Genomic DNA, 57,399 nt, shown 5'->3' on the forward strand with positions numbered 1-57,399 from the left:
GAGCCGCCTGCCCCGTAGGTCACGGAGACGAACGCGGGGTCCAGCCCCTCCAGCTCGCGCACGGCGCGCCACAGCCTGCGCTCATCGGCCTCGTCCCGCGGGGGCATGAACTCCACGGAGAAGACCGGGCGATCGGCGCGCAACCGCTCCGTCACAGTCGTCATGCACTCAGGGTAGCGATCCGTCCGCCCATCGGAACACCCCTCTCATTGACCGGACTGGCGCGGGGTGTGCGAGACGCGCGGGTCACATCACCCACCCCCGGAGCGGCGCCGTCGCCCCGGACAGCGGACGATGGGGGCGTGCAGGCAGTGAGCAGGACCACCGTGACCGACGCGCCCATAGACGCGCCCATCGACGGGGCCTTGCCCGACCACGTCGAGCGGGCCCTGGCCGAGTACCTGGCGGTGCGGCACGCCGGGATGGCCGACCAGGCGCCCTCGTTCGGCTCGGCGGTGTCCTCGCTGGCCCGGTTCGTGCTCGGCGGCGGCAAGCGGCTGCGGCCGACGTTCGCCTGGTGGGGCTGGCGCGGCGCGGGCGGCGCGGGCAGCGGGGCCGAGGCCGAGGCGGTGCTGCGGGCGGTGAGCGCGCTGGAGCTGATCCAGGCGTGCGCGCTGGTGCACGACGACCTGATGGACGCCTCCTCGCTGCGCCGGGGCAAGCCGACGGTGCACGTCGAGTTCGCCGCCAAGCACCGGGAGCGGGGCTGGCTGGGCGAGTCCGAGCGGTTCGGCGCCGCGGCGGCGATCCTGCTCGGGGACCTGGCCCTGGCCTGGGCCGACGACATGTTCACCGGGGCCGGGCTGGCCACGCGCAGGCAGGCCGCCGCGCAGCAGCCGTGGCAGGCGATGCGCGCGGAGATGCTGGCCGGGCAGTACCTGGACGTGCTGGTGCAGGCCACCGGCGACGAGTCGGGTGAGGCGGCGCTGAGCGTGGCGCGGATGAAGACCGCCGCCTACACCGTGGAACGGCCGCTGCACCTGGGCGCGGCGCTGGCCGGGGCGCCGGAGCCGGTGGTCGGGGGGCTGCGCGCGTTCGGCACCGACATCGGCGTGGCCTTCCAGCTCCGCGACGACCTGCTCGGCATGTTCGGCGACACCGAGGTCACCGGCAAGCCCGCCGGGGACGACCTGCGCGAGGGCAAGCGCACGCTGCTGATGTCGGTCGGGCTGCGCCGGGCCGCCGAGGCGGGCCGCGGGGGCGACGCGCGGGTGCTGCGGTCCGCGCTCGGCGACGACGCGCTGACCGTCGAGGACGTCGAGCGGGTTCGCGGGCTGCTGGTGGACCTGGGCGCCGTCGCCGAGGTCGAGTCCAGGGTCGACGAGCTGACCGACCGGGCGCTGGGCGCGCTGGAGCGGGTGGAGCTGGCCGACGCGGCGGCGCGCGAGGTGCTGTGCTCGCTGGCGGTCACGGCCACGAGGCGGACCAGCTAGTGGCCCGCGGACGCCGGACGATCCCCGGCCGCACCGACCACGTCGTGGTCATCGGCGCCGGGCTCTCGGGCCTGTCCGCCGCGCTGCACCTGGCCTCGGCAGGCCGGTCGGTCACCGTGCTGGAGGCGGCCGACGGTCCCGGCGGGCGGGCGCGGCAGGAGCGGATGGGCGACTACACGGTCGACACCGGCGCCACCGTCCTGACCATGCCGGAGCTGGTCGACGAGGCGCTGGGCGCGGTCGGGACGTCGCTGGCCGACGAGGTCGAGCTGCTGCCGCTGGACCCGGCCTACCTGGCGCGCTTCGCCGACGGCTCGGAGATCTCCGTGCACACCGACGCCTCGGCCATGGCCGAGGAGGTGCGCCGGGTCGCCGGGCCCGCCGACGCCAAGGGCTACCTGGAGCTGCGCGCCTGGCTGACCGACATGTACCGGGTGCAGCGCGACCGGTTCATCGGCGCGAACTTCGACTCCCCGTTCGACCTGCTCGGCCGCGACCTGGCCAAGCTGGCCGCGCTCGGCGGGTTCGGCAGGCTCGGGCCCGCCGTCGGCGCGTACCTGGCCGACGAGCGGCTGCGGCGGCTGTTCACGTTCCAGTCGCTGTACGCGGGTGTCGCGCCGAGCCGGGCGCTGGCCGCGTACGCGGTGATCGCCTACATGGACACCGTGGCCGGGGTGTACTTCCCGCGCGGCGGGGTCGGCGCGGTGGCCGAGGCGATGGCCGCGGCGGCGGGCCGGGCCGGGGTGGCGTTCCGCTACGGGACGTCGGCGGCGTGGCTGGAGCGGGTCGGCTCGCGGGTCGGCGGCGTGCGGACCACGACGGGCGAGCGGGTGGCCTGCGACGCGGTGGTGGTGACCGCCGACCTGCCCGGCGCGTACCGGCTGCTGGGCATCGCCCCGCGCAGGCCGCTGGCGCTGCGCCACTCCCCCTCGGCGGTCGTGCTGCACACCGGGGTGACCCGTTCGTGGGACTCGCTGGCGCACCACACCATCTTCTTCGGCGGAGCCTGGGAGCGGACCTTCACCGAGATCACCAAGCGCGGGCGGCTGATGAGCGACCCGTCGCTGCTGGTGACCCGCCCGACCGCGACCGACCCCGGCATGGCCCCGGCGGGCAGGCAGCAGGTGTCGGTGCTGGCGCCGTGCCCGAACCTGCGGGTGGGCCCGGTCGACTGGGAGCGGGTCGGCCCCCGATACCGCGACGAGCTCGTGGCGACCCTGCAGGCGCGCGGGCTGACCGGCCTCGACGACGCCATCGAGGTGCAGCGGCTGGTGACCCCCGCGGACTGGGCGGCGCAGGGCCTGGCCGAGGGCACCCCGTTCTCGCTGGCGCACACGTTCACCCAGACCGGCCCGTTCCGGCCGCGCAACCTGGTGCCCGGTGTGGAGAACGTGGTGCTCGCGGGCAGCGGCACCACCCCGGGGGTCGGGATACCGCCGGTGCTGATCTCCGGGAGGCTCGCCGCGCAGCGCGTGGTGGGTAGGCTGCCCGTGGTCGGCCGCGCGGGCGGCCGGGACGAGACGGTGAGCGGGCTCTAGGGCGTGTCCCCGGGCCTGGAGCAGCAGGGGGTGGCCGGTTGTCGAGGCGCGGACTGGCGGCGGTGGCGGTCTCGGCGGCGCTGGTCGCCTCGGCGTGCAGCAGCGGGGTGAGCGGCACCCCGGTGGCCGCCGAGATCTCCCCGCCGACCGCGACCGAGGTGGTGCGGCAGTCGGTGACCGGCCTGGGTGAGGCCGCGGTGCTGCGCTACCAGGGCACGATGACGGCCGCGGGCGGGCGCGCGGCGGAGTTCGACGTCACCGCCGCGGGCAGCGGCGAGCTGCTGGGCAGCTTCGTGCTGGCGGGCAAGCAGGCCACGGTGCTGGTGGTCGACCGGTCGATCTTCCTCAAGGCCGCGGCGGACTTCTGGGCCACGCTGCCCGGGGTCGCCGACGGGCCGAGCAAGGGCACGGCGGTCGCCGACCGGTGGGTGAAGACCCCGGCGGGGCTGCTCGGTGTGGAGTTCTCCGACGTGTTCCTGCCGCAGACGATGGCGCAGAACGTGGTGGAGGGCGTCGAGGAGGCGGGCGGGGGCGAGCTCACCGACGGCGAGGGCGTGACGATCGGGCAGACCGAGGCCGTGCGGGTCAAGACCGGCCGCGGCTCGGTGGCGGTGGCCGAGCAGGCCCCGCACGGGGTCGTGGAGGTCCGGCTGGGCAAGGCGGGCGACTCGGACTCGACCAGCGTGCGCGACGTGGTGGCCACGGTGACCGAGGCCTCCGGCGACGTCGCGAAGTTCTACCAGGACTTCGCCGCCGCGGCGGGCCAGGTGAGCGCGCCGGTGGACGTGCTGACCACCGTGCGGGAGAAGTCGCACAACTTCGACGCCTGCGGGGAGCCGAGCTGCTCGATCGTCGTCCACTTCACCAACGCGTCCAAGATCGCGGTGCAGGTGTCGGTGCGCGGCACGTGGAAGGGCGACGAGCAGCCGCTGGGCGTGTGCGAGGCGACGGCGGGCCCGGTGGCCCCCGGCCAGGACGGGTCGGCGACCTGCACGCTGGGCACCCCGGAGTGGAAGCAGTTCTACCAGCGGGCCAACTCGGTGCCGGGCAACCACCCGTACTCGGTGCAGTGGTCGACGCTGGTGCTGGCCGACCCGCCGGACCTGAGCCAGGTCAACGCCAGGGCCCAGGCGCAGGCCGCCGACCACGAGGCGGGCAGGACCGAGGGGACCAACTACGTCTACTCGATCGGCTACCGCGACAGCGGCTCCGACGTCGTGTGGAAGTACGGGTCGATCACGACGAAGTTCTGGCGGGAGCACGCCGAGCCGCAGCTCCGGGTGTGCCTGGGCAGCACCGGCAAGGTGTGCCAGGCCGAACTGGTGACCGCCACCGACGACCCGGCGGCGGCCCAGCTCCTGGTCAAGCAGTTGGTCGACAGCGCCCGTTCGGACGGCAAGCCGTGCCCCGCCGGGCAGCTCGTGGCCTGCGAGGACTGACCCGCACCGGGGCGCGGTGACCTACCGGCGGTGGCGCCCGGCTGACAAGCGGCCGCGAAACCCCGCGCGGCTCAGGCCAGGGCTTGGGCCCGGCGCTTGACCTCGCGGCCGCGGTCGCCGCGCAGGGCGTCGATGGGGCGGCCGGGGAGGCTGTCGTCGGCGGTGAACAGCCAGTCGAGCATCTCGTCCGGGGTGAAGCCGGAATCGCTGAGGACGGTGATGGTGCCGCTCAGGTGCTTGACGATGGTGGTCTCGCCGCCGATCTCCTGCAGGAACTCGGCGGGGACGTAGAGCACGCCCGTGCGGCGCAGCGAGACCAGCTTGCGCTCGCGCAGGGCCTGGTGGACGTGGTTGACGCCGATGCCGAGTTGGGCGGCGACGTCGGGCAGGGCCAGCAGTGCGACGTCGGGGCCGAGGGCGTCGGCGGAGGCGGCGGGAATGGGGCTCACGGCCGGTAACTGTGCCACAGGGCGCCGCGCGGGCGACCGACGCGCCGTCCCCGGGCACCGGATTCCCGGCCTGGCCACCGCGCCCGCGCGCTCAGCCGTACCATCGGGCACCGTGGAGGGGATTGGCTCGAAGCTGATCGGTGCGCTGCTGGAGCAGCGGTACCGGGTTGACGCGTTGCTCGCGCACGGGGGGATGTCGTCGGTCTACCGGGGACTGGACACCCGGTTGGACCGTCCGGTGGCCATCAAGGTCATGGACCCGCGGTTCGCCGCCGACCCGGCCTTCGTCGAGCGCTTCGAGCGCGAGGCCCGGTCGGCGGCCAAGATCCACCACCCGAACGTGGTGGCGGTGCACGACCAGGGCCTCGACGGCGAGCACGTCTACCTGGTGATGGAGCTGGTGCGCGGCGGCACGCTGCGCGACCTGCTGCACGAGCGCGGGGCGCTGCCCGCGCCGCTGGTGGTCTCGATCATGGAGCCGGTGCTCTCGGCGCTGGCCGCGGCGCACCGGGCCGGGCTGATCCACCGCGACATCAAGCCGGAGAACGTGCTCATCGGCGCGGGCGGCGTGGTCAAGGTGGCCGACTTCGGCCTGGTCCGCGCCATCCACTCGCCGGGCACGACCAAGTCGAGCGTCATCCTCGGCACGGTGTCCTACCTGTCGCCGGAGCAGGTGACCACGGGCGCGGCGACCGCGCGCGGCGACGTGTACTCGGCGGGCATCGTGCTCTACGAGTCGCTGACGGGCAACGCCCCCTACCGGGGCGAGAACGCGCTGTCGGTGGCCTACCGGCACGTCAACGACGACGTCCCGGCGCCGAGCGCCAGCGTGGCCGGGGTGCCGCCGCTGCTCGACGAGCTGGTCGTGCGGTCCACCCGCCGCGACGCCGGGGCCCGCCCGGTCGACGGCGCCGGGTTCCTGGTGGAGCTGCAGCACGTGCGCACCGCCCTGAACCTGCCCAGGATGCGGGTCCCGGTGCCCGCGCCGGTGCCGGACGAGACGATGCCGGTCGACGACAGCACCGCGGCGGGCGGCTCGGGCAGGCGGCGCCACGACGAGGGCAACGCCTCGGGGGTGCTGCCGGTCGGGCCCGGCGCCGACGAGGCGCGGGACCAGCAGCAGGACGCCGCGGCGGCGGAGGCCCGGCCGGAGCCGGGTGAGACGCCCGTGCCGGACGACCCCGAGTCGACCGTGCGGGTGCGGCCGGTGGAGTCGCCGCTGAGCGCCGCGCAGACGATGAGCGCGGCCCAGTCGGCGACCGTGGTGCACCAGGTCCCGCCCGGGTTCAGCGCGGCGGGCCCGCAGGGCACCCGCGCGATGCTGCGCTCGGACGTGGAGCGGATCACCGAGCAGGCCAGGCAGCAGCAGTACGCCCAGCAGGCGGCGCAGCAGCACCCCTACAGCGGTCCGCAGCCGCTGCCCTACGCGGGCGGCGGGCACCCGCCCACCGGCCCGCAGCAGGCGCAGCGGCGCGGCGGCAGGCCGAGGTGGCTGTTCCCGGCGATCGCCGCCGTGGTGGTGGTCGCGCTGCTGGCGACGGGCGTCTGGTGGTTCTCCGCGGGCCGCTACACCGACGTGCCCACCCTGATCGGCCAGCCGTCCGCGACGGCCGAGCAGGCGGTGCGCGACGCCGACCTGTCCCCCAAGGTCACCCAGGTGCGCGACAACAGCGTCCCGGCGGGCGTGGTGATCGAGACCCGCCCCGGCAGCGGCGCGGAGGTCCTGCGCGGCGGCGAGGTCGAGCTGATCGTGTCCCAGGGCCGCCCGGTCGTGCCGGACGTGCCCGCGGGCGCGTCCCCGGACGAGGCGGAGCAGGCGCTGCGCGACGCGGAGCTGCAACCCCAGCGCGACGACGGCATGAACGCCCATGACGAGAAGATCCCCGAGGGCCAGGTCCTCAAGCTCAACCCGCCCTCGGGCACCCCGGTCGACATCGGCCAGCGGGTGGTCGTGGTGCTGAGCAAGGGCCCGGCGCCGAAGAAGGTCCCGGACGTGCGCGGCAAGACCAGGGACGAGGCGTTCGCCGCGCTGAGCCAGGCGGGCTTCGAGCCCTACGACGGCCAGCAGGAGTTCGCCGCCGACGTCGAGGGCGGGCGCGTGGTGCGCACCGACCCGGCCGCCAACACCCAGGTCCCGGCAAGCGGCAGCAAGCGGGTCGCGGTGGTCACCTCCAACGCGGTGGCGGTGCCCGACCTCAACGGCAAGACCGTCCCGGAGGCGCAGGCCCAGACGGCGGGCATGGGGCTCGGCGTCCAGCTCACCGGCGGTTTCGCGGTGACGGGCGGGGCCAGGATCTACAAGCAGGACCCGGCCGCGGGCACCCGCGTGCAGAAGGGCACCACGATCAACGTGGAGGCCTTCGGCTGACAGCCGCACGCGAAGAGGCCCCCGGGGAGATCTCCCCGGGGGCCTCTTGGCGTGATCGCGTCGCTACGAGCGCAGCATCTCCGCGACGAGGAAGGCCAGCTCGAGGGACTGCTGGGTGTTCAGGCGCGGGTCGCAGGCGGTCTCGTAGCGGCCCGCGAGGTCCGCGTCGGAGATCTCCTGGGCGCCGCCGAGGCACTCGGTGACGTCCTCGCCGGTGAGCTCGACGTGGATGCCGCCGGGGTGGGTGCCCAGGCGGCGGTGGACCTCGAAGAAGCCCTGGACCTCGTCGACGATCCGGTCGAAGTGCCGGGTCTTGTAGCCGGTCGAGGACTCGTGGGTGTTGCCGTGCATCGGGTCGCACTGCCAGATGACCTTGTGGCCGGAGGCCTCGACCTTCTCCACGATGGCGGGCAGCACCTCGCGCACCTTGCCGTTGCCCATCCGCGAGATCAGCGTCAGGCGGCCCGGCTCGTTGCGCGGGTCGAGGCGCTCGACGTACTCCACGGCCATCTCCGGCGTGGTCGTCGGGCCGATCTTGAGGCCGATCGGGTTGGACAGCAGCTCGGCGAAGGCGATGTGCGCGCCGTCGAGCTGGCGCGTGCGCTCGCCGATCCACAGGAAGTGCGAGGACAGGTTGTACAGGCGCGGCTCCGGGCCGGTGGTGTCCATCCGCAGCAGGGCGCGCTCGTAGTCCAGCAGCAGCGCCTCGTGGCTGGCGAAGAACTCCACGGTGTGCAGCGAGCTGTCCTCGACCCCGCAGGCCTGCATGAAGCGCAGGCCGCGGTCGATCTCGGTGGCCAGCGCCTCGTAGCGCTCCCCGGCGGGGGAGGTGCGCACGAAGTCGCGGTTCCAGTCGTGGACCTTGGTCAGGTCGGCCATGCCCGCGCCGGTCAGCGCGCGCACGAGGTTCATCGCCGCGCCCGCGTTGGCGTAGGCGCGCAGCATCCGGCCCGGGTCCGGCACCCGGGCCTCGGGGGTGGCGATCAGCGAGTTGACGATGTCGCCCCGGTAGACGGGCAGGCCCAGGGCGTCGGTCTTGGCCGAGCGGGGCTTGGCGTACTGCCCGGCGATGCGGCCGACCTTGACCACCGGCATGCTCGCGCCGTAGGTGAGGACGACGGCCATCTGCAGCAGCGTGCGGATGTTGCCGCGGATGTGCGGCTCGGTGTTGTCGACGAAGGTCTCGGCGCAGTCGCCGCCCTGCAGCAGGAACGCCTCCCCGCGGGCGACCTCGGCGAGCCTGCGCTGCAGCTTGTCGATCTCGGCGGGGACGGTGATCGGGGGAACGCTCTCCAGCAGCGCCCGCACCTTCCCGACCTGCTCGGCGTCGGGCCAGTCGGGCTGCTGGGCCGCCGGGCGGGCCAGGGCGTCGTCGAGTCGGGCACGCAGCTCAGGAGGCAGCGGTGGGAGTTCGGGCAACACGTCCACCGGCACATCCACGTTCCAGTTCACCCCTCCAGCCTAAGAGGTCAGGGCAACCTGCTCGAAACCGGGACATGTGTTCCACAATCTGGACCGCCGCTCCTCCCCCGTGGACCCCGGAGTGCGTCTTGCAGTTTGCAGAAGGCACTATTCGCCGATGGTGGAACTGGACAACCCCCTCGACCTCGACCCCGCGACGGCCGAACGCCTGCTGGCGACCGCCGTGGCCAACCTGCGCCGGGAGTACCCCGTGCACTGGACGCACGTGGTCGCCTCGGCGGACGACCTGGTGCCCCACCGCGCGCTGCACCCGGTCTTCCCGGGCTCCTACGACTGGCACTCGTGCGTGCACCAGACCTGGCTCGCGGTCCGGCTGCTGCGCCTGTTCCCGGACTTACCCTCGGTCCCACCCGCGCGCGACACCCTCGACGAGCTGGTCACGGCGGAGGCGGCGGCGGTCGAGGCGGCGTTCTTCGAGCGGGCGCAGGGCGCGCACTGGGAGCGGCCCTACGGGTGGGCGTGGCTGCTGCTCCTCGACGCCGAGCTGCGCTCGTGGGCGCCGGGTGAGCGCTGGGCCCGGGCGCTGCGGCCGCTGGCCGCGGTGATCCGGCGCCGGTGGTTGCAGTGGCTGGCCGCGGCCCGCAGGCCGGTCCGCGCCGGGACGCACGCCAACACCGCCTTCGCCCTCGCGCTGGTCCTCGACGCCGCCCGCGCCGTGGGCGACCAGGAGCTCGCGACCGCCTGCACCGTCGCCGCGCACCGCTTCTTCCTGCTCGACACCGACTACGGCGGCCTGGAGCCCGACGCCGCCGACTTTCTGTCCCCCGCGCTCACCGAGGCCGACCTGCTGCGCCGCGTGCTCCCGCCGACGGCGTTCGCCCACTGGTTCGACGCCTTCCTCCCGGACCTGACGCGGCCGCGCTGGACGGCGCTGCGCACCCCGGTCGAGGTCGACGCCCCGGACGACCCGCACGGCTCGCACCTGGCGGGCCTGGCCCTGTCCCGGGCGTGGTGCTGGAGCGGCGTCGCCGCCGCGCTGCCCCCGGGCCACCGGCACGCCGTGCTGGCCGACGCCGCCCACCTGGCGCACTCGGCGGCGGGCGCGCGGCACGTGTTCGGCCACGGGTACGCCGCCGAGCACTGGCTGGGCACCTTCGCCGTCTACCTGGCCGTCGGCGCGCTCTGCTGACGCCCCACCCGCTGATCCCCCACCCGCTGCTCCCCCGCGTGGCGCAGCACCCGCCGCAACGGGTTGCGCGCCGCCTTGTGCACGCGCGCGCCGACGTCGACCACGAGCGCGAGGACGGCGGCCCCGGCGACCGGGACGACGACGGCCGAGACGGGGTCGTCGGGAACGAGCAGCAGGAAGACCGACACCAGGTGCGCCCCCAGCGCGGGCAGCGCCGCCCGGCGCCAGAACAGGACGGCGACGAGCTCGACGACCCCCGCGAGCGCGAACGGCAGGCCCGGGTCGAGGAACAGGACCTCGGCGATGACGGCGAGCCCGAAGGCGAGGGCCAACGCGCGGTGCGGGAGGGTGCCCGCGAAACCTGGGTCGCGCGACGGGGTGGCCAGGTCGGCCCAGAGCACCTCCCTCGACCGCCGGGGCGGCGGCCTGCGCAGGCCGGGCACGAGCGCGCTGTCGGCGTCGGCGAACAGCACCAGGGCCAAGCCCACGCGGGGGTCGACCCGGCCGAGGTCGGCGGGGGGCGCCGAGGACGCGCACAAGTCGATGACGCGGGCGGCGATCGTGGTCAGCCCCGGCCGGTCCGGGTCGTGGAAGGGCAGCCAGCGCCCGGGGTCGTCCTCGAGCCGGTCAGTGGTGAGGGTGGCGGCGACGAGCGGGTCGGCGAGCAGGGCCGCCAGCCGCCAGGCCACCCCGGTGGCGATCTGGCCGTCCCGCCACAGCAGCGGCACGAGGGCCTGGGCCGCGGCCGGGGTGCCGATCGCGGCCAGGACATCGACGACCACCCCGGCCCCGGTGTCGCGGTCGAGCCTGGGCGCCAGGGCGGGCACCGCTTGGTCGCCCATGACGGCGAGCGCGTCGGCGGTGTCGGGGAGCTGGTCGGCGAGCACGCGCACGGCACGGGGCAGACCGGTCGCGGCGAGCGCCTGCCGGGCGACGGGGTTGCCGTCCTGGGCCGCGGCGATGAGGAACGCGAGCACCACCTGGCCGCGCTGCCGGGGATCGGCGGCCAGCGCGCCCAGCGCGCGGGTGGCGGCCGGGTCCCGCCCGCCCGCCAGCAGCGCGCGGGCCCGCTCGGTGACCGCGTCGACGACGCCCGCCTCGACCTTGCCCGCCTCGGCCAGGCACTCGGCGGCCAGCACCGGGTCCAGCGCGGCGATGACCGGCCCGGGCCTGCGGGCCGAGGCGCACCAGGCGATCACCGTGTCGCGGGTGGCGGCCGGGTCGGCGGCGTGCCGGGCCAGCAGCGCGTCGGGTTCGGCGCGCAGGGCCTCGGCCTCGGTGGTGTCGACGAGGTCGGCGCGCGAGCGGGGGACCTCGTCGGGGGCCAGCCGGGCGTAGGCCCGCAGCAGCGCCGGTTCCCGCACCAGCCGCAGCGCGGCCGGGTCGGCGACGAGGGCGGCCATCCTGCGCTCGGCGGAGGTGGGGTCGACCGCGTGCAAGTACCGGCGGACGCGCTGGTCGTCGAGCGGGCGCACCGGCGCGACCGCGGCGAAGTCCGGGCCGAGGGCGGTGGCCGCCGCCGCGGTGCGGCAGGCGACGACCATCCGGCAGCCGGGGTGCCGGTCGGCGAACGACCGCACCGCCCGCGCCGCCCGCTGCCGGTCGGCGGGGTCGACGGCGTCGAGGCCGTCGACGAGCACCACCAGCCTGCCCGCGGCCAGGCCGCGCCGGGCGAACGGGCCCGCGGCGGCGACCTCGTCGGCCAGCGCCCGGCCTGCCGCGGCGACCAGGACCGGGACGGGCAGCCGCCGCCAGCCCGGGTCGCGCGCCCACGCCGCGGGCAGGGACCGCAGCAGCGCGGACGCCCCCGCGCCCACGACGACCACTCGGTCGTGGTGAGTCAGGTCACCCGCCGTCGGGACCGGCTCGATCTCGCGCCCGGCGGCGCGCAGCAGGTGCTCGCGGTGCGCCGCCAACGACGGGGCCCGGCGGGCCCGCACCAGGCGCACGGCCGTGACCAGGGCCGGGAGCCAGCCCCGCACGGCCTCCCAGAGCACGATGACGACGACCGCGGCGAGGGCGGCCGTCCAGGGGGACAAGGCGTCGAGGTCCATCACGACCCAGTGAATCGCCCACCGGGCCACGCCGCCACCGGTCGGTCAGCCCGTCGTGTCGCCGGCGACCTAGACCTCGGCGTGCTCGAGCAGGGCGCCCACGTCGTGTCCCGTCCTGGCCTTGGCCACGGCCACGACCGGGGCCAGCGCCCGGCACCACGCGCCCAGCCGCCCGGCGTCCAGCGACGGCAGCGCGGCCGCCAGGGCGTCGAGCCGGGCGGGGACGTCCGGCCCGGCGAGGACGAAGTCGACCGCGTCGAACTCCGGGTCGCCCACGCACGGTCTGGGATCGATGACCCGGCGGCGGCCCACGACGTTGGTCGCGTGCAGGTCGCCGTGCAGCAGCACCGGCGCGGGACCGGGGTCGGCCAGTAGTGCGCCGACCCGGGAGCGGGCCAGCGCCAGGTGCGCGGCGGTGACCGGGCCGGTCGGGGTGAAGCGCGGCAGGAACTCCTCGGTCCACGCCGCCAGGTCGGGCCAGTCGCGCACCGGTCCCGGGTCGGCAGAGTGCAGGTCGCGCAGCAGCGCGCCGAAGGCGTCGGGCTCGGGCCAGCCCGCGCCGCCCTCGACCAGCTCCAGCAGCAGCGCGCCCTCGTCGAGGTCGACCGCGTGCACGCCGGGCACCCGGCCGGTGGGGGCGAACACCCGCAGCGCGGTCAACTGCGCCGCGGCGAAGGCCGGGTCCGGCGACACCCTGAGCACCGCGGGCCCCTCGGCGCGCTCGACCCGCAGCGCCACCCCCGAGCCGCCGCCGGGGAAGGCCCGGCCCAGGGTCAGGCCCCAGGCCGCGGCCAGCCGGTCGAGCCGGGCGGGCAGCGCCTCCGCCCACGACAGCGCCCCGTCGCCGAACCTGCGCCGCATCCGCTCGGCGACGGTGCCGCCGAGAGCGCCATTGCCCTGCGGGTCGTCCACAGCGAACCCCCTTTCAGCGGCGACAGTCCACCACAAGGGCAGCTCACGCGCCCCCTGATCCGGCGAGGGGCGGACGATCCATCGCCCACGGGTGGGCCCGTTCGTACTGCGCGGCGAGCGAGAGCAGCAGCGCCTCGCTGTGCTGCGCGCCGATCAGCTGCACCGCCGTGGGCAGTCCCTCCGGCGCGCGGCCCACGGGGACGGTGGCGACCGGCATGCCCAGCACGTTCCACGTCGGGAAGTACGGCATGAGCGGGAGGATGCCCAGGAAGGTGGTGATCATGCCGCGGCCGTGCAGCGTGCCCACCGGCAGCGGGGTGCGGGTCCAGGTGGGCTGCAGGATGACGTCGTAGCGGTCCAGGAACGGCGCCAGCCGGGCGTGCAGGCCCGCCTCGGCCCGGCGGGCCCAGCCGAGCACGGCGGCGGGGACGCGGCGGCCGACGGCGGCGATGCGCCGGGTGCGCGGTTCGAGCCACTCGGGGTGCGGCAGCGTGTCGACGTCCTCGGCGACGCCCGCGAAGTAGCGGGTGATGAACTGCGGGGTCGGGCGCGGGCCCAGGCCGGGGTCGTCCTCGGTGACGGTGTGGCCGAGCGCGCGCAGGCGGTCGGCGGCGGTGGTGACCGCGGCCCGCCACGCCGGGTCCATCGGCGGCCTGCCCATCGGGCACTTCCACACCAGGGCGACGCGCAGCGGCCCCGGGTCGGTGTCGACGGCGGCCCGGTAGGTGTCGGCGCCGGTCATGGCGTCGAGCAGCAGGGCGGAGTCGGCGACGGCGCGGCTGAGCGGGCCGGGGACGCCGAGGCCCGCCCAGCCCGGCGCCTGTCCGGGTATCAGGTCCCGGGTGGTCTTGAGGCCGAAGATGCCGGTGGCCGCGGCGGGCATCCGGATCGACCCGCCGCCGTCGGAGCCGGTGGCGGCGCCGACGATCCCGGCTGCCACCGCGGCGGCCGAGCCGCCGGAGGACCCGGCCGGGGTGCGGGAGAGGTTCCACGGGTTGCGGGTCGCGCCGTAGGTGAGGCTCTCGGTGAACGGCCACAGGCACCGCTCGGGCGTCAGGGTGTGGCCCACGATCACCGCCCCGGCGGCCCGCAGCCCGGCGACGAGGGGGTTGTCCGCCTCGGCGGGCGGGAACTGCGGCCTGCCGCCCTTGGCCGTCAGGTCGCCCTCGACGTCGGTGTCGTCCTTGACCGCGATGGGCACGCCCAGCAGCGGCAGCCGCTCCCCCGCGTCCAGCCTGCGCTGGGCCTGCTCGGCCGCCGCCCGCGCGGAGTCGGTGTAGAGCACGCGGAAGGCGTTGAGGCCGCCCGAGAGCGCCGCCGCCCTGGCGAGCACGGCCTCGAGCAGCTCGGGTGCGGTGACGGCGCCGGACCGCAGCGCCTGGGCTTGGGCGTCGGCGCCCGCCCACAGCAGATCGTCCATGGCGTGAACATAGTTCACCTCGGGCTCGGTCCTCGACCGTCACACGGCCCTCACCCGAAGAAGACCTCCGCCTCGGCGTAGCGCTCGGCCGGGACCGTCTTGAGCCTGGCGGTGGCCTCGGCGAGCCGGACCCGGACGATGTCGGTGCCGCGCAGCGCCACCATCACCCCGAAGTCGCCGTCGGCCACCGCGTCCACCGCGTGCAGGCCGAAGCGGGTGGCCAGGACCCGGTCGTAGGCGGTGGGCACGCCGCCACGCTGGGTGTGGCCGAGGACGACCGCGCGCGACTCGTTGCCGGTCCTGGCGGCGATCTCGTCGGCCAGCCAGGTGCCGACGCCGCCGAGGCGGACGTGGCCGAAGGCGTCCTTCTCCCCGGTCTGCAGCACCGCCTCGCCGCCCTCGGGCAGCGCGCCCTCGGCGACGACGATGATCGGCGCGTACTCGCGCTCGAACCGGCTGGCGACCCACTCGATGACCTTGTCGACGCTGAACGCCCGCTCCGGGACGAGGATGACGCTGGCGCCGCCCGCGAGGCCCGAGTGCAGCGCGATCCAGCCCGCGTGCCTGCCCATCACCTCCACCACCAGCGCCCGGCGGTGCGACTCGGCCGTGGTGTGCAGCCGGTCGATGGCCTCGGTGGCGATGTGCACGGCGGTGTCGAAGCCGAACGTGTAGTCGGTGGCGTCGAGGTCGTTGTCGATCGTCTTGGGCACCCCGACGACGCCGATCCCGTCGTCGGTGAGCCGCTTGGCCACGCCCAGGGTGTCCTCGCCGCCGATCGCGATGAGCGCGTCCACGCCCTGCTCGGCCAGGACCGCGCGGATGCGGTCCACACCGCCCTCCACCGCGTAGGGGTTGGTGCGCGAGGACCCGAGGATCGTGCCGCCCCTGGTGAGGATGTCCTCCACGTCGTCGAGGCCCAGGGGCCTGCTGCGCCCCTCGACCGGGCCCTGCCAGCCGTTGCGGAAACCCACCACCTCCCAGCCGTTGACCTCGACGCCCTTGCGGACGACGGCCCGGATGACCGCGTTGAGACCGGGGCAGTCCCCGCCCCCGGTGAGTACTCCGACGCGCATGCAAGCCCACCTTCCACCTCCGGGGCAGTGATCGGCGTCACTGCCTCCGTGCCCCACCCTGCCAGGGACTGAATCGGTGTAGCAACCGCTGACCGGACCACCCGATTGGCGCACGCGCTGCTCACGGCGTCATAGAACCATCCATCAAATATATGGGGACTGGAGCGAAAAATCGAATGCACTAATCGTCCGGTACATCCCAGTACTCCCGGTACAAGCGTGTACCCCATAACAAGCTCGCACCCGGGGTTTGTAAGGTCAGCGCAGACGTTTCGCCAGTTCTGCGGCCGGTCTTGTGGGATGAGAGGGCACTCTGTAATTTCCCGGAAAGTAAGGGTTTTTCCGGGGAAAGGAGACTCTGGTGCGCCAGAGAAAATTCGGACGGCGAAAGGGCGTGCTCGCGGTCCTGGCCGCTGTCGCGGTCGGCGCGTCGCTCATCGTCGCCTCGGGTAGCGCGGGCGCGGGCCAGAGCGCCCAGCCCGCGGCGCCCAAGGCAGCCTCCTCGCTGGCGTCCAACGGACAGCCGGTCGCCAAGGAGATCAACACCACCGGGGTCCCCGCGGGCTCGGTGAAGAACGCGGACGGCTCGACCACCACCAAGGTCAAGCTCGGTCCGTTCAAGCTGGCCCCGATGCCCGACGACGGCGACGACCACGAGCACCCCTCGTCCGGCGGCGTCGGCGCGCAGCACGGCCCGGACATGCCGGGCGGGCACCACGGCGCGATGACCCGCACGGTCGCGCTCATGCTGCCCCCGTGCACCAACTGCTACATCACCGGCATCAGGCCCGACCTGACGTTCCCTGACGGCTCGAACGCGAACTACGACGGCGGCGTCATGCTGCACCACGCGGTGTTCTTCGACCGCTCGAAGTCGGACATCACCTGCCCCGGCGGCTGGCCGGGCATGGCGGGCCAGCGCTTCTACGCCTCGGGCAACGAGCGCACCGGCGGGACGCTGCCGGAGGGCTACGGCCTGAAGTTCGGCTACATCCCGCTGACCTGGATGATGATCGAGCTCATGTCGATGAGCCACGAGGAGAAGGAGGTCGCCGTCACCGTCGACCTCAAGTGGCTGCCGGGCAACACCCCCAACATGAAGCCGGTCACCCCGCTGTGGCTCGACGCGGACAACTGCGGGCTGTCCGAGCACTACGTGCCCGAGGGCGAGTCGATGACGCAGTGGAAGTGGAAGTCCACCGTCTCCGGCAACTTCGTGGGCGCGGGCGGTCACCAGCACGACGGTGGCGACAACATCAAGCTGGTCAACGACACCACCGGGCAGGAGATCTGCACCTCGACGGCGGGCTACGACACCAAACCCGACTTCCAGGGGCACATCGAGTCGATGAGCACGTGCCTGTCGCCCAGCCTCGGCCGGGTGGAGAAGGGCGAGACGCTGCGGCTCGACAGCCTGTACCACACGCACATGGCCGACGACCACGCCATGTCGATCATGGTCGCGTTCATCGACGAGAAGGGCTGAGCCAGCCCCCTCCCCGGTGACGGGCCGTCGGTGACGGCCTGACCCGAAGCACCACCACGGCCCGGCGGCCCGGTCCACCAGACCTCGCCGCCGGGCCGTCCCTTCGGCTTTGGGCCCCTCGTTGGCCTGCCGCTCCCCGACGAGAAAGGTCCGGGCGATGACCCGTGCCCGCTCCACGCGGACCGCCGTCCTGCTCCTGGCCAGGCGGGTCCACTACCTGGCCGGTCTGGCCATCGCCCCGTTCCTGCTCCTGCTGGCGCTCACCGGCCTGTGCTACGCCTGCGCCCCGCAGCTCGGCGACGTGCTCCACGCCGACCAGCTCTTCGCCGCCGACACCGCCGAGCCGCCGTACCCGGTCGGCGAGCAGGTCCGCGCCGCGCTGGCCGCCCACCCCACCGACTCCGTGCGCCAGGTGACGGCCTACGCCGACCCCGAGCGCACCACCCAGGTCCTCCTCGCCGACCGCGACCTGCCCGCCGGGCAGAGCCTCGCGGTGCACGTCGACCCGTACACCGCCGTCGTCACCGGCGACTACCCCACCGTGGACGGCCGCGCGCCCGTGCAGACCTGGCTCGGCCAGATGCACACCAACCTGCACCTGGGCCAGGCGGGCAGGCTCTACGCCGAGTTCGCCGTGAGCTGGCTGCCCGCGGTGATGCTCTTCGGCGTCCTGCTCTGGGCGCTGGGCCCCAAGAAGCGCAAGCAGCGCCTCAAGTCCACCAACCGCAAGATCCGCGTCCGGGCCTGGCACGGCCTGGTCGGGCTCATCGTGGTGGCGGGCCTGTTGGCCATCAACTTCTCCGGCCTCACCCGGTCGGTGGTCGCGGGCGAGCGCGTGCAGTCCGCGCTCGGCACCCGCCCCGGCGCCATCGAGCAGGTGGACGTCGTGCCCGGGCCCACCGGCCCCATCGGCTACGACCAGGTCCTGGCCACCGCCAGGGACAACGGCCTCACCGGCGACCTCACCGTGTCCCCGCCCAAGGCCTACGACCAGCCGTTCAAGGTCTCCGAGACCTCCGTCGGCCTGCCCATGCGCAAGGGCGTCGTCCTGATCGACCAGTACCGGGGCACCGTGGTCGGCGAGCAGAGCTTCGCGGACTACTCGCCGCTGGGCAAGCTGCGCCTGCTGGCGATGGCCGCCCACCACGGCACGCTGTTCGGCGTCGTCAACCAGGTCCTGCTGGTCGTGCTGGCGGTGGCGATCATCGCGGTGCTGGTCATGGGCTACCGGATGTGGCAGCAGCGCAAGCCCGCCCCCACCCCGCCGCGGGCGCTGTCGAAGCTGCCCGGGAAGGTGCTGGTGCCGCTGGTGTTGATCTGCGCCGCGCTGGGGTGGCTGATGCCGGTGTTCGGGGTGACGCTGGTGGTGTTCCTGCTGTGGGACACCGCCGCCCAGGCCGCCGCGCGGGCCAAGGCGGGCAGACCGCCGCGGCGGCGGCCCAGCCACGCGATGCCGCGCCGGGTCAGCGGCCTGGGCGCCCCGGTGATCGCGTCGGGCCAGGGTCGGCGGCGGCGGTCGTCGGGGACGCCGGTCACGCCGCACCCGCGACGGCCCGCGCGCGATCCCCGGATCCGGACCCCGGTCTGAGGAACGGGCAGGCGCTCAGCGCATCTTGCGACGCCAGTGCTCCTGGATGACCCGCCACCTGGTGAGGTTGTGCCGGGCGTCGGCCAGGGCGTCGTGGGCGTCCGCCGGGGGTGAGGGCAGCGCGGGTTTGCCGACGTCGTCCCAGCGCTGGCGCAGGTCCCGGGTGAAGCGGGGGATGGCGCGGGGCAGGGCGGGCATCGCACCCCAGAGCTGGCCGATGGCGACGTGGTCGTAGGCGCCGAACCAGGCCCAGAGCTCGATCTTGTCCCGGTTCGAGGTGCCCTCGGTGAGGAACTCCAGCAGGGTGCTGCGGATGGCCGCGCGGTCGCGCCAGGCCTGGTCGGCGGGGGATGGGAGCTTGTCCAGGACGTTGGCGCGCACCCAGGGGCCCGCCCGGTCGGGGTCGAACTCGGTGGAGACGGCGTAGTACTCGCGGCCGTCCTCGTCCACGACGCCGATGGAGACCAGGTCGATGGTCCGGCCGTCCTCGATGAACTCGGTGTCGTAGAAGAAACGCATCCGTTCAGCCTAGATCAGCGGGCCGGTCAGCCCGCCTCGGACCGGGGGAGGCGGTCGAGCTCGCGGGCGTCCTCGACGCCGAACTCCTTGGCCTTGGCGGCGTAGACGTCGACGTACTCCTGGCCGGAGAGCTCCATCAGCGCGTACATGACCTCGTCGGTGATGGAGCGCTCGACGAACCGGTCGCCCTGCAGGCCCTCGTAGCGGGAGAAGTCCATCGGCGGGCCGACCTTGATCCGGATGGGGTAGGGCCGCCACATCTTGGAGCCGATCGGGTTGGCCTTGTCGGTGCCGAACATGGCCACCGGGACGACCGGGACGCCCGCCTCCAGCGCGATGCGGGCCACGCCGGTCTTGCCCTTGAACAGCCTGCCGTCCGGCGAGCGGGTGCCCTCCGGGTAGATGCCCATGACCTTGCCCTCGCGCAGCAGCCGCACGCCGGTCTCCAGCGCGGCCTGGGAGGCCGAGCCGCCGGAGCGGTCGATGGGGATCTGGCCGACGCCGGTGAAGAACCACCTCTTGACCGCGCCCTTGACGCCGGGCGCGGTGAAGTACTCCATCTTCGCCGGGAAGGTGACCCTGCGGTCGATCATCAGCGGCAGGAAGAACGAGTCGGACACGGCGAGGTGGTTGCTGGCCAGCAGGACACCGCCGGTGGCCGGGATGTGCTCGGCCCCCTCGATCCTCGGGCGGAAGAACACGCGCAGCAGCGGCCCCAGGAAGACGTGTTTCATCCACCAGTAGAACAACACGCTCTCCCGTCTCCGTGATCTCCCCGAGCCCCGAGGGTACGAAGCAGGCCCGACCCGCACAACGCGCTGTGGGCCACAGCAGTTGTCCACAGCTCGGTGCAACGCGCCGCACGCTGCCCGCGATCCATGCGACGATGGCTGCGGGTGCGAGCATACCCGCGCCCTGATCATAGGAGCCTTGAACCGAGGAGGCCGGGTTGCCGTCGGTGGCTGGCGCGGAGGCGTTCGCGCACGAGGGGACGACCGGGGTCGGTGTCCTGCTCAGCCACGGGTTCACCGGTTCGCCGGTGAGCATGCGCCCGTGGGCGGACAGGATGGTCGAGGAGGGGCACAGCGTGCGGCTGCCGCTGCTGCCCGGCCACGGCACGCACTGGCGGGAGATGAACGGCACGACGTGGCCGCAGTGGTACAGCGCGCTGGAGACCGCCCTGGGCGAGCTGCGCGCCTCCTGCGACGCGGTGTTCGTCTTCGGCCTCTCGATGGGCGGCACACTCGCCCTCCGGTTGGCCCAGAGCCATCCCGACATCGCCGGGCTGGTGCTGGTCAACCCGTCGGTGATGTCCTCGCGCAAGGAGCTGCGGGTGGTCGGCCCGCTGTCGCGGGTGCTGGCCTCGGTGGCCGCGATCGGCGACGACATCGCCAAACCGGGGGTGAGCGAGCAGGCGTACCCGCGAACCCCGTTGCGCGCGCTGGCCAGCCTCGCCAAGCTGTGGGTGACGGTGCGCGGGGACCTGCCCAAGGTCACCCAGCCCTTGCTGCTGCTGCGCTCAGCGGTCGACCACGTCGTCGAGCCGGAGAACTCGGCGATCGTGCTGGCCGAGGTGTCCAGCGCGGACGTCGCCGAGGTCGTGTTGGCCAACAGCTACCACGTGGCCACGCTGGACCACGACGCACCGGTGATCTTCGACCGGAGCGCCGAGTTCGTCCGGCGGGTGCGTGCCGAGCGGGCGGGAGACGGGGTGTGACCAGGGGTCGTGCCGGCGGTGGACCAGAGGACTTCGACGCCGCCTTCGCCGAGATCGTCGCGGACCTGCGCCGCGAGGGCGTCGGGCTGAACCCGCCGTCCGAGGCCGAGGTGACCCGCGAGCGCGCCGAGTCGGCAGCCGACGCCGAGGACCCACCCCCACCCCAGCCCAAGCCCCCCGCCTCGACGTGGCGCGCCCACGAGACCGACATCGATTGGTCCGACGACAACGAGACAGAGCACTACGAGCCCCCCGAACCTCCCCCGCTCCCCAAGCTCCACCCGATCAGCGTCGCCGCCATCGCCGCGATCGTCGTCGGAGTGGCACTCCTGGTCCTGACCTCCTGGCTCATCCCAGTCGTCTGGACCCCCGTAGGCCTGGCCTGCCTGGCCACAGGCGTAGGCACCCTCCTACTCCGCTCCCGCCGCTCCCCCCGCAACGACGACGACAACGGCGCCCAGGTCTAGCCCCCAGCCCCACCCACTCAGCTTCACACCCAACCCCCGCAACCCAGCGCCCCACCACGACACCACACCCCACAGAACAAGCCGGTCATCCCTGGGCCTAGACCCAGTCCTGGCCGCTTGTAGCTCTACGAGACCGGTGTCAAGGGACAGGCCCCACCAGCCACAGCGGGCCCAGAGGCAGCCCCATCTCACACTTCAGCAGCCAACGCAGCAGCCCCCACCAGCCCCGCGTCATCCCCGAGATGCGCCGCCCGCAACCGCAACAACGGCCGATGCCCCCCACCGGTCACCAACCGGTGGTACCGGTCTCGCGCGTCATCGAGGAACAACGGCGCCGACTCCCCCACACCACCCCCCAGGACCACCAAATCCGGGTCATAGACATCCGCGACAAGCGCGAGCCCCACCGCCAGCCACTCCGCCATCTCCCCCACAGCCGCCAACGCCACCGCATCCCCCTCCCGCGCCGCGGCAGCGACCTGGCGCCCGGTGATCCGCCCCGGGTCCCCGGCAGCCTCCCTGGCCAGCACCGAACTCCGCGCCCCCGGCGCCGCGAGCAGGTCGACAGCGGTCGAAGCCAGCGCCGTGCCGCTGCAATAGCGCTCCCAGCACCCGGCCTTCCCGCACTCGCACGGCCGACCCCCCGGCACCAGCGGTAGGTGCCCCAATTCCGGCGCGACCCCGTGCGCCCCCCGGTACAGCACCCCGTCGACCATCAACGCCGCGCCGATCCCCGTCCCCAGCGCCAACAACAACCCCACACCCGCCCCGCGCAACGCCCCGAACCGGTGCTCAGCCACCCCGGCCGCGTTCGCGTCGTGCTCCAGCACCACCGGTAACCCCAACCGGGCCGAGATCCGGTCGGCCACCGGCGCCGACCGCCAGGCCAGGTGCGGGGCGAACAGCACGGTACGCCGGTCAGTCCCGATGAACCCCGCGACGGCCAGTCCCACGGCCGACACCGGGTGCCGCTCCAGCAACTCCCCCACCACCGAGCAGATGGCGTCTTCCAGAGCCGCCTCGTCAGCAGGCGTGCTGCCCCGGGCGGTGTCCAGGACCGTGCCGTGCTCGTCGACGACACCCGCGCGGATGCTGGTGCCACCCACGTCGACGCCGATGGTCCGGGTCACGGCGCCGGGGGGCGGCGACGCACGGGGATGCGCTGCACGCGCTCCGAGGTCTCGCGGTCGGCAGGCGGTTCGGGGCGGAAGCCGGGCATGTGCGGCGGGCCCGGCTCCCAGCGGTCGGCCAGGACCGCGCGCAGCAGGGCGACGATGTCGGCCAGGCGCTCCAGCGTCGTGGCGGCCAGGGCGTTGGGCTCGCCGCGCAGCAGGGCGATCACCGCGCACACCGGGCAGCTGTCGCAGATGGGCGAGCGCTCACCGTGCTCGTCGTGCGCGCTGGCGGCGACGCGGTCCAGCCACGGGCCCGCCTGTTCGGCGACGGCGGCCAGCAGCAGGGCCAGCTCGTCGGTGAGGCGGGACCCCGGGTCCTGCGCGGTGGTCACGGCCTTTCCTCCCCCGGTGTGAACCGGACGACCAGCCCGGTGTGGTCGGCCTCGGCGTCGAGCACCCGGTGGCGGTGCAGCAGCGGCGGCAGCGCCACCAGCCTGCGCGAGCCGTCGACGGTGATCGCGAGGTCGTCGCCGACCCGGGCCAGGTCGAGGCCGGAGCCGTCGGTCAGCGGCAGGGCGACGGTGAGCAGCAGGTCGGCGCCGTCCTCGCGCACGGCCAGCAGCGGGGCGCCCGGCGGGGTCGCCCGGCGCAGCGGGTCGTCGTCGCCGTAGAGGTCGTCGGCGAGGGCGACCAGCGCCGGGGCGCCGACCGGCTCGGCGGCGCGGTGCTCGACGCGGTGCACCGGCAGCGTCGTGGCGGCCTCGAGTTCGGCGAGCACGGCGTCCTGCTCGGCGCGGCGCACGCGCATCCAGTTCGCGGCCGGACCGCGCCACCGGCTGGACTTGGGCACCAGCCGGTTGGCCACCAGCGAGTCGACGTGCACGCCGCGCAGCGCCAGGGCGCCCAGCGTGCGGCGGGTCTCGGCGACGACGACGCGCTCCGGGGTCAGCACCAGCCGCACGGTGGTGGTGTCGGGGTCGGTGAGCAGGGCGCGCAGCTCGGTGAGGTGCGTGGCCAGCGAGCGCACCGACTCGGCCACCGAGCGGACCTCGCCGCCCGCGAGCAGGCCCCTGGGGCCGCCCAGCGCCCGGTCGAGGTAGCCGGAGACGGCCTCGGGCAGCGACAGCAGGCGCAGCGTCTCGGCGGTGGGGCCGCAGTCGACGACCACGGCCGACCAGGGGCCCGCGGCGGCCAGCCGGGCCACCTCCGACAGCGCCAGCAGCTCGTCGACGCCGGGCAGCACCGTCAGCTCCTCGGCGTCGAGGGCGTCCAGGCCGGTCCGGGCGAGCAAGGCGCGCAACGACTTGCGCAGCACCGGCCAGGAGCGGTCGGCCAGCACCCGCGCGTCGATGTGCGCGGCGAACAGCGCCCTGTCCACTTCGGACGGATCAGGGCCGAGCGCGGCGCCGTAGGCGTCGGCCAGCGAGTGCGCCGGGTCGGTGGACACGACGAGGGTCTTGGCGCCGCGCACGGCCAGCCGGGCCGCCGTGGCCGCGGCCAGGGTGGTCTTGCCGACCCCGCCCTTGCCGGTGAACAGGAGTATCCGCACCGCCGCCGCTCAGCCCCGCTCGACGCGCCGCTTGAGCTCCTTGAGCGCGGTGTCCATGATCATCTTTTCGGCCTTGCGCCGGAACAGGCCGATCATCGGCACCGCGAGCTGCACCGACAGCGTGTAGACCACCTCGGTGGACGCGCCCGCGGGGCGCAGCTCGTAGCGGCCCTTCTGTGCCTTCTGCATCTGGCCCTTGACCAGGTCCCAGTCGACGGCGAGCCCGTCGCCCGCCCAGGAGTAGGCCAGGGTGTAGACGTCCTTGATCGGACCGGCGTCGAGGGTGAAGGTCACCTGCTCGCCGCGGCCGTCGGCGTCGGTGGACAGGATCTCCGCGGCCTTCACCGCGCCCGTCCACTCCGGGTACGCCGCGAAGTCCGCGATCACCGCCATGACGGCCTCGGGCGCAGCGTCAACGGTGATGGACTGTGTGGACTCGTCGGCCATGACAACGCAGGCTACCCGGTCAGCCGCACCCCGGCCGGGGCCCGTCCACAACACTCACCAGCGCAACACGTACGGGCGCTCGGTCCGCTGAAAGTGCCCCACGTTGACGCACTCGGTCCCCCGGTAGCGCAGCCGCGGCGCCAGCGGCTGGTGCACGTGCCCGAACAGCGACCACCTCGGCCGCTGCCGCTGGATCAGCCCCACCAGCGCCGCCGAGCCCAGCTCCGCCCGGCGCGCCACGACATCGTAGGTCAGCTCGGGGATGGCGGGTGGCACGTGCGTGCACAGCACCTCGACCCGCTTCAGCGCGGCCACCGAGGTGGCGAAGTCCTCCGGGGTGCGCAGGTAGGGGCGAAACGCCGAGCCGCGCCGGGGCGTGATGCCCTCGGGCAGCACCGTGCCGCCCGCGAACCCGAACCGCAGCCCGCCGATCTCGACGACCTCGCCGTCGAGGAAGCGCAGCCCGGCGCGGGCGAACTCCGGCCACAGGTCCGGGGTGTCGACGTTGCCGGGGGTGGCGTAGGTGGGGGTGGGCAGCGCGGCGAACAGGGTCGCGTACTGCTCGCGCACGGCCTCCTCGACCAGCTCGCGCGGATTGGCCAGGCCCGCCCACAGCTCCCGGGCGTACCCGGCGGCGGCCAGGTGCGAGCGCTGCCTGCGCATCTCGGCGTAGACGCCGACCTTCGCCGCGCCGAAGACCCGGCCCATGATCCCGCCGCCGTGGTCGTGGTAGTCGACGAAGTCGATGAGGTCGCCCAACACGACGAGCGCGTCGGCGCCGTCCCCAGCCCTGGCCAGCGCGTCGGCGTTGCCGTGCACGTCGGAGACCACATGAACCCGCACGGTCTCAGCCTAACGGGGGGTCGGGGGCTCCCCGGGGGCGCGACCGTCCTCCAGGACGGCCTTGAGCCCCAGCCCCACCGCCTTGGCCGCCAACTGGCGGGCGCGCCGCTCGCGCTCCCCCGCCCTGTCGTCGGCGGGGGCAGGCAGGTCGGCGCGCAGGAAGTAGTGCAGCAGGGTGCCGTCGAGGACCGGCTCCAGCCAGACCTCCATCGTCCCGGTCAACGGCCCCGCCACGGTCCAGCGGACGCCCTCCTCGCCCCGGTCGGCGTAGGCGGCCAGCCGCAGGTCGGGCCAGAGGCGGCGCCAAGCGGCCGGGTCGGCGAAGACGGCCGCGACGGTGGCGGGGGGCGCGACGATGAAGGTCTCGTCCACGACGTCGACATGGGGCACGGGGACAGCTTGGCACGGGCCGGGTTCCCCGGGGGCGGCGGCCGGGCTAGGTTTGGGGGCGGTCCCGGCGCTGCCGGGAAGCCCCCCAGCACGTCCAGAACCCCGGGGAGGTCCGCGTGCGCGAGTCCGCCGAGAGCCAGTCCGCCGAGAGCCCGGTCGCGGTGCGCGGCCAGGAGAGCCTGACCGACGTGGTGTGGGCGGGCGCCGAGCGCTTCGCCGACGCCATCGGCCTGCGCCGCCGGGTCGACGGGACGTGGGTGGACGTGACGACCCGCGACTTCGCCGCGCAGGTGCTCGCGCTGGCCAAGGGGTTCGTCGCCGCGGGCGTGGCCCCGGGCGACCGGGTCGCGCTGCTGTCGCGGGTGCGCTACGAGTGGACGCTGGTCGACTTCGCGGTGTGGGCGGTCGGCGCGGTCAGCGTCCCGGTGCCGGAGACGGCGTCGGCCGAGCAGGTGGCGTGGCTGCTGCGCGACTGCGGGGCCAGGGCCGTGGTGGTCGACGACGACGAGCACCGGGACCTGGTGGAGGGCGTGGTCGACCGGGTGGGCGACGTCGAACGGGTGTGGCGGGTCGAGCCGGGCCCGGCGCGGCGCCAGGACGAGACCGCCCCCGCGCTGGACGAGCTGGTGGCCCTGGGCGCCGGGGTGCCCGACGCCGAGGTGCGCGCGCGCAGGTTGGCGGTGGGCTCCGCGGACCTGGCGACGGTGGTCTACACGGCGGGGACGACCGGGCGGCCGCGCGGCGTGGAGCTGACCCACGGCGCGCTGCTGAGCCAGGTGCGCGCGCTGGTGGCCACCTACCCCGACCTGTTCCGCGCTGGCAACACGATGCTGCAGCAGCTCTCGCAGACCTCGGTGTTCGCGCGAGTGGTGACGCTGGCCTGCGTGCACACCCGCACGACGCTGGGCCACCTGCCCGACAGCGGCGACACCGCCGCGGACCTGGCCACGTTCCGGCCGACGTTCGTCGCGGGCGCGCCCGCGGTGTTCGAGCGGGTGCTGGCCGCGGCCAGGCGCCGCCGCGGGGGCCCGCTGTTCGCCCTGGCCGAGGGCGTGGCCGTGCGGCACAGCGAGGCCCGCTCGACCACCGGCGGGGTGCCGCTGTCGCTGGCCGCGCAGCGGCTCCTGGCGTCCCGGCTGCTCGCGCGCGACCTGCACGCGGTGCTGGGCGGGCGGTGCGTGGCGGCGCTGGCGCACGGCGCGCCGCTGGACAAGCGCCTGGCGCACCTGTTCCGCGGCGTGGGCATCCCGGTGTACCCCGGCTACGGGCTGACCGAGGCGGGCGCGCTGGTCACCGCCAACACCGAGGCCGCCTTCCGCGCCGGGACCGCGGGCCGGGCGCTGCCCGGGGTCGAGGTGCGCGTCGTCGACGGCGAGATCCAGGTCCGCGGGACCGGGCTGATGCGCGGCTACTGGCGCGACGCGGGCGCGACGGCCGAGGCGTTCGCCGACGGCTGGCTGCGCACCGGCGACGCGGGCTCGCTCGACCCGGACGGCTACCTGCGCGTCGAGGGCCGTCTCCGGGACTCGATCCCCACCGCCGACGGCCGGGCGCTGGCGCCATCGGGGCTGGAAGAGCTGGTGCGCCGCAGCCCGCTGGTCTCGCGCTGCCTGGTGCTGGGCTCGGGGCAGCCGGGGGTGACCGCGCTGATCACCCTGTCCGAGGAGGGCGTCGCCGAGTGGGCGGCGCTGCGCAACCGGGCCGTCGTCGACGTCACCGGCGACGAGGAGTTGCGCGCGGAGCTGCACCGGGCGGTCCGGGCGGCGAACCGGTCGGTGTCCAGGGCGGCGTCGATCACCGCGTTCGCCGTGCTGGCCCGCGACTTCACCGAGGCGGCGGGCGAGCTGACCCCGACCGGCGCGCTGCGCCGCGAGGCCATCGCCAAGACCCGCGCCGAGGACATCGCGGGGTTGACGGCCTAGGCCGTCCGTGCAGCCGGTGTGACCGCTCGTGCAGCGGCGCTGGCCCCGGCCGCCCCGCCGCCGCGACAGTGGTCGCGACAGCGCGGAGCGGAGGCGGGGATGGACCAGAAGGAGCTGGCCGGGCTCATCGAGAGGGAGCTCGGCAGGGGCGGCGGCGAGCGCGCGGACGCGAAACCGGTGGAGTCGTTCGCCGTGGACGCCGCCGCGCTGGACGAGTACGCCAGGGAGACCGCCGCGCTGGCCGAGGAGCTGCGCACCGCCGCGAAGGCCGAGGTCGGGTCGATCACCGGCAGTGGCTTCGGCCGCGTCGGCGAGGACTCCGGCTTCGCCGAGGCGCTGGCCGGGTTCGCGGGCGCGCTGCGCGCGCAGGTGACCGGGGTCGCCGACCACGCCGCCGGCCTGGGCAGGGCCACCCGCCGCACCGCCGACGCCTACCAGCGCGAGGACGTCGGCATCGCGGGCGACTTCAGCAAGCTGTTGGGCTAAAGGGGAGTACCAGTGGACACCACACGCATCGCGCGGATGTTCGCCGACGAGATGGTCGAGCACCGCAACCGGCTGGCAGGCAAGGCCGAGGACGCGCAGCGGGCGCACGACGCCCTCACCGCGACCCAAAAGGTGCTCGCCGAGCGCCGCGACCGGCACAGGACCGGGGCGGCGGCCGCGACCGGGCGGTGGACCGGGCGGACCGCTGACGGCTTCGACAAGCGCGCCCAGCGGGTCACCAGGATCATGGGGATCACCGGGACCGCGGCCGCCGACGGGGCCAAGATCGTCGCGGGCACGGCCGCGACCCTCGACGGCGGGCACAAGGCCGTGGTGCGGCTGCTCGACGAGTACACCGCCAAGGCCGCCCGCACCCTCGACGTCGGGCTCGCGGTGACCGGGGCGGGCCAGCGCGCCGCCGTGCTCAAGGCCGTCGGCGAGGTGGCCGACATGGTCCGCGCCTACACCGCCGAGTCGGCGAAGCAGTTCCGGTCGGTGCGCGGGGAGATGACCGAGGCGGCCAAGCGGCTCAAAGCCCTGGAGCGCCGCGTCGAGCACGACGGCGTCACCGACCCCGGGCAGCGGCGCAAACCGCTGGGCGCCGCGAAGAACAAGCCCGCCAAGGACCCCCGGCCCGCGGGCGGCGGGTCGACCAAGGCCAGCGGCAAGGCCGACAGCAAGGCCAGGGAGATCACCAGGCTCGCCCGCACGCAGCTCGGCTACCGCGAGGGCGCGGGCAACGCCAACAAGTACGGCCCGTCCGCGGCGTGGTGCTCGTCGTTCGCCACCTGGGTCTGGCGCAGGTCCGGGGTCGAGATCCCCCTGCTGCCCTTCACCGGCGACGTCTACAAGTGGGGCCAGGCCAACGGCAACTCCTACGGCCGGGGCGAGCTCAAGCAGGCCCGGCCCGGCGACGTGCTGCTGTTCGGCTCCGGCCCGCGGAGCACGGCCACCAGCACGCACATCGGCATCGTGGAGAAGGTCGACGGCGACAGGGTCACCCTGATCGAGGGCAACTCCGGCGACCAGGTGGCCCGCCGCATGCACACGCTGTCCTCGGCCACCTTCTACGGCGGGGTGCACCCCCGGTGAGCGGCCCCATCACCGGCGCGGCCCGCACCCGCGGCGTCGAGGTGCGCGTGCACCCCGGCGGCGCCCTGGCCGACCTGCGCGTCGAGGAGTCGGCGCTGCGCCAGGGCGGGCACGCCCTGGCCACGACCCTGCTCGACCTCGTCGCCCGCGCCACCGCCGAGGCCGACGCCCGCGCCGCCAACACCCTGGGCCCGCAGGTGGCCGCCGCCGCGGGCCTGGGCGCCGACGCCGCCTTGGCCGAGTCCGTCGAGGCGACCACCCCCGACTCCTGGAGGGCGCGGTGAACGCCGACCTGAGCGGCCTGGACCCCGACGAGCTGCTGGCGCTGTCCGAGACCGGCGGCGGCCTGACCGCCCGGCTCGACGCCATCACCGGGACCGCGCGCGGGCAGCACGGCATCGCGGCCACGGTGACGCTGGCGGGCAAGCTCGTCGCCCTCGACCTGGGCCAGGCGTGCACCCGGATGACCGCGGCCGAACTGACCGCCGAACTGCGCGAGGTCATCTGGCGCGCAACGGATTCCACCCTGGCCGAGGGGGTCGAGGTGCTGGCCCCGGTGGTCGGCCAGGAGATCACCGACGAACTGGTCCGGCTGACCGCCCGCGAACCCGGACCAGCAGAATCCACTGTGGAGGGAGAATCCCACGACGACTTCTCGGAGCAGACCTTCGCCCTGAAAGACTAGGCTTTCAGGTACTCGATGACGCCCTCGTGGTCGTCGGCAGGCCCGCAGTCCACGAAGTCGAAACAGGGCTGGTCGACCAGGCCATTCATGTCCACATCAGACAGTCCTGACAGGACAGACGCGGCTCAGGCGCTGAACCGGTACGTGGTCTCGCCGTCGAGGAGTTGGGCCAGGCGGCGGGCCCGGGTGTCCCAGCTCCACTCCTTCTCCATCCACGCCCGCCCGGCCGCACCCATCGCGGCGGCCCGGTCGGGGTCGGCGAGCAGGGCGGCGACCCGGTCGGCGAGCTGGTCCACGGCGCGGCCGTCGACCACGTGCCCGGTCTCGCCCTCGAGCACGGCCTCCGGCGCGCCGCCCGAGTCGCCCGCCACCACGGGCAGGCCGGTGGCCGCGGCCTCCAGGAACACGATGCCGAGCGCCTCCACGTCCAGGCCCCGGCCGTGGGTGCGGCACGGCATGGCGAACACGTCGCCCGCCGCGTAGTGCGCGGGCAGCTCCGCCCAGGAGACCGAGCCGGTGAACACCACGTCGTCGGCGACCCCGGCGGCGGCGGCCAGCGCGGCCAGGCGGGACCGGTACGGGCCGCCACCGACCAGCAGCAGCGCCGCGCCCGGCACCGCGCGGCGGATGGCGGGCAACGCGCGGATCAGCGCGTCCTGGCCCTTCCGGGGCATCAGGCGGGACACGCACACCACCGTCGGCCGCTCGCCGAGGCCGTGGCGGGCGCGGATCGCCGACCGGGCGGCCGGGTCCGGCCGGTAGAGCTCGGTGTCGACACCGGAGGGCAGCAGCTCCAGCGCCGCGGCGCGGCCGAAGGCGGCGGCGAAGCGGGCGCGGGTGTAGCGGCTGACGTAGGTCACGACGTCGGTCGTGGAGCCGATGCGGCGCAGCGCCTGGCGGGCGGCGGGCAGCATCGACCAGCCGACCTCGTGGCCGTGGGTGCTGGCGACGACCCGGCGCGCGCCCGCGCGGCGCAGCGCCGGGGCGAGCAGGCCCAGCGGGGCCGCGGCGCCGAACCAGACGGTGTCGCAGGACTCCGCGCGCAGGATGTCCCTGGCCCGGCGGGCGACGGCGGGGGTGGGCAGCACCAGTTCGCCGGGGTGGCGCACGACGGTGAACGGCTGCGCGGCGTCGAACTCCTCGTGGCCGCGCCACGCGGGCGCGTAGACCACCAGGTCGCGGCCGGGCACGCGGGTGGCGAAGGAGTGCAGGTAGGTCTGGATGCCGCCCGGTCGGGGCGGGAAGTCGTTGGTCACCAGCAGGGTCCTGCGCACCGGACCAATCTAGGGGTTGCGCGGACGGGTCAGCGCAGCGCCCCGCGCAGGTGCTCCTGCCAGGCGCGCAGCAGTCCGCCCCGGTCCAGGCCGATGGCCGAGCCCAGCAGCCTGTCCGTCTCCCCCGCCGAGATCGGGCCCGCCCCGGCCAGCGACCGGTAGAGCTCGACCAGGTCCGCCTCGCCGAACCGCTCGGCGACGAACCGGGCCAGCGACCAGGACCGCTGGTAGGCGACGTCGCGGTCGCGGCCGCGGAAGTCGCGGTCCTGCGGCAGCGACCCCGGGACCGAGCCGCCGCGCACCTGCTCGGCCAGGTCCGGGGCGCCCTGGGCCAGGCTGAGGCCGCTGTCGCGGTAGCCCACGTAGTCGGCGAAGCCCTCCAGCAGCCACATCGGCGACCCGTCGACGGTGTCGACCCGGGCTGCGACGTGGGTGATCTCGTGCCGCAGCACCACCCGCAGCGAGGCGATCGACAGCGCCCGCGACCCGGTCGGGCTGAGCACGACCCGCTGCCCGGTGGTGGTGCGGCGCTGGGTGTCGAGCTTGTCGGCGACGGCCACCGCCACCACCGACTCGATCGGGAAGTCCGGGCCGACCAGGGCGCGCATCTCCGCGGGGCTGTCCGGCAGCACCAGCGCGACGCGCCGCCCCCACTGGTCGCCCCACACCGCGTCCACCGAGGCCACGGCCGGGTCCAGCTCGCGGGCCAGCCGGGTCACCATCGGCTTGTTGCCCGGGTGGGCGAGGACCATGCCGTGGGCGGTCGGGGTGACCTCGACCGGGCCGAAGTCCCACGGCCCGCGCCAGGTGCGCCTGCCCAGCTCCTCCAGGGCGGTGTCCGAGCGCAGGTACCACTGCTCGCCGCGGCGGACGAACAGGTAGCCCAGGGAGCGGTCGGTCGGGGAGCTGTCGATGCCGCGCAGCGCGTAGTTGAGCCGCACGGCGGGGGCCCACTGCTCGTCAGCGCCGGGGTCGGCCGCCGGGGCCCGCAGCGAGCGCAGGTCCAGGGTGTCCTCGGGGCTCATCGAGTACGACCAGGTGTCGAGCGGGACGGCGGCGAGGTTGGCGAACAGCTCCTGCTGCGCGCGGGTGAACGCGGGGTCGGCCGCCGGGTCGACCGTGGCCGCGAAGGCCGCCGCGTCGCGGTCCACCACCGCCGCGGCCCGGCGGTCGAGCAGGTCGGTGACCGCGGCGGCGCGCTGGGCGCCCGCCCCGTCGACCGCGGGCGGGACCGCGCCCATCGGCGCGCCCTGCCCGGTCTGCCCCTGCCTGCCCGGCTGGTCGGCGGGCAGGGAGACCGCGCCGACACCGAACAGCGCGACCACCGCCACCGCCGCCGCCAACCACGCGCGCATCCTCGCCCTGCTCACCCGCCTGATGGTAGGGGAGGAAAGCGCCAGGACCGGAGCCCGTGGGCCCCGGTCCTGGCAAGGCACTCACCTGGGTGAGGAAAACCCAGGGGCGGTGTTGTCCGCTCGTCAGCCGACGATGCGCTTGGCGCCGAGGTAGTCGCGCCCGCCGCCGTCGATGCTGTCGGTCTTGACCGGCACCCCGGTGGTGGAGGCGTGCACGATCTTCCCGCCGCCGATGTACATGGCGACGTGGTGGATGCTGCTGACGCTGTTGCCGTAGAACAGCAGGTCGCCAGGCTGCAGCTCGCTGCGCGACACCGACTTGCCGAAGCCGTACTGGGCGCGGCTGGAGTGCGGGAGGCTCACCCCCGCGGCCCGGTAGGCGTAGAGGGTCAGGCCGGAGCAGTCGAAGCTGCTCGGGCCCTCGGCGCCCCACACGTAGGGCTTGCCGCGCTGGGCCAGGGCGACGTCCATCGCCCGGCCCGCCGAGCTGGAGGGGGCCAGGTAGACGCCGTCGTCGACCGGGCCGACCAGGTCGGACTTGTCCTTGACCGAGAGCCGCTCGTGCGCCTGCTCGAGCCCCTTGGCCTGGCTGTCGAGGTCTGCCTTCTTCTTCTCGACCTCGGCGATGAGCTGCTCGGCGGCGGCCTTGGCCTCGCCCGCGCGCTTGCGGCCGTCCTCAGCCAGCCTGCGTGCCTCGGCCGCCGAGCTGACGGCCTTGGTGTAGGTGCTGAGGGCCTCGGCGTTGTCGGCCGCGAGGACGTTGAGCGCGGTGGCGCGCTCGAGGAAGTCGTCGGCGGAGGAGCCGGTCAGCAGCGCGGAGATCTTGGTGAACCGCGCGCCCTGGAAGGAGGCGCTGGCCAAGGTGTCCACCTGGCCGCGGAACTGCTCCTCGAGGGCCTGGGCCTGCTTCTCGGTCTCGATCGCCATCGCCACGTCGGCGTTGGCCTTGTCGAAGTCCGCGTTGCGGGCGTCGAGGTCGGTCCTGGCCTTGAGCAGGTCCTCGTTCACCTGCTTGACCTGCTTGGAGACCTCGTTGTAGCGCTGCAGGGCCTCGGAGGCCGTCTGCGGCGGGTTGGCCGGCTGCGCCGTGGCGGGGTTCGGGGAGAAGGTCACCACGGCCACGACCGCCGTGACGCTCATAGCGCCACGCACTGCACGTTTGAGTCGATGCGACGACATGTGTCGCGCGTACTCCTTCGTCCTCTGACCGCCGACGGGCCGCGGCGCGGGGTCCGGGGTGTCACTCCTCGGACCAGCCCTGGGCGGGCGAGCGGGATTGCCGCTGCCTGCCCCTGGCACGTCGCTGACCCCACCGTGGGGGAATCCGGTCCAGGCCCCTCGGGAGGGCCTGTGATCGGCGGCGATCCCGCGTGCCGCCCTCGGGGTGGGCGGCTTGCTGTCGTGAGATCTCGGACAGGTTACGAAAAGTAGGCTTGCGCGTCCACCAGGTCGGGAAAAAATCGGTTGCCGATCATCACGAAACACCAACGGAGCAGTGCGGACTCCGCGCTGTGACCGCCCCTACACCTGCGTCACTCCAAGCGGTGAACCGTTCGGCGACAGAAGTGACCACTCGGCGAAGGAGAGGATTGACCCCGGCTTCGCGTGTCGCGGTCCGCCGGGACCTGGATCACGCTGAGCGCTCCACCGGGGTGATCCGCAGCCGCAGCCTGGGCACCATCCCGGCGTCGGCCAGCGCGTCGATCGCCCGGCGCTCCGGGGTGTCGAGCTCCACGGTGGGCGGGGCGCCGAGCAGCACGCTGATGACGCACTCCCCGCACGCGTCGCCCCTGACCTGGCAGCGGTCGCAATCAACGATCATGGCCACGTCCCCTTTCGGTCCGTCTCGCTTTCGGACACTAAGCGGGGGGTACGACAATTCTCGATCAGGCGTTCGAGAAACCGATCGTGACGTGGCGGTGATCGGGTGGAATCAGCCGCCGACGTATTCCCAGTGCCACGGTTCCTCGCGCCCGCGGCCGGGCTGCGCCCACGCCGGGTTCGACCACCCGAAGGCGGGGGCGTTGGCCTTCATCCACGCGTGCTGCGCGCTGCCGAAGGACTGGATGCCCCCACACAGGTCCACCGCGAGCCCCCACCCGTGGTTGCTGGTGCCCGGGACCGCCGCCAGGGCGGGTTTGACCTGGTAGAGCCGCACCTGGGCGCTGAACGCCCGGTAGGAGTCGGTGATGCACACCGGCCCGCCGAAGGAGCTCGCGTAGGCCGCGGAGAGCGCCTGGTAGGCCTCGGCGGCGTCGCAGCGCAGCATGTGCGAGGCGGCGCCGATCGTGCACAGCGCCGAGGGCGGGATCAGCCCGTTCGGGTAGCCGCCCCACGCGCCCGCGGCCTCGCCCGCGCCCCTGGCGGGGACGCGCACGCTGCCGCAGCGCCACTTCAGGCCGCCGTCGGTGGCCTGCGGGACGGGCTGGGCCGGGCGCTGCTCCAGCGAGGGCCTGCCGACCCCGAGCAGCGTGTCGCCGCCGGGCATGTCCGCGACCACGACCCCGGCCAGGCGGGCGTCGGCGGCCAGCATGGTGCGCTCGTCGAGCACCAGGCCCACGCCCTGCACGCCGTAGCGGGCGGGGCCGAGGAACACCAGGTCGCCGGGCTGGGCGTCGGCGGCGGCCACCGGGGCCAGCACCGCCATCTGCTCGCCGACCGCGCCGGGCACGGGCAGGCCCCCGCTGTCGTAGGCGGCCTTGACCAGCCCGTCGCAGGAGTAGGCGGTGGGCCCCTGGCCGCCGGTGCCGGGCACGTAGGGCTTGCCCAGCGCGCCGACGGCCGTGGTCACCGCCGTGACCGTCTCGGCGGGCAGCACCAGCAGCGGCTCGGCGCCGGGCGGCAGCACCTGGGCCACGCCCGGCTGCGGGCCCGTCGAGCCCAGCACCGCGGTCATGCCCGGGGGCAGCCGGGTCGGGTCGCGCAGGGCCGCGGCCGGGGGCGGGGTGACGCCCGAGGCTGCGAGCCGGTCGGTGTAGGCCTTCCAGTTGGCCGCGGTCTGCTCGTTGCGCTCCTTCTGCGCCTTCTGCTGGGCGACGACGGCGGCGTTGGTGTCGTCGACCTGCCCGCGCAGCTCCGAGGACACCGCGGCGGCCCGGTTGCTGGCGTCGGCGTTGCGCCGGTCGAGGTCGGTCTTGCGGTCGGCGGCCGCCTTCTCCGCGGTCAGCGCCTCCCGCTCGGCGGCCAGCGCGGCGTCCTGCCTGCGCACGGCCGCGTTGAGCCTTCCGTCCTGGTCGGCGCGGACCCGGGCGATCAGGTCGTTGCCCTGCAGGAAGTCGTTGGGGTTGGCCGCGGTGAGCAGCATCTGGATCTCGCTGGGCTGGGCCAGCGCGGAGTACAGGGCCTTGGAGTAGGCGTCGACCTCGTCCTGCTGGGCGGCCACGACCGCGTCCGCGGACTGGCGCTCGGACTTGGCGCCGGAGACCCGCTCGGCGGCGACGACCAGGTCGCGCTCGGCACCGCGCACCCGCTCACCGAGGTCGGCGAGCTCGCGCTGGACGTCGGTCGCGGTGCGCTGCAGCGCGGCGACCTGCGGGTCGGCGAAGGCCTCGCCCGGCCGCGAGTCGGCGGCGCCGCCGTCGGGGCCCACGCCCGCCTCGATCTGCGGGGGTTGGGTCTCCTGGGCGCGGACGGGCCCGTCGGCCAGGACCACCCCCACCGCGAGGACCACCGCTGCCAGCACCCGGAACCTGTCGCGCACCTGCTCGCCTTCCTGCTTCGCCTGCCCGCCCACCACCGATGATCCCACCGGCGGGTCAGACGCGTCCCAGGCGTGCCAACAACACCGCCGAGGGCACCGAGTAGGCGCCCCGGTCGCGGACGGCCTCGGCCACCGCCCGGTCGGAGGTGGCGACCACCAGCGGCCTGCCCGTGGGCTCGTCGGCCACCAGGGTCCGGATCACGTCGTCGGCCTGCACGCCGGGGTCGCTGAAGATGACCCGGACCCCGCGCGGCTTGGCCACCGGGACCACGACCACGCCCGCGCCGTCGAAGACCAGGGTGACCTCGATGGACGTGCGGGCGGCCAGCGCGGAGAGCTGGCGGACGAGCCGCTCCCGCTGATCGGCCAGGGTCAGGTCGGAGTAGCCCGTCTTGGTGACGTTGTAGCCGTCGACGATCAGGTGCGCGGTGGGCAGCGCGAGCAGCCGGTCCAGGCCGACCGGGTCGTCCACCCGGCGCCGCTGGTCCCTGGCCGTGCGCGCCCCGGCGACCAGGTCGGCGGGGCGGGGGCCGCTGCCGTCGCCGATCATCAGCTCCCGGCGCAGCCCGGACACCGCGTTGTCCACCGTGTCGATGAGCAGGGCCAGCCGCACCTCGTCGGCCTGGCGGGCCTCGCGCGCGGCCTGGCGGGCCAGCGCGGCGTCGGCCTCGGCGCGGACGGCGCGGGCCAGCGCGGCCTCGGCCCGCTCCCGCTCCCGGTCGAGACGCTCGGTCAGCGCGGCGACCTGCCCGGACACCCCGGAGCTGGCGGCCGCGGCCTCCGCGCGGGCCGCCGCGGCGTCGTCCTTGGCCTCGCGCAGCCGCACGCCCTGCTCGCGCAGCCGCTTGCGCAGCCGGTCCAGCTCGACCTCACCCTCGGCGCGGGCCAGGTCGGCGGCCTCGTCGGCGGCGGTGACCCGCTCGCGCACCCGCGCCAGCTCGGCCTCTGCCTTGACCAGGCGGGCCAGCGCGTGGTCGCGCTCGGCGCGCAGCGCGGAGTCGTCGGCGCGGCGGGCCACGGCGGCCACCCGGTCGACCGCGGATTCGGCGCCGACCAGCAGCGCGGCCGCGGCGGCGCCGACCGGGTCGCCGCCGTCGGGGTCGAGGCAGACGGGCTTGTGCTCGCGGCACCACTCGATCACGGCGGTGCGGAAGCCCGTGTGCTCGCGCAGGGCCGTGACCAGCACCGGGCCGCCCAGCTTGGCGCGCTTGGCCGGGGCGAAGCGGGCCACCGGGCGGAGCTGCTGGGGGACGTCGACCGCGGGCAGGGCGCCCACGGCGGCGGCGGCCACCTCGGCCAGGCGGGCGCGCACCGGCTCGGGCAGCACGTCCGGCCAGACCCGGGCCGGGGCGTCGTCGACCGCCGGGCCGTCCGCGTGGGACGGTCCGGGCTCGGTCGGCGGAACCGGCTCCGAGGACGGGGGCACCCCTGAAGGCTAGTCTCGCCGCCGGGGCGCGCCCTCGGGAAGGGCGGGCGGAACTGTCGGTGGGCTGATCTAGCTTCGACCGTGATGAGCACCGAACCCGACCCGCGCGCCCAGCTCAGCTTCGACGAGCTGGGCACGCCGCTGCGCGAGACCACCTTCGTCGTGTTCGACCTGGAGACCACCGGGGGCAGCGCGGCCGAGGACGCCATCACCGAGATCGGCGCGGTCAAGGTGCGCGGCGGGGTGGTGCTGGGCGAGTTCGCGACCCTGGTCGACCCGGGTCGGGGCATCCCGCCGGAGATCGTGACGCTGACCGGCATCACCGACTTCATGGTCTCGGCGGCGCCGCGGGTCGACACGGTGCTGCCCGCCTTCCTGGAGTTCGCCGCCGGGTCCGTGCTGGTCGCCCACAACTCCGGGTTCGACGTGGGGTTCCTCAAGGCCGCCTGCGCCCGGCTGGGCTACCCGTGGCCCCGGCCCGCGGTGGTGTGCACGGTTCGGCTGGGCAGGCGGGTGCTGTCCAGGGAGGAGGCGCCGAGCTGCCGCCTCTCGGCGCTGGCCGAGCTGTTCCAGGCGGAGACGAAGCCGATCCACCGCGCCCTCGACGACGCCAAGGCCACCGTCGACGTGCTGCACGGGCTGCTGGAGCGGGTCGGGTCGCTGGGCGTGCAGTCACTGGAGGAGCTGCTCGACTACCTGCCCGAGGTCACCCCCGCCCAGCGGCGCAAGCGCACCCTGGCCGAGGACCTGCCCAACGAACCCGGCGTGTACCTGTTCCGCGGCCCGTCCGACGAGGTGCTCTACGTCGGCAAGGCCTCGGACCTGCGCCGCCGGGTGCGGCAGTACTTCACCGCCTCGGAGACCCGCCGCAGGCTGCGCGAGATGGTGGCGCTGGCGAGCCGGGTCGAGGCGGTGCCGTGCGCGCACGTGCTCGAGGCCGAGGTGCGGGAGTTGCGGCTGATCTCCGCGCACAAGCCCGCCTACAACCGCCGGTCGAAGAACCCGCGCGAGGCGTGGTGGGTCGTGCTGACCGACGAGCCGTTCCCCCGGCTGTCGGTGGTGCGCGCCGCCCGCGAGGGCGCGCTGGGCCCGTTCCGCCGCCGGGGCCACGCCGAGGAGGCGATGCACGCGTTGCAGCAGGCCACCGGCACCCGACCGTGCACGGTGCGCATCCCGGCGGTGAACCCGAGCGCGCCCCCGTGCGCGCTGGCCGAGCTGGAGCGCTGCGCGGCGCCGTGCGCGGGCAAGCAGTCGGCCGAGGAGTACGCCCCGGCCGTCGTGGCGGTCGACGACCTGGTGTCCGGCCGCGCGACCCACCCGCTGCGGCGCCTCGCCGACCGGCTGGCCGAGCTGGCGGACGAGCGCCGGTTCGAGCAGGCCAGGCTCGACCGCGACCGGCTGCGCATCCTGATCCGCGGTTTGGACCGGGGCCAGCGGCTGGCGTCGCTGGCGGCGATCCCCGAACTGGTCGCCGCCCGCCCGGACACCCTCGGCGGCTGGGACTTCGCCGTGGTCCGGCACGGCAGGCTGGCCTCGGCCGGGTCCGCGGCGCGGGGGGTGGCGCCGATGCCGGTGGTCGACGCCCTGGTCGCCTCGGCGGAGACGGTGCTGCCCGGCCCCGGCCCGCTGCGCGGGGCGGTGGCCGAGGAGACCGCGGTGGTGCTGCGCTGGCTGGACCGGCCGGGCACCCGCATCGTCGCCACGGCCATCCCGTGGGCGGTGCCGCTGCACTCGGCCGCGACCTGGCGGCCGTGGCTGGAACGCGCCGACGCGGCCAAGAGCTCGGAGCACCCGGCCGACTTCTGAGCGGTCCTGCGCGACTGCTTCACCCTTACGCCATGGGCGGGGTCGACCAGCGCGGCTGGGGCCAGGGTGGCTGGTTCTGCTAAACGGCCGGTCCTGATCACTCAGGTCCACCAGCACCCCGGGTGGTCGCGCGGCCGTCCGGGGTGTGACCCGGCGCTCACCGCTTACGTTTCCCCGTCCAGTGGTCCATGTTGGTGGACAGATCACCGGATGGAGGAGGACGCGATGACGATGAGGTCCGCTCTCGGCCTGGCAGCGCTGGGTCTCGCACTGGTCCCGGTGCCCGCGGGTGCCGCCGTCCCCCCGCCCTGCGACGCGAGCCAGCTCGAGATCACCACCGGCGCCCGCCCCGACCCGGTGTTCAGCCAGCGGATGCACTACGTGCGGTTCGTCGCCCAGCCCGGCGTCACCTGCGTCCTCAAGGGCCCCCTGCGCGACCTGTCGTTCTTCGCGGGCGACGGCGCCGCGATCGACGTCCCCCAGGAGCCCCCCGCCGCCCCCGGCAGCCACGCGGTGGTCACCGACTCCTCGCCGAAGCAGGCCTACATCCTGCTCCCGGACACCGTCTTCGGGCCGACCGCCGCCAGGATCACCTTCACCCTGCCCTCGGACGGGTCCGACCAGGCCGTGGACGTCCCGTTCGCGGGCGTCGTCACCGGCACCGCCCGCCTGGGCAACGTGACCGACCCCGCCGCCTAGGGCAGTTCGTCCAGCAGCCAGGACACCTGGGCGTCGTCGAGCCTGCCGTGCGGCAGGTTGGTCGAGGCGCAGCGGAAGGCGTGGAACGGCCCCGTGCGGTCGCCGACCGGGGTGTGCGGGTCGTCGTCGCCGAGGGCGGCGGCGCTGGTCGAGGGCACGAAGCAGGTCGCGCGGTGCGCGTCGGGGATGGCGGCGCCGAGGGCGTCGGCGGCCTGGCCGAAGAACTCCGCGGTGCCGCCGGGCGCGGTGTCGTAGGCGGGAACGCCGGTCGTGGTGAGGCGGCGCAGCTCCGACAGGGCGCTCACCACCCCGATGGGGGCGTCGGTGCCGCCCGACGGCTGGAAGCGGACCACGGCACGGGCCAGGCCGCCCAGGCTCCAGGCGAAGGCGGGGGCGCCCGCGGTCAGCTCGGGCCCCGTTCCGTCGCCGCGCCCGCTGGACAGGCCGATCAGCCGGGGGCGGCGGGGGAAGTCGCCGACCCGGCGCAGGTCCGCGAGGAACGCCCGGCGCAGCGGCGCGGCGACGGGCCCGGAGTACTTGGCGTCGCGCACCCAGGCGGCGAACACCTGCTGGGCGGCCGGTCCGCGCAGCAGCTCCGCTGTCGCGGCGCCCGCGGGGAAGCGCTCGAAGTAGTACGCGAGCTGCTGCAGGACCAGCGGCGCCCAGGCGCCGTCGTGCGGGGTGTCGACGGACAGGTAGGCGGCTGCCGCGTGGTCGGCGCCCTCGTGCTCGAGCAGGGACAACGCGTAGCGCGCCATCAGACCGCCCACGCCCACCCCGCCCACCACCAGCGGCCCGCGCGCCTCGCGGCGGACCTGGTCCAGGACGTCGAGCAGGACGCCCGCGTTGGCCTGCACGTGGGTGTGCCGCTCGGCGAAGCCGACGAGGACGAGGTCGCGGCCGGAGTCCAGCAGGGCGTCGAGCGGCCCGTCGCCGGTCAGCGCCGCGACCGGGTGGTCGGCGGGGCCGTGGCCGAGCCCGTCGGCCAGGACGACCGGGCGGGTCAGGGCGGTGTTGCCCCGGCCCAGGTGGACGTGGGCGCGGCCGCGCGCGTGCGCGCCGCCGTAGCCGCGCGGGTCGGTCGCGGCCCACACCGCGTGCGCGGGCCGCGGCCGGGGCCGGGCCGACGCCGCGTCGAACCACCGCCCCGGGGCGAGCGCGCACCCGACGGCGGCCGCGTCACCCGGCTCCGCTGGGGTGGCCAGCTCGACATCGACCCGCGCCCCGACCATCCCCGCCCCCGTGTGCCGCCGCTCCGGCCGTCGACACTAGCCACGGGGGCGGGCACCACGCACGGAGATCTTCGGGTGACACCGGGCCACCAATGGTCCAACCAACCACAGCGGAGCGTCACCGCACAGCGCGGACCACCGGGCACCCGAATGGTCCGAAGAGGACCATGGGTCAGCGGAAGCGGTGGCCGAGGCCGTCGAAGAGGGAGAACCGCACGCCGTCGAGGAGCCCTCACCGTCAAAACGCACGTCCCTACGACGGATCAAATGGTCCGCACCCGGCCGCCCGGTAGCGGCGGAGCGCCTCGCGGCCGTCGGGGGTGAAGCCGAAGGAGGGGTCGTCGAGTCGGGCCACCAGGTCGGGCCAGGGCATCCACCAGCCCTCGGCGACCTCTTCGGGCTGGAGCCGGATGGCGCCGTCCGCGGGTGAGTACTCGGCCTCGTAGACGGCGGCGAGGTAGTTGGCCCGGTTGTCGGCGTACCAATAGCGGAACAACGGCCGAACAGCACTGGCGACGCCCAGTTCCTCCAGCAGCTCACGCCGCGCGGAAGCATCTATGCCCTCACCGGCGGTCACCACTCCCCCGGCCCAGACATCGTGCAATCCCGGATAGACGTCCTTGGTCTCAGTGCGTCGGTGCACATAGACCGATCCGTTGTGCCACAGCACTGTCTGCGTCGCCGCGTGCGGGAGGTTGTCGCGTCGCACAACACTGCGCGGCGCTGTCCCGATGACCCTGCCGTCGAGATCACCCTCCGCGTAGAGGTCCACCAACTCGTCCACTATGGATTCAACCTTCCCCTAGCCATGTCCACCAACGCGCGCCCCGCCACCGTCGTGGCACCCCGCCCGCGCCACGCGAACGCCAGCCGCCCCCGCAGCGGCGGATCAACGATCGCCACCGGCGCCAACCCGGGCCGAGACCGCGCGACCGGGTCCGGCAGCACCGCCACCCCCAGCCCCTTGACCGCCAACGCGGCCACCTGCGCCGGGTCGCCCGCCTCGAACGCCACCCTCGGCACGAACCCCGCCGCCGCGCACGCCGCCTCCAGGTGCGACCGCACCCCCGTGCCCGGCGGCAGCCCGACCAACGGGACGTCGCGCAACTCAGCCAGCCGCACCGACTCCCGCCCCGCCCACGGGTGCCCCTCAGCCACCCCCGCGGTGATCGCCTCATCAGCCACCACGACCACTTCGAGGTCCAGCGGCGGCACCGGCCCCAGCGACACCACGGCCGCGTCCAACGTCCCCTCCCGCAAACGCTTGACCAACTCGTCTGACGTCGCCTCCACCAGGGTGATCTCCACCGCCGGATAGGTCTCGTGGAAGGCCGCGAGCAGCCCGGGGACGTCGACCGCGTGCGAGGTCACCGCCCCCACCGCCACCCGCCCCCGCACCAACCCCGACAGTTCCTCCACCGCGAGCCGCGCCCCCTTGACCGCCTCCAACGCAGCCCGCGCGTAGGGCAGAACCGCCGCCCCCGCCTCGGTCAACCGAACCCGCTTCCCGGACCGGTCGATCAACTCCTGCCCCAACTCCCGCTCCAACCGCCGCACCTGCGCACTCACCCCCGGCTGCGCGACATGCACCCTGGCCGCGCCCCGAGTGAACCCACCCTCCTCGACAACCGCGACGAAGTACTCCAACTGCCGAAGCTCCATGCCCTCAACCTAACCCCCCAGCCATAACCATCGCTTCTGATCACCAGACGATCCAGCTCTTCGACTTCTGCCCGCTCCCCGAGCAAGCTGGACCCATGCGCCCCAAGGCCACCACCCCCGAAGACCTCGCCCGCCTCTTCGTCGAACGCGCCAACGCCCGCGACGCCGAGGGCCTGTCCCTGCTCTACGAACCCGACGCCGTCCTGGCCTTCCCACCCGGCTCCACCACCAGGGGCCGCGAAGCGATCCAGGCCGTCTGCGAACAACTCCTGACCCACGGCGGCGAGTTCACCACCGAGAAGGCCCTCCCCACCATCCACCACGGCGACCTGGCCCTGACCTCCACCCACCCCGCCGACGGCACCGGCGGCCGCACCCAGATCGCCCGCCGCCAACCCGACGGCACCTGGCTCCGCGTCATCGACCGCCCCGAGATCCCCCCGTCCTAAACTCCCAACACCACCCCTCATCCCCCAGGAGCCCCCTCATGCGATCCCCCCTCACCCCCGAGGAAGCGATCGCCGAACAACAAGCCCTGGCCCCCCAAGTCAACGAACACCCCCCGCCCCACTTCACCCCCAGAACCGCCGCAGGCCTGGACGTCGCCTACGCAGGCGAGACCGGCCACCTGGTCGCCGCAGCCACGGTCATAGACCTCGACACCCTCACCCTCATCGACTCAGCCGTAGTAGAAGGCCACACGGACTTCCCCTACATCCCAGGCCTCTTCGCCTACCGAGAACTCCCCTCCCTCCTCAAAGCCCTAACCCTCCTCACCACCACCCCCGACGTCTTGGTCTGCGACGCCCAAGGCAAGGCCCATCCTCGCCGCTTCGGCCTCGCCTGCCACCTGGGCCTCACCACAGGCATCCCCACCCTCGGCGCGGGCAAGACCCCCATGGGCCCCTACACCCCGCCCGCACCCACCCGAGGCTCCTGGACCCCTTTGGCCGACGATGACGAAGAAGTCGGCCGAGCCCTCAGAACCCAGGACAACGTCAAACCCCTCTTCATCTCCATAGGCCACAACCTCAACCTTGCGACTGCGACGGACCTAGTCCTCAGACTCACCCCCACCTACCGCCAACCCGAGACCACCCGCACCGCCGACCACCTCTGCCGCCAAGCACTCAAGTTCCACACAATGGGGTGAAGGTGGTAACACGCTCACCCTCGCGGCGATCTACCTCGCACGGGTGACTGCCCCCTGGTCGCCCGCCAGGCACCGAGAAGGGCAGCAGTCGATGGACATCGCGGAGCGGGCACAGGCACTGGCGCAGAAGATCCGGCAGCACAAGGCCGGGATCGAGACCGAGGAGGCGACCAAGAACGCCTTCGTCATGCCGTTCATCAGCATGGTCCTCGGCTACGACGTGTTCAACCCCGCCGAGGTCATCCCCGAGTTCACCGCCGACGTGGGGACCAAGAAGGGCGAGAAGATCGACTACGCCATCGTCCACGACGGCCAGGTCCAGATCCTCATCGAGGCCAAGCGGGTCGGCGACCCGCTGCGCCTCGAGCACGCCTCGCAGCTCTTCCGCTACTTCGCCGCCACCAACGCGCGGATCGCCGTCCTCACCAACGGTGAGGTGTACCAGGTCTTCACCGACCTCGACGCCCCGAACCGGATGGACGCCAAGCCGTTCCTGGTCCTGGACTTCGCCGACATGGACGAGACGCTCCTGCCGGAGCTGGCGAAGCTGACCAAGGAGACCTTCGACCTGGACTCGGTGCTCAGCGCCGCGGGCGAGCTGAAGTACATCGGCCAGCTCAAGCGCATCCTCGCCGCCCAGTTCAAGCAGCCCGAAGACGAGTGGGTCCGCTTCCTCACCACCCGGGTCTACGACGGCCCGATCACCCAGAAGGTGCGCGACCAGTTCGCGCCCCTGGTCGAGAAGGCCGCGCGGCAGTTCCTCAACGAGCAGGTCAACGACCGCCTCAAGAACGCACTCGGCCAGTCCGACGCGATCCTCACCGTCCCGGCCAACCCGGCCCCGGCCGTCGAGCTCGACACCGCCGCCGAGATCGGCGGCGACGTCGTGACCAGCGACGAGGAACTGGAGGGCTTCCGGGTCGTCCGCGCCATCGTGTGCAGCGAGGTGCCCAGCGCCCGCGTCGTCGCCCGGGACACCAAGACCTACTTCGGCGTGCTCTTCGACGACAACAACCGCAAGCCGATCGCCCGCCTGTGGTTCAACCGCTCGAAGAAGTACCTGGGCCTGTTCGACGACAACAAGAACGAGACCCGCATCCCCATCGACACCGTTGAGGACATCTACGCCCACGCCGCCCACCTGCGCACCACCGTGACCCGCTACCTCGGCGCCGCGACGGTGCCCGACCCGGTCGCCTGACGCGCCCCCGCCGGGATCGAGGCAGCGGGGATCAGACGTCAATGGCGGCGTAGACCAGGATGTTGTCCAGGTAGTTGCGATTGGCGGCGTCGTACTCGCCGCCGCAGGTGATCAGGCGGATCTCGGGCCGGTCGGTGTCGCCGTAGACGGCGTCGGTGGGGAACGAGTCCTTCGCGACCTGGTCCACTTTGTACACCGTGAAGAACACACTGGTCCCGTCGGCACGACCAACCTCGACGCGGTCGCCGACCTCGACTTCGCGGAGCCGGAAGAAGATGCCCGGCTGCTTGTTCCCATCCACGTGCCCGAGCACGACCGCGGGCCCGGTGTCACCCGGCGGCGGACTGTCCTCGTACCACCCCGCCTGCATCGGCTGCCCCACCGGCGGCACCTCGACGGTCCGGTCGGCGTTCAACCCCAGCCGCACCAGCGTCGACCGCGCCCCGATGCTCGGCACGTCGATCCACAACGGCACCGACGACGTCTCAGCCGCCGAAACAGGCGGAGCCGCAGCAGGCTGCCCACTCCCACACGAGACCAGCGCGAGAAGCGCCGCAATACCGATGCCCCAGCCCTTCCAGCGTCTCACCGCAGCCCCGCGTCCCCGGTCTGCGGCGCGCCTTCAGGCACAACCGCGACCTGGCGCCCAGCCTCGACCCGAGGCGTGGGCGACGACGAGCGCACAGGCGGCGCGGCGTCAGCACGACCGCACGTCGCCGACCCGAGCACCAGGTCACCCGACCCCAGACGCCCCGTCTCCGAGCCCCCGAGCAGCCGCAGCCGCATCGCGTTGACCGTCAAACTCCCGTCAGCAGCCGGAACCTGCTCGTTCACCACAACCTCAACCACCCCCGGCACCCCAACCGCCTGTTCGGCGGCGCGTCGACCGGCACCGCCCCCAGCGTCCCCAGGTCCCACGCCCGTCAACGTCGCGGACCCCAAAACCCCGTCAGGCCCAGACACGCACTCAGCCCGCAACACCCCCGCCGACGGCGCCCGTCCCACAAGCCCGGCGAGCACCGGCAACGAAGCGCCAGCAACCGCCCCCGTAGACCGCACCCCACCAGTCTCGGGATACACGACCACCGAACTGGTCACAGCCTTGGCCACCACCAACCCACCCAACGGCGGATCAACCACAGAAGCCGCCAACGGCCCCCCACTGCGCGACGGCGCCAACTCCCCGGAGTCGACGGCCAGCCGCTTGTCCCCCAACACACCAGGCAACAACGTCACCGACGCCGAGGCCCCGAACGCAGCCCCAGCCCCCGGCGCGGCCTCAGCCGCCGCGACCCCGATCAGGCCACCCGAGAAGACCGCGACCGCAGCAACAACGCCGGCGACCCGCAGATGTACGTCCGACCGCATCAGCGTCGCCAAAAACCCGAGCTGACCGCTGAACCGAATGACACCACCTCGGGCGCATTCCGCAGATCAATCACTTGGAGTCACCTCAAGCCTTCACCCTCACTCACACAGCCATACCCATTCACTCGTTGCTGTGGACGTACGAAAAACGCACGATTGCGTGACCCACACCACAGCCCACCCTCGCTTCGTGGCGTGCCGCCCCCGCGCGGCGCCCACGCACCCATCCGGGCAACCCGCCACCCCGCACAGCCTTCTCACTACGCATCGACTACACGACGATGCAGACGGATCGCCGAGACGAGGAAGAAGACACCACCCAACGCCGCGTACCCGACGACGTTGGTGAGCGACGCATTCGCCCCGCCAGCCTGCACGATGAAGCTAGCGCCCGCGAGGGTGGAAATCCCACCACTGAGGATCATCGCCCACTGACCACCAAGCCGGCGCCGCAAGATCGCGACGATCAACTGCACGCCCCCAGCGGCGATCGCCCAGGCACCCCACACCCGCAGCACACCCGCAATGCCGGAACTGACGACAACGGCCAATCCGACAGCGGTGAGCAGACTCAGTGCCATGTTGATGCACAACGGCACTCGCGGTCGCGCGGCGCCCGAGGACCGGAAGTCGACCACAGCCGCGGCGAAGTCGAACAGCGGGTAGACCACCAGCAGGGCGATGCTGACCGGAGTGAGCGTCGAGGCGGTCAGCAGCATCAGAACGGCCCAGACAACGGCGAAGCCGAAGCGCGCATAGTACAGGTCCCGCAACCCCTTGGGCGCGCCGGCAACCTGGATGGAACTCGACATCAGATCCTTCTTTCGATCAGCGAGAGCGGTGATCCGCCCATCCCGCCGATCCACCTCGGAAGTCAGAGCGGCATCGACAAGACAGAACGATCGGTACACCAGAGCCTGGGCCATTAACGCGGCGATGTCAAGACCGATCGTTCTGTCTGCTAGCCTGGAGCCAGCATCGCGACGGGAGAGGCGGATGTCGGAAGCACGAACACGACTGCTCAACACGGCCAGCGCCCTGTTCTACGCCGAGGGCCTCCATTCCGTCGGCATCGACCGCATCATCGCCACCGCGGGCGTGACACGAGCCACCCTGTACCGCCACTTCCCCAGCAAGGACGACCTCGTCGTCACCTACCTGACCCAAGCCGACGAGACGATCCGCACCCGAGTAAGAACCGCTCAAACCCAGAACACCTCCCCCGACGAGATCATCCGAACCGTCGGCCGTTCCATAGCCGACGACATCCAGACCCCCGGCTTCCGAGGCTGCGCGTTCCTCAACGCCGCCGCCGAGTACCCCGATCCAGCCCACCCGGTCCACCAAGCGGTCCTCGAACACCGCCACTGGTTCCTGTCCGCGATCACCGAACTCTTCAGCCAAACCGGAAAACCAGACCCAGAACCCGCCGCCCGCCACTTCACCATGCTCAGAGACGGCGCCATGACCGCGGGCTGCCTGACCAACCCACAACCCATTTGCGAAACATTCCTACGCGGCGTCGAAGGACTCCTCAAGTACCGCAGTCGTCAGCAACCAGATTTCTAACCGCGCCGGATACGTAGCGGGTGACCGCCGCCTGCTGCGAGCCGAGGCGCTTGACTTGGGTGCCGTCAACGATGTATCACGGCGACACCGCAGCACCCTTCGCGAGTTGATCCGCCGCTGTCCTGGGCAAAGGGATCCAAGTGATCGGTAGCTCTTGCAGTCGCGGTGGTGTTCGGGTCCACTGTCGGACCATGGTGAACATTGGCACTGGTCCGCTGGCCACAAGCCCGCCGCCGGGCGGCGCGCCCCCCGTCCTCGCTGCGGAGGGTGGGACCCTGGGCTCCATCGAGAACTGGATCAACAGCGTTTTCGATCCGGTGTCCGAGGCGCTGTCCGCATTCGTCTTCGCCGAGATCTCCGTTTTCGGCATAGAATTTCCCTGGATCGTCGCCTGGCTGGTCGCCGCCGCGACCATCTTCAGCATCTATTTCGGATTCATCCAGTTCCGCGGGTTCAAGATGGCGCTGGACCTGGTGCGTGGGAAGTACAGCAAGCCGGATGATCCCGGTGAGATCTCGCATTTCCAGGCGCTCAGTTCCGCGGTGTCCGGCACGGTCGGTCTCGGCAACATCGCGGGTGTCGGCGTCGCGGTGACCATCGGTGGCGCGGGTGCCACGTTCTGGATGATCGTCGCCGGACTGCTGGGCATGTGCACCAAGTTCGTCGAGTGCACGCTCGGTGTGCGCTACCGGGAGATGCACGAGGACGGCACCGTCTCCGGCGGCCCCATGCACTACCTGCGCAACGGCATGGCCGAGAGGTTCGGTGGCGGCGGCAAGGCCGTCGGCCGAGTCCTCGCGGTGCTGGCGGCGGTGATGATCCTGTTCTTCGCCATCTCCGGTGGCAACATGTTCCAGGCCAACCAGGCCTTCGCCCAGCTGCGCGACGTCACCGGCGGCAGCGAGGGCTTTCTCGGTGGCGACGGCGCCGCTCTGATCTTCGGCGTCCTGCTCGCCGTCGCTGTCGGTGCCGTGATCTTCGGCGGCATCAAGTCCATCGGCAGGGTGACCAGCAAGCTGGTCCCCTCGATGGGCATCATCTACATCACAGCCTGCCTGATCGTCATCGGCGTCAACATCTCCGGGGTGCCCGCCGCGGTCGGTGCCATCGTCTCCGGCGCCTTCTCGCCGGAGGGCGTGGTCGGCGGCGCTATCGGCGCGCTGATCGTCGGCTTCCAGCGAGCGGCGTTCTCCAACGAGGCCGGCCTGGGCTCCGCGCCGATCGCGCACTCGGCGGTCAAGACCAGGAACCCGGTCACCGAGGGCTACGTCGCCCTGCTCGAGCCGTTCATCGACACCGTCGTCGTCTGCACCATGACCGCGCTGACGATCGTCATCGCCAAGACCCAGTTCTGGACCGACGCCCAGGCCAGCGTGTTCGCGGGCGGTGACGTCCCGGACGGCGTCACCGTGACCTCGGGGTCCTTCGAGACCGTGCTGCCCTGGTTCCCCTACGTGCTCACCGTCGCGGTGGCCCTGTTCGCCCTGTCCACGCTGATCACCTGGGCCTACTACGGCCAGAAGGCGTGGACATACCTGTTCGGCAAGTCGCAGGTCAGCGAGCGCGTCTACCAGTTCATCTTCTGCCTGTTCATCGTCGCCGGGTCGGTGCTGAGCCTGAGCAGCGTGCTCAGCTTCGCCGACGCGGTGCTGTTCCTGCTCGCCCTGTTCAACATCATCGGCTTGTACCTGCTGGCCCCCGTGGTGAAGCAGGAGCTGAAGAGCTTCCGAGAGAAGATCAGTTCCGGAGAGGTCCGGAAGAACGAGGAATCGAATCTGTGATCAGGTCGGTCACCCGCGGACTCGACATGGTCCGCGGGTGACTCGTCCTCGTGCTGGGCCTGAGTGCGGCTGGCGGCGACGTTGGAGCAGGCGGTTCATCCACGGCAGCGCACCGCTCCCGTGGAACAACCGGAACTGCCGCGGCCAGAATGTCTACAGTGGATCTCGCACAGCGGCACTGTTCGCCTACACCGGCGTGCCGATGGTGACCACCGAGAACGGGACGGTGCGGACGTGCGCGGTTATCGGCGTGGTTGCTGATTGACAACTTCGAGTGGGGTTGCGGCTACGCCGAGCGGTTCGGCATCGTCCGCGTCGAGAACGCACACTGAAGCAGAGCGCACTGTGGTTGCGCGACCTGATCCCCCGGCCACACGGGTAGGTCCCGATCCCGGCCCGGTCGTCGCGGCATCTCTGCGCCCCGCGGCGACCGGGCCGGTCCCACGTCACGCCACGGCGAACAGCAGCGCGGCCGTGACCGCCTCCACCCCGAAGTAGAACCAGACCGGGTAGAACCGCGTAGGGGCGTCGCCGAGCCGGGAGACGAGTCGGCCCAGCGCCATCCCGGCCAGGGCGGCCGCGACCGTGACGACCACTCCGGCGCGCAGGTCGTCGAGGAACAGCGCTGTGATGAGCACGGCGGCGATCGCCAGCCCGAAGCCGCCGTAGACGGCCCGGACCTCCGATCGGCTGTCGTCATGCACCCTCCCCGGACGTCCGCCCCAGCGCCGCTCCCGCCGCCAGGAGCAGCAGCGCCACGGCGTCGACCTGCGCCACCCGGAGCACCTGCGCGTTCACCGGCGTCGTGGTCAGCGCCAGGAGCAGGAACGCGCCCATGCTGACGGCGCTGCCGGTGATCGCGGCACGGCGCAGTGCCGGGCGGAACGCCGACACGATCACGAACGCGCCGGTCAGCGCGAGCAGGACCGCCCGGTGCCGCAGCAACACCTCCAGGTCCGCACTCCCGATCTCGACCCCGTACGCCGATCGCATCGACCCCGGCGACACCGCTCCCGCCCCTGGCACGACATTGATCAGGCCCACCGCCACAAGCAACGCCTGCCCAAGCCCCGTTCGTCTGGTCTGCACACGTGGAATCATCGGGCGCGTGGACGACGCCGCGCTTCCAGAAACATGCTGCCCACACGACCGGCCTACGATCTGGCTCGGCCCCGGCCACGCCGCCTACCTAGGCCCATCACTCAACCTCAACCCCCACTTCGGCTCCGTACACTGCTGCGCTATCCCTACTCCTCGGCGTCGTCCGAGGTTGAATCGCCAGGTTCCAGTTTTCGGCAATGCTTTCGGCGTGGTCGAAGTTGGACTGGATCGCCGGTAGTGGGGTGGTCGTCGTCGAGTACCCGACGGCGATCGGTGAAGGCCTGCTTATAGAGGGGGATGGCCTCGCCCACCCGCACCGCAGTCCCGGAGCGGGACAACACCCTCCGGGACCTACTGGGCGTCTCCGCCGCCCCGCGCGAGAGAGCACGGGTGGAAACGATTCGTGCCCGCAGGGCGACAGCGTAGGAACGGACGAAGAACCTCCTCAACCTCGCCGAACGCGGCGTGGAGATGGACGCCCTCGTGGACCGGATCAACAGCGCCCAACAGAGATCAACCTTGCATCCGAGCAACTAGCGCGCACCCCGACAGACCGCCGGATCGAACGGGAGGAGATCGAAGCCCGCATGCACATGCTCACCGAGCGGACCCATGCACTACACCAGACCGATCCCGCTGACCTGCGAGATCTCTACGAAGCCCTCGACCTCAAAGCCCTCTGCACAGCAGAAGAGTTCGAGTGAAAATTCCCCCGCCAATAGCGCGTCGCCGCGTTACTTTCTGTCACTGCGACACGCGAACCCGTACCCACGAACGCATGACGTGGGACCGATGTAGTAACAATGATGCTTGAAGCATCGATGTGAGCACAAGCAGTACACGGCCGTGGCGGCACCACAGGGGTGAACGACATCGCCGCCGACCATCAGCACGGAAAAACCTGGGGGTGTTGTGGACTCGCTCGGCACTGCTGGCCGCCGGACCAGCGGATGGGCTACGAGGTTGGTCGGGCACCAATTCGCTGTCGACTCCGAACTGGGGTGGGGACGATTGCACCCGAATGGGGGGAAAATCTCGTTCTTCGAGAGCCCGGCAAGCGCCGAGGTGGCGCTCGAGACGGCAGACCGGGAGTTGGAGGCGTCGTTCCTGCCTGCACAGGAGAGGGTCTGGTGGTTCGAGGGCGATCGTTGGATGGTTGGCCGAGTCAACATCCGCCACTCAAAAAGTGCGGGAGGTCACGAAGAGCAATACTATGTAGATTTTCCCAACGAGCGGACCGAACTGCTTCCTGCGGCCGAGTTGCGCGTGCGCTGGTCACTTCCCCTGTCGCGCCCTCTTGAGATGCTCAAAGAGGGCACCGTCGAGACCCGGTTTTTCCATTCCAACCGCACCCGCTTTCTGCACGGCGTGACCAACCAACACAGCGCGTCCTACGGGCTCAAAGGGCTGATGTCATCCGCGGTGGAGATCCACGAGCACCAGATCGGCGCCGCCCGTCGCGTGCTGTCCGACCCGGTCCCGCGCTACCTGTTGGCAGACGAGGTCGGGCTCGGCAAGACGATCGAGGCGGGAATGGTCTTGCGGCAATTTCTGCTTGACAGTCCCGGCGACGCCTTGGTCGTCACGCCCCAATCGGTCGCGGGCCAGTGGGAGTCAGAACTGGTGTCGAAGTTCCGGGTCGACCAGTTCCCCGGACGGGTGAAGGTCGTCGCGCACGGCGAGATCGATCGGCAACCGCATGGCAAGCGACTGCTGACCATCGTGGACGAGGCCCACCGCTTGACCGACAACGTCGACTACGAAGGGGACGGCGAGCGGGAACAGCGGTTCCAGGCGCTGCGCGACATCGCCCACTCATCCCATGCTCTCCTGCTGCTCAGCGCCACCCCCGTGCGCAGCAACGAAGACGGTTTCCTGGGGCTGTTGCACCTGTTGGACCCGCTCAACTACCCCCTGTCAGAGAAGGCGTCGTTCCACCGCCGCGTAGAAATTAGGGACGATCTGGCCGAGGTGATGTCGGCGCTGAGCAGCGGACTGTCGTTGCGCTACCTGGTCGAACCGCTGGAGGAGGTCGTCCACCTGCTGCCCAACGACGCAACTGTGCTTCGGACAGCCGAGGCGGCTCGTTTGCACATCACCGCAGGTGACTCCCGCGGCGCCGAGGTCGAGGTCAGCCGCCTGCGCGCGCACCTGTCGGAGACCTACCGGCTTCACCGGAGGATGATCCGCAGCAGGCGTGACTCAGTAGCCAAGAACGGGTTCCCGGCGCGCGGGAGGCAATTGGCGGCAGGTCAAAGCCCTCTGGTGGATGTTGATCCGCGTAGGGCGCGACTTCTCGAACTCCTCGACGAAGCCCGGTTGGAATTGGAACTGTCCGGGCTCCGCGAAGCAGGCCGCGTGCTCCAAGTCCTTGTAGGACGTTTCCAGGCACCCGTGCGTTCCTTGTCCGACCTCGTCGCGGCATTGCGCCTTGAGTCGGGCCATGACCTGTCCGCGGACGAAGCCGAAGCGGCCCGCGTGCTGCGCGAGACGGATTGGGGCGAGCAGTGGGCAGCCCGCTTGGGCGATGTGCTTTCCAACCCCGCGGAACAGGACCGGATCAAGGCAGCAGTGGAGTGGGTCCGCCCGCGAGTGGTGCGGCGCAAGACAGCCATTGCCTGCACCCACCCGAACACCGCCCTGGCCGCAGCCGACCTGCTGGTACGGGAGTTCGGGAGCCATAGGGTCACAGCGCTACTCGAGGGGCAGAGCAAGGCTGAGCGCAAGAGCCTCGTTGCGGCCGCCGAATGCAGCAGCGAGAAGACCATAATCGTCATGGACCGGTCGGTCGAGGAGGGTGTGAACCTCCAGTTCATCGACGACGTGGTGCACCTCGACCTGCCCACGTCGGTTTCACGCCTGGAGCAGCGGCTCGGTCGGTTCGACAGGTGGAGCCAGTTGAACTCCCCCGTCACCTCGCACCTGTTCGCCGAGCCCCCCGGCCCGCTCCGCGACCACCTAGGGGCCTGGGGAACCCTGGTGTCCGAGGTGTTCAAAGTGTTCGAGACCTCCACCGCGACGCTGCAGTACGTCATAGCCGACATGGAGGCGAACTTCTTCACCACCGCGGTGGCCGAGGGGCTGGCGAGGGCCCGAGTCACAGTCGGCGACAACGCGGCGCTAGAGGGCCAGCGCAAGCGGATCGTGGGCCAAGACCTACTGGACAGCATCGAGGACCGAGCCGACGACGCCGCGTTCGTCGACCGCATCGTCAAGATCGACTCACTCAGTAGGGAGATCGAACGCGAGTCGACGCGGTACGTACACGACATGCTCGGGTTCGCCGTGCGCCAGGACGAGTCGGAACTCCGATTCAGCGTCAACCCCAAGCACCCACCGCTGCTCTCCGAGCGCACGGTGGACCGCCTGGACAAGAAGATCTTCGACCGCGCCTACACCTCCGACAGGATCGATGCGGGCACCGGGAAGGGGTTGCTGCGCGTCGGCGAGCCGTTTGTCGACGTCTTCGCCGACCTGGCCTCTCGGGACGACCGCGGGCGCGTGTTCGCCGTGGAGATGCGGTTCCAGTCGCAGAACCCGGATGCCAGGCCCACCGCAGCGTTCTGCTTCGACTTCAAGATCGGCCCTGCGAATGTCGCTGCCCCGGCTGGCGACACCGACATCGCGCGAGCGGTGCGGGCGCGGACGGCACGACTGCTCCCCACCACAATCGAGCGGGTGTGGTGGTCGCTGGCAGGCTTTGAGTGCACGCCCGAGCAGGTCGGGCAGCTTGAGGGCCCCCGGTGGAAGAACCTTGGCAGCGAACCGGAACGTTTCCGAGAACTGACGGCACCGATGGGCTGGCGCGCTGCTTGCGACAAGGCACTCGATGCAGCGGCCGGGGCCATTCGGGTCCGCGCCGACGTCGGCGGCAGGATCGAGACGGCCAGGAAGCGCGCGGCGCAGGAGCGGACGCGCGACGAGGCGATCTTGAACGCGCGCCCGATCTCGGAGCAGGTCGGCGGCTACGACAGCGTCGTCGCGAACGCTGTCGACGAGGCACTCGCGGTGCCGCAGTTCGCCCTGGAGAGTTGCGGCGCCGTGTTGATCACATGGGCTCCCGCACGATGAGTGCGATGGACCTCGAACAGTTGGCCGGGACGTCCAAGCGACTGGCACGCAGACTCACGCAGCCAGCCACACCTGCGGCTGAACTACTCGCTCTGCTGAGATCAGCGCTGGTCGCACGAGGCTACCTGGCGGTGTGGGCGAGCGAGCCGCCGCTCGACACGATCCCGGACACCGCTTGGGCTGCACACGGATTCACGCGTGCGGGCGACTCGCAGTGGAAGCCGGCCCGGTGGCTGCCTGCTTGGCTGGACACCCGCGGCACGGCACCCGACGAGGCAGCGGCGCAGCGGGCACCACGTCGTCCGAACTGGATGCTGGACGCGGACCAGTTCTACACCGACATCACCGGGCGCGAGCAGTATCTCAGCCCCGGGCAGAAAGCAGCGGTCCGCGCCGTCAGCGCAGCTGAGCCCGGCGACTCGGTTATCTGCGTGCTGCCGACCGGCTCAGGCAAGACCGACGTGGTGCTGACGCGGGCGCTGCGCAGGCGCCCTCTCCAGACCTGTCTGGTCGTCCCGACGGTTGCGCTGGCCATCGACCTGGAGCGGCGGGCACGCGTGATGGCGGGCGAGGCCACGGCCCACTTCACCTACCACGGCCAGCTTGGCGACGAAGCCAAGCGCGAATTGGCCATACGGTTCCGCGAGGGCTCCCAGTGGCTGGTTATCGCCTCGCCGGAGGCGGTCTGCACCGTCTTGTCGGGCCCGTTGGAGACTGCTGCCGCAGAGGGCAGGCTGGACCTGGTTGCCATCGACGAGGCACACATCGTGGCCGAGTGGGGGGACGACTTCCGCCCGGCCTTTCAAACGCTGGCGGGCCTGCTCGCCCGTCTCGCGCAGCGTGCCCCCGTCGGGCAGCAGCCCGTCACCGCCATGCTCACCGCAACGTTGGACAACCACGGTCTGAGGACCTTGAAACGGCTGTTCCCTGGCCGCCACGAACTGGTCGTGTCCGCGCAGGCGACACGGCCGGAGCCCTCTTGGTGGGCGATCAAGTGCGCCTCCGAGGACGACAAACGAGCAAGGTTCCTGGAGGCCTGCCGCCACCTGCCTCGGCCCCTGCTCGTCTACACGACCCTGCACAACTCCGAGCGGTCGACGAACGTGACCACCGCGCTGCGATGGCTGCGCGAAGCGGGTTATCACGCGGTCAGCGGCGTGAGCGGCAGCACCCGGGCGTCCGACCGCGGGGCCGTCGCCGACGGCCTGCGCATGGCGGGACCTGTCAGCCGGGACCTCGACGTCGTCGTGGCGACCTCCGCCTTCGGCCTCGGCGTCGACCTGCCCGATGTGCGCGGGGTCGTCCACCTGTGCCTGCCGGAATCAATTGACCGCCTCTACCAAGAGGTCGGTCGGAGCGGCCGCGACGGCGCCGCGTCGACCTCGCTGGTGCTGTGGACCGATGCCGACGCCGACATGGCCAGGGGGCTCGCCGACGCACGCCTGATCGGCGACGCGAAGGCGTGGAAGCGGTGGCGGAGCATGCGGGCGGGGATGACCGGCGGCCCGGCTCCCCAGGTCGACCTCACCGCCGCCACCGACGACGTCACCTACCCGTGGAGCGACGCTAACCGCTACTGGAACCTGCAGACGCTCAGTGGTATGGCCCGCGCCGGGATGATCGCGCTGGACTGGCCGACACCGCCGCAGGTGCCCGCGGACTGCACCGACGAGCAACTCGAGAACATCTTCGCCGCCCATCGGCGGACCACGGCCGTGCGCATCCTTGACAGCGACTTGGGCGACGAGGCCCAGTTCCGCGCGCGGTTCCGCGCGGGCCAGTCGACGGCAAGGACCGCAGGCTCGGCCTCGTTGGACTCGGCCCTGTCCCTGGTCAGCGGCGCGGGAACGTGCGTCAACAGCGTGCTCGCCGAGCACTACCGCTTGGCCTCCGGGACGAGCAGGCTCGACGCGGTGCGCCAGTGCGGTGGGTGCCCGGCGTGCCGCGCCGCGGGCAGGACCGCGACCGCGTCGACCACCCCCGCCGAGGCGCTGTTCGACGGCGGTTTGGCGGTGCGGCCACGACGCGTCCTCGACGGCCTCGCCCTTGATGGCAAGCTCTGCGTCTGGACCGACGGCGACCAGGCTGATGCCGAGGACGAACTGATCCGACGGCTGCACGCTGCGGGCGTGGTGGCCTTCATCCCTCCTGGCCTGCCGCCGCGCCCGGCCAAGACGGCGGCAGGCTTGTGGTGGCAGGACCAGCCCGCAGAGCTGTCACGCACGGTGATCGAGGCCCTCCGCGTACCCACGCTCGTCCGCATCCGCGGCGACGACTGGGACCCGAGTCAAGCGGGCCTGCTGCTGAGCAGGCTCGCCCCCGGACCATTGACCGTCGTGCTGACCACCCGCGACCACCCGAGCCCCTTCGACAGCAGAAAGCTGCTCAAGGAATC

At 72.9% G+C, this 57,399-nt stretch carries 52 protein-coding genes (2 of these 52 cut by a window edge); 24 read left to right on the forward strand and 28 right to left on the reverse strand.

The window, feature by feature from the left end; all coding sequences use genetic code 11:
• A protein-coding gene (gene metF / locus GCL84_RS26630) for a methylenetetrahydrofolate reductase [NAD(P)H] (protein WP_156758305.1) crosses the window boundary here: on the reverse strand, nt 1-164 show its 5' end (the start). 721 nt of this gene lie to the left of the window's left edge; the window shows 164 of its 885 coding nt (coding positions 1-164); its start codon is at nt 162-164; its stop codon lies beyond the left edge, outside the window.
• A gap of 147 nt (nt 165-311) precedes the next feature.
• Here metF and GCL84_RS26635 point away from each other — a divergent pair, with 147 nt between their 5' ends.
• From GCL84_RS26635 to GCL84_RS26645, 3 genes are read left to right on the forward strand one after another with little or no spacing between them, the layout of a single operon-like run.
• Nucleotides 312-1,433: a polyprenyl synthetase family protein gene (locus tag GCL84_RS26635; RefSeq protein WP_235926750.1), complete on the forward strand. Its 1,122-nt coding sequence runs from the start codon at nt 312-314 to the stop codon at nt 1,431-1,433.
• A complete protein-coding gene (gene crtI, locus GCL84_RS26640) occupies nt 1,394-2,971 on the forward strand; it encodes a phytoene desaturase family protein (RefSeq protein WP_235926752.1) in 1,578 nt (525 codons plus the stop codon). Before GCL84_RS26635 ends, crtI begins: the two co-directional genes overlap by 40 nt.
• A 38-nt stretch (nt 2,972-3,009) precedes the next feature.
• Nucleotides 3,010-4,410, forward strand: a complete 1,401-nt coding sequence (locus GCL84_RS26645) for a hypothetical protein (protein WP_156758306.1) — start codon at nt 3,010-3,012, stop codon at nt 4,408-4,410.
• Between the two features lie 71 nt (nt 4,411-4,481).
• Here the strand turns inward: GCL84_RS26645 and GCL84_RS26650 are convergent, their stop codons facing one another.
• The gene (locus GCL84_RS26650) at nt 4,482-4,859 is read right to left on the reverse strand and encodes an Rv2175c family DNA-binding protein (protein WP_197523525.1); all 378 of its coding nucleotides are present in this window, start codon (nt 4,857-4,859) and stop codon (nt 4,482-4,484) included.
• A 193-nt stretch (nt 4,860-5,052) separates the two neighbouring features.
• Between GCL84_RS26650 and GCL84_RS26655 the strand changes: the two genes are divergently transcribed.
• The gene (locus GCL84_RS26655; protein ID WP_235926766.1) at nt 5,053-7,227 is read left to right on the forward strand and encodes a Stk1 family PASTA domain-containing Ser/Thr kinase; all 2,175 of its coding nucleotides are present in this window, start codon (nt 5,053-5,055) and stop codon (nt 7,225-7,227) included.
• Nucleotides 7,228-7,290: 63 nt separating this feature from the next.
• On the opposite strand, the gene GCL84_RS26660 is transcribed toward GCL84_RS26655, so the two are convergent.
• Complete coding sequence (locus GCL84_RS26660) at nt 7,291-8,679, reverse strand: class II 3-deoxy-7-phosphoheptulonate synthase (RefSeq protein ID WP_156758308.1); 1,389 nt, start codon at nt 8,677-8,679, stop codon at nt 7,291-7,293.
• A 127-nt stretch (nt 8,680-8,806) separates the two neighbouring features.
• On the opposite strand from GCL84_RS26660, the gene GCL84_RS26665 reads away from it, so the two are divergent.
• A complete protein-coding gene (locus tag GCL84_RS26665; protein WP_156758309.1) occupies nt 8,807-9,838 on the forward strand; it encodes a DUF2891 domain-containing protein in 1,032 nt (343 codons plus the stop codon).
• On the opposite strand, the gene GCL84_RS26670 is transcribed toward GCL84_RS26665, so the two are convergent.
• The 4 genes from GCL84_RS26670 to GCL84_RS26685 all read right to left on the reverse strand — a co-directional run bounded on the left by GCL84_RS26670 (nt 9,811) and on the right by GCL84_RS26685 (nt 15,300).
• Complete coding sequence (locus tag GCL84_RS26670; RefSeq protein WP_156758310.1) at nt 9,811-11,892, reverse strand: NACHT domain-containing protein; 2,082 nt, start codon at nt 11,890-11,892, stop codon at nt 9,811-9,813. The genes GCL84_RS26665 and GCL84_RS26670 overlap by 28 nt on opposite strands.
• Before the next feature lie 69 nt (nt 11,893-11,961).
• Nucleotides 11,962-12,804, reverse strand: a complete 843-nt coding sequence (locus tag GCL84_RS26675) for a phosphotransferase (protein WP_156758311.1) — start codon at nt 12,802-12,804, stop codon at nt 11,962-11,964.
• A 43-nt stretch (nt 12,805-12,847) separates the two neighbouring features.
• The gene (locus GCL84_RS26680; protein ID WP_156758312.1) at nt 12,848-14,224 is read right to left on the reverse strand and encodes an amidase family protein; all 1,377 of its coding nucleotides are present in this window, start codon (nt 14,222-14,224) and stop codon (nt 12,848-12,850) included.
• A gap of 50 nt (nt 14,225-14,274) precedes the next feature.
• A complete protein-coding gene (locus GCL84_RS26685) occupies nt 14,275-15,300 on the reverse strand; it encodes a 6-phosphofructokinase (RefSeq protein WP_156758313.1) in 1,026 nt (341 codons plus the stop codon).
• A 361-nt stretch (nt 15,301-15,661) separates the two neighbouring features.
• On the opposite strand from GCL84_RS26685, the gene GCL84_RS26690 reads away from it, so the two are divergent.
• Both GCL84_RS26690 and GCL84_RS26695 read left to right on the forward strand, forming a co-directional pair.
• Nucleotides 15,662-16,786, forward strand: a complete 1,125-nt coding sequence (locus GCL84_RS26690) for a hypothetical protein (RefSeq protein ID WP_156758314.1) — start codon at nt 15,662-15,664, stop codon at nt 16,784-16,786.
• Between the two features lie 157 nt (nt 16,787-16,943).
• On the forward strand, nt 16,944-18,374 hold the full coding sequence (locus GCL84_RS26695; protein ID WP_156758315.1) for a PepSY-associated TM helix domain-containing protein: 1,431 nt from the start codon (nt 16,944-16,946) through the stop codon (nt 18,372-18,374).
• A 15-nt stretch (nt 18,375-18,389) separates the two neighbouring features.
• Here GCL84_RS26695 and GCL84_RS26700 read toward each other — a convergent pair whose 3' ends face one another.
• Nucleotides 18,390-18,893, reverse strand: coding sequence for a polyadenylate-specific 3'-exoribonuclease AS (locus GCL84_RS26700; RefSeq protein WP_156758316.1), 504 nt, complete (start codon nt 18,891-18,893; stop codon nt 18,390-18,392).
• A gap of 26 nt (nt 18,894-18,919) precedes the next feature.
• Entirely contained in the window at nt 18,920-19,642 is a 723-nt protein-coding gene (locus GCL84_RS26705; protein ID WP_156758397.1) for a lysophospholipid acyltransferase family protein, read from the reverse strand.
• A 200-nt stretch (nt 19,643-19,842) separates the two neighbouring features.
• Between GCL84_RS26705 and GCL84_RS26710 the strand changes: the two genes are divergently transcribed.
• Together GCL84_RS26710 and GCL84_RS26715 are read left to right on the forward strand one after the other, a co-directional pair.
• Nucleotides 19,843-20,610, forward strand: coding sequence for an alpha/beta hydrolase (locus GCL84_RS26710; protein ID WP_156758317.1), 768 nt, complete (start codon nt 19,843-19,845; stop codon nt 20,608-20,610).
• Nucleotides 20,607-21,077, forward strand: coding sequence for a hypothetical protein (locus tag GCL84_RS26715; RefSeq protein WP_156758318.1), 471 nt, complete (start codon nt 20,607-20,609; stop codon nt 21,075-21,077). Before GCL84_RS26710 ends, GCL84_RS26715 begins: the two co-directional genes overlap by 4 nt.
• Before the next feature lie 188 nt (nt 21,078-21,265).
• Here the strand turns inward: GCL84_RS26715 and GCL84_RS26720 are convergent, their stop codons facing one another.
• From GCL84_RS26720 to GCL84_RS26745, 6 genes are read right to left on the reverse strand one after another with little or no spacing between them, the layout of a single operon-like run.
• The gene (locus GCL84_RS26720; protein WP_156758319.1) at nt 21,266-22,207 is read right to left on the reverse strand and encodes an ROK family protein; all 942 of its coding nucleotides are present in this window, start codon (nt 22,205-22,207) and stop codon (nt 21,266-21,268) included.
• Nucleotides 22,204-22,584 (reverse strand): hypothetical protein, encoded by a 381-nt coding sequence (locus GCL84_RS26725; RefSeq protein ID WP_156758320.1) that lies wholly within the window; start codon nt 22,582-22,584, stop codon nt 22,204-22,206. The genes GCL84_RS26720 and GCL84_RS26725 overlap by 4 nt, the downstream gene beginning before the upstream one ends.
• Nucleotides 22,581-23,741, reverse strand: coding sequence for an ArsA family ATPase (locus GCL84_RS26730; protein WP_156758321.1), 1,161 nt, complete (start codon nt 23,739-23,741; stop codon nt 22,581-22,583). Before GCL84_RS26730 ends, GCL84_RS26725 begins: the two co-directional genes overlap by 4 nt.
• A 9-nt stretch (nt 23,742-23,750) precedes the next feature.
• Nucleotides 23,751-24,188, reverse strand: a complete 438-nt coding sequence (locus GCL84_RS26735; protein ID WP_156758322.1) for an SRPBCC family protein — start codon at nt 24,186-24,188, stop codon at nt 23,751-23,753.
• A gap of 54 nt (nt 24,189-24,242) precedes the next feature.
• Nucleotides 24,243-25,031, reverse strand: a complete 789-nt coding sequence (locus GCL84_RS26740) for a metallophosphoesterase family protein (RefSeq protein WP_156758323.1) — start codon at nt 25,029-25,031, stop codon at nt 24,243-24,245.
• Nucleotides 25,032-25,040: 9 nt separating this feature from the next.
• The gene (locus GCL84_RS26745) at nt 25,041-25,421 is read right to left on the reverse strand and encodes a polyketide cyclase / dehydrase and lipid transport (RefSeq protein WP_156758324.1); all 381 of its coding nucleotides are present in this window, start codon (nt 25,419-25,421) and stop codon (nt 25,041-25,043) included.
• Nucleotides 25,422-25,537: 116 nt separating this feature from the next.
• On the opposite strand from GCL84_RS26745, the gene GCL84_RS26750 reads away from it, so the two are divergent.
• The 5 genes from GCL84_RS26750 (at nt 25,538) to GCL84_RS26770 (ending at nt 29,606) form a co-directional block, all read left to right on the forward strand.
• A complete protein-coding gene (locus GCL84_RS26750; RefSeq protein WP_235926753.1) occupies nt 25,538-27,343 on the forward strand; it encodes an AMP-dependent synthetase/ligase in 1,806 nt (601 codons plus the stop codon).
• Nucleotides 27,344-27,442: 99 nt separating this feature from the next.
• The gene (locus GCL84_RS26755; protein ID WP_156758325.1) at nt 27,443-27,829 is read left to right on the forward strand and encodes a type VII secretion target; all 387 of its coding nucleotides are present in this window, start codon (nt 27,443-27,445) and stop codon (nt 27,827-27,829) included.
• Between the two features lie 12 nt (nt 27,830-27,841).
• Nucleotides 27,842-28,921: a C40 family peptidase gene (locus GCL84_RS26760; protein ID WP_156758326.1), complete on the forward strand. Its 1,080-nt coding sequence runs from the start codon at nt 27,842-27,844 to the stop codon at nt 28,919-28,921.
• Nucleotides 28,918-29,205 carry a YbaB/EbfC family DNA-binding protein gene (locus GCL84_RS26765; protein ID WP_156758327.1) on the forward strand — a complete coding sequence of 96 codons (288 nt, stop codon included), beginning with the start codon at nt 28,918-28,920 and terminating at the stop codon, nt 29,203-29,205. The genes GCL84_RS26760 and GCL84_RS26765 overlap by 4 nt, the downstream gene beginning before the upstream one ends.
• Nucleotides 29,202-29,606 (forward strand): hypothetical protein, encoded by a 405-nt coding sequence (locus GCL84_RS26770; protein ID WP_156758328.1) that lies wholly within the window; start codon nt 29,202-29,204, stop codon nt 29,604-29,606. Before GCL84_RS26765 ends, GCL84_RS26770 begins: the two co-directional genes overlap by 4 nt.
• A gap of 125 nt (nt 29,607-29,731) precedes the next feature.
• Here the strand turns inward: GCL84_RS26770 and GCL84_RS26775 are convergent, their stop codons facing one another.
• The 6 genes from GCL84_RS26775 to GCL84_RS26800 all read right to left on the reverse strand — a co-directional run bounded on the left by GCL84_RS26775 (nt 29,732) and on the right by GCL84_RS26800 (nt 37,361).
• Nucleotides 29,732-30,880, reverse strand: coding sequence for a glycosyltransferase family 4 protein (locus tag GCL84_RS26775; protein WP_197523526.1), 1,149 nt, complete (start codon nt 30,878-30,880; stop codon nt 29,732-29,734).
• Between the two features lie 29 nt (nt 30,881-30,909).
• The gene (locus GCL84_RS26780; protein WP_156758330.1) at nt 30,910-32,250 is read right to left on the reverse strand and encodes a M48 family metalloprotease; all 1,341 of its coding nucleotides are present in this window, start codon (nt 32,248-32,250) and stop codon (nt 30,910-30,912) included.
• Between the two features lie 108 nt (nt 32,251-32,358).
• On the reverse strand, nt 32,359-33,375 hold the full coding sequence (locus tag GCL84_RS26785; protein ID WP_235926754.1) for a C40 family peptidase: 1,017 nt from the start codon (nt 33,373-33,375) through the stop codon (nt 32,359-32,361).
• Nucleotides 33,376-33,865: 490 nt separating this feature from the next.
• Nucleotides 33,866-34,057, reverse strand: a complete 192-nt coding sequence (locus GCL84_RS26790; protein ID WP_156758332.1) for a hypothetical protein — start codon at nt 34,055-34,057, stop codon at nt 33,866-33,868.
• A gap of 111 nt (nt 34,058-34,168) precedes the next feature.
• Nucleotides 34,169-35,968, reverse strand: coding sequence for a D-alanyl-D-alanine carboxypeptidase family protein (locus tag GCL84_RS26795; RefSeq protein WP_235926755.1), 1,800 nt, complete (start codon nt 35,966-35,968; stop codon nt 34,169-34,171).
• Nucleotides 35,969-35,990: 22 nt separating this feature from the next.
• Nucleotides 35,991-37,361 (reverse strand): NYN domain-containing protein, encoded by a 1,371-nt coding sequence (locus GCL84_RS26800; protein WP_156758333.1) that lies wholly within the window; start codon nt 37,359-37,361, stop codon nt 35,991-35,993.
• Between the two features lie 84 nt (nt 37,362-37,445).
• Here GCL84_RS26800 and GCL84_RS26805 point away from each other — a divergent pair, with 84 nt between their 5' ends.
• Nucleotides 37,446-39,167, forward strand: a complete 1,722-nt coding sequence (locus tag GCL84_RS26805; protein WP_156758334.1) for a DEDD exonuclease domain-containing protein — start codon at nt 37,446-37,448, stop codon at nt 39,165-39,167.
• Nucleotides 39,168-39,392: 225 nt separating this feature from the next.
• Nucleotides 39,393-39,866 (forward strand): hypothetical protein, encoded by a 474-nt coding sequence (locus tag GCL84_RS26810; RefSeq protein WP_156758335.1) that lies wholly within the window; start codon nt 39,393-39,395, stop codon nt 39,864-39,866.
• Here the strand turns inward: GCL84_RS26810 and GCL84_RS26815 are convergent.
• The 3 genes from GCL84_RS26815 to GCL84_RS26825 all read right to left on the reverse strand — a co-directional run bounded on the left by GCL84_RS26815 (nt 39,863) and on the right by GCL84_RS26825 (nt 42,760).
• Nucleotides 39,863-41,098, reverse strand: a complete 1,236-nt coding sequence (locus tag GCL84_RS26815) for a hypothetical protein (protein WP_156758336.1) — start codon at nt 41,096-41,098, stop codon at nt 39,863-39,865. The two genes, GCL84_RS26810 and GCL84_RS26815, sit on opposite strands and share 4 nt — an antisense overlap.
• Nucleotides 41,099-41,351: 253 nt before the next feature.
• The gene (locus GCL84_RS26820; protein ID WP_235926756.1) at nt 41,352-41,882 is read right to left on the reverse strand and encodes an NUDIX hydrolase; all 531 of its coding nucleotides are present in this window, start codon (nt 41,880-41,882) and stop codon (nt 41,352-41,354) included.
• On the reverse strand, nt 41,882-42,760 hold the full coding sequence (locus GCL84_RS26825) for a LysR family transcriptional regulator (RefSeq protein ID WP_156758337.1): 879 nt from the start codon (nt 42,758-42,760) through the stop codon (nt 41,882-41,884). Before GCL84_RS26825 ends, GCL84_RS26820 begins: the two co-directional genes overlap by 1 nt.
• A 95-nt stretch (nt 42,761-42,855) precedes the next feature.
• Here GCL84_RS26825 and GCL84_RS26830 point away from each other — a divergent pair, with 95 nt between their 5' ends.
• The 3 genes from GCL84_RS26830 to GCL84_RS26840 are packed head-to-tail and all read left to right on the forward strand — an operon-like array spanning nt 42,856 to nt 45,114.
• Nucleotides 42,856-43,209, forward strand: a complete 354-nt coding sequence (locus tag GCL84_RS26830) for a YybH family protein (RefSeq protein WP_156758338.1) — start codon at nt 42,856-42,858, stop codon at nt 43,207-43,209.
• 38 nt (nt 43,210-43,247) lie between these two features.
• Entirely contained in the window at nt 43,248-43,913 is a 666-nt protein-coding gene (locus tag GCL84_RS26835) for an endonuclease V (RefSeq protein ID WP_156758339.1), read from the forward strand.
• A gap of 43 nt (nt 43,914-43,956) precedes the next feature.
• Nucleotides 43,957-45,114, forward strand: coding sequence for a type I restriction endonuclease (locus tag GCL84_RS26840; RefSeq protein ID WP_407924436.1), 1,158 nt, complete (start codon nt 43,957-43,959; stop codon nt 45,112-45,114).
• Between the two features lie 31 nt (nt 45,115-45,145).
• Here GCL84_RS26840 and GCL84_RS26845 read toward each other — a convergent pair whose 3' ends face one another.
• Nucleotides 45,146-45,589 carry a class F sortase gene (locus tag GCL84_RS26845; RefSeq protein WP_328618793.1) on the reverse strand — a complete coding sequence of 148 codons (444 nt, stop codon included), beginning with the start codon at nt 45,587-45,589 and terminating at the stop codon, nt 45,146-45,148.
• 1,153 nt (nt 45,590-46,742) lie between these two features.
• Complete coding sequence (locus tag GCL84_RS26850; protein WP_407924437.1) at nt 46,743-47,408, reverse strand: hypothetical protein; 666 nt, start codon at nt 47,406-47,408, stop codon at nt 46,743-46,745.
• A 70-nt stretch (nt 47,409-47,478) separates the two neighbouring features.
• Here GCL84_RS26850 and GCL84_RS26855 point away from each other — a divergent pair, with 70 nt between their 5' ends.
• The 3 genes from GCL84_RS26855 (at nt 47,479) to GCL84_RS31080 (ending at nt 50,164) form a co-directional block, all read left to right on the forward strand.
• On the forward strand, nt 47,479-48,051 hold the full coding sequence (locus GCL84_RS26855; protein ID WP_156758403.1) for a TetR/AcrR family transcriptional regulator: 573 nt from the start codon (nt 47,479-47,481) through the stop codon (nt 48,049-48,051).
• 191 nt (nt 48,052-48,242) lie between these two features.
• Nucleotides 48,243-49,832: an alanine/glycine:cation symporter family protein gene (locus GCL84_RS26860; RefSeq protein WP_156758341.1), complete on the forward strand. Its 1,590-nt coding sequence runs from the start codon at nt 48,243-48,245 to the stop codon at nt 49,830-49,832.
• A gap of 254 nt (nt 49,833-50,086) precedes the next feature.
• Nucleotides 50,087-50,164 (forward strand): hypothetical protein, encoded by a 78-nt coding sequence (locus GCL84_RS31080; protein ID WP_407924438.1) that lies wholly within the window; start codon nt 50,087-50,089, stop codon nt 50,162-50,164.
• Between the two features lie 114 nt (nt 50,165-50,278).
• Here GCL84_RS31080 and GCL84_RS26870 read toward each other — a convergent pair whose 3' ends face one another.
• Together GCL84_RS26870 and GCL84_RS30395 are read right to left on the reverse strand one after the other, a co-directional pair.
• Nucleotides 50,279-50,536 carry a DUF4345 family protein gene (locus GCL84_RS26870; protein WP_156758342.1) on the reverse strand — a complete coding sequence of 86 codons (258 nt, stop codon included), beginning with the start codon at nt 50,534-50,536 and terminating at the stop codon, nt 50,279-50,281.
• On the reverse strand, nt 50,529-50,825 hold the full coding sequence (locus GCL84_RS30395) for a phosphopantetheine adenylyltransferase (protein WP_156758343.1): 297 nt from the start codon (nt 50,823-50,825) through the stop codon (nt 50,529-50,531). Before GCL84_RS30395 ends, GCL84_RS26870 begins: the two co-directional genes overlap by 8 nt.
• A gap of 1,020 nt (nt 50,826-51,845) precedes the next feature.
• Between GCL84_RS30395 and dpdE the strand changes: the two genes are divergently transcribed.
• Nucleotides 51,846-55,004: a protein DpdE gene (gene dpdE / locus GCL84_RS26880; RefSeq protein ID WP_268891419.1), complete on the forward strand. Its 3,159-nt coding sequence runs from the start codon at nt 51,846-51,848 to the stop codon at nt 55,002-55,004.
• 5 nt (nt 55,005-55,009) lie between these two features.
• A protein-coding gene (gene dpdF / locus GCL84_RS26885) for a protein DpdF (protein WP_197523527.1) crosses the window boundary here: on the forward strand, nt 55,010-57,399 show its 5' portion. It continues 46 nt past the right edge of the window; the window shows 2,390 of its 2,436 coding nt (coding positions 1-2,390); it begins with the start codon at nt 55,010-55,012; its stop codon lies off the right edge, out of view.

Source organism: Actinokineospora pegani (assembly GCF_009745975.1).
Taxonomy (GTDB): Bacteria; Actinomycetota; Actinomycetes; order Mycobacteriales; family Pseudonocardiaceae; genus Actinokineospora; species Actinokineospora pegani.

What these genes read in the sequence shown, in the direction of transcription:
- GCL84_RS26655 (WP_235926766.1), top strand. Translation starts at nt 5,053, where the DNA reads ATGTCGTCGGTCTACCGGGGACTGGACACCCGGTTGGACCGTCCGGTG.
- GCL84_RS26665 (WP_156758309.1), top strand. Translation starts at nt 8,807, where the DNA reads ATGGTGGAACTGGACAACCCCCTCGACCTCGACCCCGCGACGGCCGAA.
- GCL84_RS26670 (WP_156758310.1), bottom strand. Translation starts at nt 11,892, where the DNA reads ATGGACCTCGACGCCTTGTCCCCCTGGACGGCCGCCCTCGCCGCGGTC.
- GCL84_RS26680 (WP_156758312.1), bottom strand. Translation starts at nt 14,224, where the DNA reads ATGGACGATCTGCTGTGGGCGGGCGCCGACGCCCAAGCCCAGGCGCTG.
- GCL84_RS26685 (WP_156758313.1), bottom strand. Translation starts at nt 15,300, where the DNA reads ATGCGCGTCGGAGTACTCACCGGGGGCGGGGACTGCCCCGGTCTCAAC.
- GCL84_RS26695 (WP_156758315.1), top strand. Translation starts at nt 16,944, where the DNA reads ATGACCCGTGCCCGCTCCACGCGGACCGCCGTCCTGCTCCTGGCCAGG.
- GCL84_RS26700 (WP_156758316.1), bottom strand. Translation starts at nt 18,893, where the DNA reads ATGCGTTTCTTCTACGACACCGAGTTCATCGAGGACGGCCGGACCATC.
- GCL84_RS26735 (WP_156758322.1), bottom strand. Translation starts at nt 24,188, where the DNA reads ATGGCCGACGAGTCCACACAGTCCATCACCGTTGACGCTGCGCCCGAG.
- GCL84_RS26755 (WP_156758325.1), top strand. Translation starts at nt 27,443, where the DNA reads ATGGACCAGAAGGAGCTGGCCGGGCTCATCGAGAGGGAGCTCGGCAGG.
- GCL84_RS26785 (WP_235926754.1), bottom strand. Translation starts at nt 33,375, where the DNA reads ATGAGCGTCACGGCGGTCGTGGCCGTGGTGACCTTCTCCCCGAACCCC.
- GCL84_RS26790 (WP_156758332.1), bottom strand. Translation starts at nt 34,057, where the DNA reads ATGATCGTTGATTGCGACCGCTGCCAGGTCAGGGGCGACGCGTGCGGG.
- GCL84_RS26805 (WP_156758334.1), top strand. Translation starts at nt 37,446, where the DNA reads ATGAGCACCGAACCCGACCCGCGCGCCCAGCTCAGCTTCGACGAGCTG.
- GCL84_RS26810 (WP_156758335.1), top strand. Translation starts at nt 39,393, where the DNA reads ATGACGATGAGGTCCGCTCTCGGCCTGGCAGCGCTGGGTCTCGCACTG.
- GCL84_RS26815 (WP_156758336.1), bottom strand. Translation starts at nt 41,098, where the DNA reads ATGGTCGGGGCGCGGGTCGATGTCGAGCTGGCCACCCCAGCGGAGCCG.
- GCL84_RS26825 (WP_156758337.1), bottom strand. Translation starts at nt 42,760, where the DNA reads ATGGAGCTTCGGCAGTTGGAGTACTTCGTCGCGGTTGTCGAGGAGGGT.
- GCL84_RS26830 (WP_156758338.1), top strand. Translation starts at nt 42,856, where the DNA reads ATGCGCCCCAAGGCCACCACCCCCGAAGACCTCGCCCGCCTCTTCGTC.
- GCL84_RS26835 (WP_156758339.1), top strand. Translation starts at nt 43,248, where the DNA reads ATGCGATCCCCCCTCACCCCCGAGGAAGCGATCGCCGAACAACAAGCC.
- GCL84_RS26850 (WP_407924437.1), bottom strand. Translation starts at nt 47,408, where the DNA reads ATGGCCCAGGCTCTGGTGTACCGATCGTTCTGTCTTGTCGATGCCGCT.
- GCL84_RS26855 (WP_156758403.1), top strand. Translation starts at nt 47,479, where the DNA reads ATGTCGGAAGCACGAACACGACTGCTCAACACGGCCAGCGCCCTGTTC.
- GCL84_RS26860 (WP_156758341.1), top strand. Translation starts at nt 48,243, where the DNA reads ATGGTGAACATTGGCACTGGTCCGCTGGCCACAAGCCCGCCGCCGGGC.
- GCL84_RS30395 (WP_156758343.1), bottom strand. Translation starts at nt 50,825, where the DNA reads ATGCGATCGGCGTACGGGGTCGAGATCGGGAGTGCGGACCTGGAGGTG.